A 56,394-nucleotide genomic window follows, 5' to 3' on the forward strand; every position below is an offset into this window, starting at 1 on the left:
GGGAGTTCCCGGGCAGGCAGCATCTACCATGGCGACAATGGCGTGTGTTAGAGCGGCCGGGGCGGGAAGTCGGATGAGGGAAGAAGGAAGAGGTAAGAGGTAAGAGCTGGAAGCTGGAAGCTGGAAGTGGCGAGCAGCGATAAACGAGAAGCGAGCGGCGAGAAACGAGCGGTTGGAAGCAGGCCGCGGGACGGGTGCCGGGAAGTTAGATGAGGGAAGAAGGAAGAAGGAAGAGGGAAGAGCTGGAAGCTGGAAGTGGCGTGGTGCGAGCGGCGAGTGGCGAGAAACGAGAAACGAGCAGCGAGAAACGGGCTGTTGGAAGCATGGCGAGAGACGAGCTGCGTGTAGCGTGCAGCTCGTAACTCGTGGCTCGTAACTCGTGGCTCGTAACTCGTGGCTCGTAACTCGTGGCTCGTAACTCGTGGCTCGTGGCTCGTGGCTCGTGGCTCGTGGCTCGTGACGCGGGTTAGAAGCGTTTGATTTCAGCGTTGTTGCGGAGGTATTCCAGCAGTCCGCTGACGGCGGCTTGGGCGCGTAGTTGCTGGGTCATGCGGCTGATCATGGTTTTACTCTGCTCGTTGACCTGCCCTTCGCTGACCTCGTCGAGGGCGATCAGGACGACACGCTGACCATCGACGGCCTGGCCGTAGACGCTCTGTTCGCCTTCGGGATGCGGCAACCTGAACGCTTGCTGGACCACGGGCTGGGCGACCGAGGTGTCATCCTGACGGCTGAGGGAGTCGACCTCTTGCCAGTCGACCGAGACCGCTTCGCCGGAACGCAGTGCCTCGATCATGTTCTTGGCCTTGGCCTGAAGCGCTTCCACTGTCTTTTGCGCCTTCACCGCCTGGGTCACCTGCTGACGTACGTCCTCGAGCGGCAGGGTCGTGGCCTCACGATGGTCCAGGGCCCTCAGGACCATGCGACGATCCTCGCCGAGCTCGATGACTTCACTGTTGAAGCCCTCCTCGATGACATCCGGCGAGAAGGCACGCTCCATGACACCCGGCTCGGAGAGCACACCGGAGGCTTCATTGCGACTCACCCAACCGGTCGTCTTCCGCTCGAGGTCGAGCGACTCGGCGACACTCTGCAGGTTCCTGGCGGAGAAGCTTTCATCGATCAGGCGCTGGGCCCGTTCGTCGAACTTATTGGCGACTTGCTGCTGCGCTACCTGCTCGGCCAGGCGGTCACGCGATTCCTCGAAGGACGGGCGATCGAGCTCGGTGACCTTGATCAGGTGCAGGGCGTCGTCGGTCTCGACGATGCTCGATACCTGACCTTCGTCGAGACCGAAGGCTGCCTCCTCGAAGGCTTGGCCGAAGAAGCCGCGGCTGATGATACCCAGGTCTCCACCTTTGCCACTGGTGGACGCATCATCGGAATATTCGGCCGCCAGCTCGGCGAAGGATGCCCCGCTGGACAGCTCCTGGCGCACTTTTTCGAGACGCGTACGCGCTTCCTGCAGGGTACGCTGATCACCGTAGTTGACCATGATATGCGAGACACGCCGATCGGCATCGGCGGCCTCTTCGTTCCAGGCCTGACGTAGTTGTTCTTCACTGACCTCGACCTGGTCCGCCATGCGCTGACGGTCGAGCACGACATAGGCCAGCTTGACCTGCTCGGGGCGCTGGTACTGATCGGCATGCGCCTCATAGTAGGCCTGCCGGTCTTCATCGCTGACCTCGGGCTGGCTTTCCAGGTCCTCGGCGGTCAGGGCATGGTGACGGAAGCTGCGCGTCTGGCTGCGCAGGGCCGCCAGGCGCTGCTGTTCGCTATCCAGGGAGAACGCACTGGCGGCCAGACCCTGCTGAAGTTGATTACGCTTCATGTCGGACCGCAACTGGTCGCGGAAGGCCAGCGGCGTAAATCCGGCCTGGCGCAGCCGACGCTGAAACAGCTCTTGGGAGAAGTTGCCGTCCTGATCCTGGAATTGGGGCAGGTTGACGATCAGTTGGTCGATCTGAGTCTCGGACAGATGCAGGCCGCCCTCTTCGGCGTACTGGATCATCAAGCGCTCGGTGATCAGCCTGTCGAGCATTTGCGCGCGAAACTCGCGCTCCTGCTCCGGCGGCACCTGACCGCTGCGAATGGCGCGCTGCACCTCGAGCTCAAGCTGCTGGCGGGGAATGGACTCGCCATTGACGGTGGCTACATCGTTGCCGTCATTGCCCAGCAGACCGATCAGCGAATCGGCCCCGAACAGGCCCATGGCAACCACCACGGCACCGATGATGATCTTGGCGCCCCAGCTCGCGGAGCGGTCACGAATACTTTGCAGCATGCAAGCCTCGGCTGTATGAAAAGTGTCTGATCGCGTCACATTATACGCATCAGGCAAGGCCTGGCGACCTTAGGTGGGCAGACGGATCATGTCGTTCTGTTGCTGGGCAGCACGCCCGAGCGCTACAGATAAAAAAACGGGCGCACCGCCATGCGATGCGCCCGTTCGGGACTCGAAGTCAACGGTGATCGACGCGGGGCGATACCTTAGTTGACGGAATCCTTCAATGCCTTGCCAGCCTTGAAACTCGGCACCTTGGCAGCACTGATCTGGATCGGCTCGCCGGTCTGCGGGTTACGACCGGTGCGCGCTGCACGCTCCTTGACCGTAAAAGTACCAAAACCCACCAAGGAAACGCTATCGCCCTTCTTCAGGCTATCGGCCACGGTGTCCACCATGGCATCCAGAGCGCGCGAGGCAGCGGCTTTAGGGATATCGGCAGACGCGGCAATGGCTTCGATCAGCTCGGATTTATTCACACTTCACCCCTTGACTGTTTCGTAAATTAACTCTACTCAGCGAGACTTACGGCTGAATGACGCAATCACGGCATAGCGCTAGTTTATAGCAATGCAGTGAAAGATGTGTCAAGCGACCATCCCTGATAATCCCCATCATGCCGGGATTTTTGGCCCGGCATGATGATGGAAAAACGTCAGTGTGTACTGATCATTGATTGAGTAGAAGCAACATCTTCTGCTCGGGTATCGTTGTTATCCGAAATCGTCTTTTCGGTCAACGCCACATCAAGGACCTCATCAATCCAGCGCACTGGCCTGATATCCAGTGCATCCTTGATGTTGTCCGGCACTTCCTTGAGATCCCGCCGGTTCTCTTCGGGAATCAGCACGGTCTTTATACCACCACGCCTGGCCGCCAGCAATTTCTCCTTCAGGCCACCGATCGGCAGGACCTCACCGCGCAGGTTGACCTCGCCGGTCATGGCCACGTCACAGCGCACCGGACGCCCGGTGTAGGCCGAGATCATGGCGGTGACCATGGCGATGCCGGCACTGGGGCCATCCTTGGGCGTGGCGCCCTCGGGGACGTGAATGTGCAGGTCTTCCTTCTCGAAGCGCTCCGGATCGACGCCCAGCGAAATGGCCCGGGCACGCACCACGGTCTGGGCGGCACTGACCGACTCCTTCATGACGTCGCCCAGCGAGCCGGTCTTGTCGAGACGCCCCTTGCCGGGGGTGACCACCGACTCGATGTTGAGCAGCTCGCCGCCCACCGAGGTCCAGGCCAGGCCGGTAACGCGCCCGACCTGGTCTTCCTGGTCGGCCAGGCCATAGCTGTAGCGACGCACGCCGGCATACTCCTCGATGTCGGCAGCGGACAGGTGATCCGGCGCAAGGGCACCTTCCTTGCCTTCCTGCTCGAGGCGCTTGCGCAGTACCTTGCGGCAGACCTTGGCGATCTGGCGTTCGAGTTCACGCACGCCGGCTTCGCGGCTGTAATAGCGGATCAGCTCCAGCAGCGCCTCATCGGAGAGGGTCAGTTCCTCGGCCTTGAAGCCATTGGCCTTGAGCTGCTTGGGCACCAGATAGCGACGCGCGATGGCCAGCTTTTCGTCTTCGGTATAGCCCGGCAGACGAATCACTTCCATGCGGTCGAGCAGCGGCCCGGGGATGTTCATCGAGTTGGCGGTGCAGATGAACAGGGTCTCGGACAGGTCGTAATCGAGCTCGAGGTAGTGGTCGCTGAACTTGTCGTTCTGCTCGGGATCGAGCACTTCCAGCAGCGCCGAGGACGGATCGCCCCGGTGGTCCATGCCGACCTTGTCGACCTCGTCGAGCAGGAACAACGGGTTCTTGACCCCGGCCTTGCTCATGCGCTGGACCATCTTGCCGGGCAGCGAGCCGATGTAGGTACGGCGATGGCCGCGGATTTCGGACTCATCGCGCACACCGCCCAGTGCCAGGCGTACATACTTGCGGTTGGTGGCACGCGCAATCGACTGGCCGAGCGATGTCTTGCCGACCCCGGGCGGACCGACCAGGCAGAGTACCGGGCCCTTGAGTTTCTTGACGCGCTTCTGCACCGCCAGGTACTCGAGGATGCGTTCCTTGACCTCCTCGAGGCCATGGTGATCCTCGTCGAGCACCTTCTGGGCATGCTGGATGTCGTGGCGCACACGGGTGCGCTTCTTCCAGGGCACCGCGGTCAGCCAGTCCAGATAGGAGCGCACCACCGTGGCTTCGGCCGAGGACGGCGACATCATGCGCAGCTTGCTGAGCTCCTGACGGGCCTTCTCGGCGGCCTCCTTGGGCATGCCGGATTCGTCGATGGCCTGCTCGTACTTGTCCGCCTCGTTGGGGACGTTCTCGAGCTCGCCCATCTCCTTCTGGATGGCCTTCATCTGCTCGTTGAGATAATACTCGCGCTGGGACTTCTCCATCTGGTCCTTGACGCGCGAACGGATGCGCTTCTCGACCTGCAGCAGGTCGATCTCGGACTCGATCTGCGCCATGAGATGTTCGACGCGATCGCGTACGCGATCCATCTCGAGCAGCTGCTGCTTGTCGTCGATCTTCAACGACAGATGCGCACAGATGGTATCGACCAGCCGGCTCGGGTCCTCAATACCCGACAGCGAGTTCAGCACCTCGTTGGGCACCTTCTTGGACATCTTGACGTACTGCTCGAACTGATTGAGCAGCACGCGCACCAGGGACTCCTGCTCGCGCTCGGTCAGCGGCTCGCTCTCGCGCAGCACTACCTCGGCACGGCTGTAGCCCTCCTCGACGACCTGGATATCACGGATGTCGGCCCGCGACTCGCCTTCGATGAGCACCTTGACGGTGCCATCGGGCAGCTTGAGAAGCTGCATGATCTCGGCCACGGTGCCGATCGAGAACAGATCCTCGTTATCCGGTTCGTCCTTGCTGGCTTCACGCTGCGCCACGAGGAGCACGCGTTTGTCGGTTTCCATCGCCGTCTCCAGCGCCTGGATCGACTTTTCCCGGCCGACGAACAACGGAATGACCATTTGCGGGTAGACGACCACGTCCCGCAGCGGCAAAAGGGGCAGACTCTGGGTCTGTTCGGCGTTCTGCTGCATCGCAGACGATCCTCAAACGATTCGGGTGAATACCCAAGGGATGGGGGCGATCCCCCGACATTGCAAGGTCGGGGCAACGGCACGACATAGAAAAGGGCCGCTGAGCGGCCCTTGTGATGACGACTCCCCGAGCATGTCCGGGCGGGTCAGGGAGCGACCACCCGGCCTGACTAGCCGTCGGTACCGTCGACGCGTGATTCCTCTTGCGAATAGATCAACAAGGGTTCGCTCTCCCCGGTGACCACCGAGGCGTCGATGACGACCTTGGAGACCCCTTCGACCGTCGGAATCTCGTACATGGTGTCGAGCAGCACGGACTCCAGAATCGAGCGCAAGCCGCGCGCGCCGGTATTGCGCTCCATGGCCTTGTTGGCCACGGCGCGCAGCGCGTCCTCGCGGAAGTCGAGTTCGACGTTCTCGAGCTCGAACAGACGCGAGTACTGCTTGATCAGCGAGTTCTTCGGCTCGGTGAGGATCTGCACCAGGGCATCCTCGGACAGCTCGGTCAGGGTCGCGATGGCCGGCAGACGACCGACGAACTCGGGAATCAGGCCGAACTTGACCAGGTCTTCCGGCTGCACGTCGAGCAGCAGGTCGCCAAAGCCCTTGGTTTCGTCCTTGCCCTTGACCTCGGCATTGAAGCCGATGCCGCCCTGCTCGGCACGGTCACGAATGACCTTGTCGAGCCCGGCGAAGGCACCACCAACGATGAACAGCATGTTGGTGGTATCCACCTGCAGGAATTCCTGCTGCGGATGCTTGCGGCCGCCCTGGGGCGGTACCTGGGCCGTGGTGCCCTCGATCAGCTTGAGCAGTGCCTGCTGGACGCCCTCGCCCGAGACATCCCGGGTGATAGAGGGGTTGTCCGACTTGCGCGAGATCTTGTCGATCTCGTCGATGTAGACAATGCCGCGCTGGGCCTTCTCGACATCGTACTCGCACTTCTGCAGCAGCTTCTGGATGATGTTCTCGACATCCTCGCCGACATAGCCCGCTTCGGTGAGCGTGGTGGCATCGGCGATGGTGAAGGGAACATTGAGCAGACGCGCCAGGGTCTCGGCCAACAGTGTCTTGCCGCTACCCGTGGGACCGATCAGTAGGATGTTCGACTTACCGAGCTCGACTTCATCCTTGGTGCCATAGCGCAGGCGCTTGTAATGGTTGTAGACCGCCACGGACAGCACCATCTTGGCGCGATCCTGGCCGATCACATAGTCATCGAGAGTGTGACGAATTTCGCGCGGGGCGGGCAGGCGCTCCTCATCGCTCTCGGCATCGGCATCGAGAACTTCCTCGCGAATGATGTCGTTGCACAGGTCGACACACTCATCGCAGATATATACGGACGGACCGGCAATCAGCTTGCGCACTTCGTTCTGGTTCTTGCCACAGAACGAGCAGTACAGCAGCTTGCCGTCTTCGTCCTTGCCTTTGCCGTCGGCCATTCGCGTACCTCTCTCGCAGCGGCGGCCCGCAGGCCACCGTGAATCACGTAGTCAAAGCGTGGTGAGTTTCACGCTATCAGGATGTCGGCCGCTTATCCAGCACGGCGTCGATCAGGCCATATTCGGCGGCCTGCTCGCCGTTCATGAAGTTGTCGCGGTCGGTATCCTTGGCAATCGTCTCGAACTCCTGGCCGGTGTGATGGGCCAGGATCTGGTTCAGGCGCTCGCGGATGCCGAGAATCTCGCGGGTGTGGATCTCGATGTCCGACGCCTGACCCTGGTAACCGCCGAGCGGCTGATGGATCATCATCCGCGAATTCGGCAGGCAGTAGCGCTTGCCGTGGGCGCCACCGGCCAGCAACAGGGCCCCCATGCTCGCCGCCTGCCCGATGCAGACGGTGGACACATCGGGTTTGATGAACTGCATGGTGTCGTAGACCGACATGCCCGCCGTGACGGAGCCACCCGGCGAATTGATATACAGGTGGATGTCCTTGTCAGGGTTCTCGGACTCCAGGAACAGCAACTGCGCCACCAGCAGGTTGGCCGTGTAGTCCTCGACCGGGCCAACCATGAAGATCACGCGCTCCTTGAGCAGGCGCGAGTAGATGTCGTAGGACCGCTCGCCCCGTGCGCTCTGCTCGACCACCATGGGCACCAGGCCGCCGGCGGATTGGATATCGATGTCGTTACTCATCTGGGTGATGTCCTTGCATCCGATGTATGGGATCGGCGGCTGATTCCCCGCCCGGCTTGCCGCCGAGCGGGTTCACGAGGGGGATCAAGCCTGGCTTTGCTCGGCTTCTTCCTCGGCTTCCTCTTCACCACCTTGCTGCTGAGCCGCGGCGAGCGCTTCCTGATAGCTCATCTCGACGTCGTTGACGGTGGCCTGCTCGAGCAGGATATCGACGCCCTTCTCTTCCAGGACGGCCGACTTGACCTGATTCTTCATCTCGTCGTTGCCCATGTAGTACTCGACGACCTGCTCGGGCTCCTGATACTGCTGAGCGAGTTCCTCGACCTTGGCCTTGATCTCGTCGTCGCTGGCATCCAGCTCGTTGACCTTGATCACCTCGGCCAGCAGCAGGCCGATCTGCACGCGGCTCTTGGCCTGCTCGGCGAAGAGTTCATCGGGCAGCTGGCTGACGTCGAAGTCTTCGCCGAGACCGAACTGCTGGGCCGCCTGACGCTTGAGGCCATCGGTTTCCTGCTGGATCAGCGACTGCGGAACCTCGATATCATTGGCCTTCTTGAGCGCCTCGAGCACCTGCTGCTTGACACGGTTGTCGATGGCCTGGGTGGCCTCGCGCTTCATGTTGTTGGCGATTTCCTCGTGGAAACGCTCCAGGTCGCCGTCTTCCACACCGAACTGCTTGACGAACTCGGCGTCGACTTCCGGCAGCTCCTGCGCCTTGACGGTATGCACCTTGACCTTGAAGGTCGCTTCCTGGCCGGCCAGCTGCTCGGCCTGATAATCCTCGGGGAAGGTAACCTTGAGTTCCTTGTCCTCGCCGGCGCTGGCACCGATCAGCTGTTCCTCGAAGCCCGGGATGAAGCTGCCGGACCCGATGGTCAGCTCATGACCTTCGGCGCTGCCGCCCTCGAACGGCTCGTCGCCCAGGTAGCCCTGGAAGTCGATGATGACCTGATCGCCGTCTTCGGCTGCCCGCTCGACTTCCGCCCAGCCGGCATTCTGCTTGCGCAGGGTCTCGATCATCTCGGTCACGTCGGCATCGCTGACCTCGACGACCGGGCGCTCGACCTCGCTGCCCTCGATGGAGCTCAGGTCGATTTCCGGATAGATCTCGAGGATGGCAGTGAACTCCAGGTCCTTGCCGGCCTCGTTGACCTCGGTCTCGATCTGCGGATTGCCGGCCGGGTTGAGGCTCTCATCGGTGATGGCACGGACGTAACGCTCACGCATTACTTCGCCGACCACTTCGTTACGCACTTCGGCGCCGTAACGCTGGCGAACGACCGTCATGGGCACCCGGCCCTGACGGAAGCCGTTGATACGCACGCTCTTGGCGGCATCCTTGAGGCGGGTGTCCACGGCCTCGTCGATCTCGGCGGCGGGTACCTGCACTTTGACGCGGCGTTCAATCTGGGAGGTCGTATCGACGGAAACTTGCATGAATTGTCCTCTACACCGACAGGGGCGTTGGTTCTATGGAATAGCGTTAAAACATTCAGAGTGGGGATTCTATGAATCCCGCTACTCACTGGCAAGCGCCATGCCCGGACAAATAAGGGCGAATTCGCGTAATTCAAGGGCCACCCGACAAAAGAATGACGCTCAATGGCGTTGGCAAGCCCTGATATCGAGCACGAAACGGCACAGCGCTGATCATGGAAGGGTACGGCGCGAAACGCCAGTGCGTCGTGCATTGTCAGGCGATGCCGGGCATCACGAACGAGCACGAGGAGGAACTACACATACGAGGAAGGCAAATGGGGTGGATGATGGGGATCGAACCCACGACCACCGGAGCCACAATCCGGGGCTCTACCACTGAGCTACATCCACCACTGCCTGAAACTGTCGTTGGGTGCGCTGGGGTGGACGATGGGGATCGAACCCACGACCACCGGAGCCACAATCCGGGGCTCTACCACTGAGCTACATCCACCACTGACACCAACGCATCACGACGCTAAGTAGCTGTCGTGACGGGGCAACTTGCACTGCCCACACTTGACTACTTCGAGCCGGGCCGAACTCACCTGGTATGGCGCGCCCAGCAGGACTCGAACCTGCAACCTACGGCTTAGAAGGCCGTTGCTCTATCCGGTTGAGCTATGGGCGCATCTTACGTACCCAGGCAACTTGCCGCAAGCCTGAATTGGAAAAAAGGCATTCCATTCATGAGCTTGTGGTCGGGGTGGAGGGATTCGAACCCCCGACATCCTGCTCCCAAAGCAGGCGCGCTACCAAACTGCGCTACACCCCGCCGGCTCTTGCACGGCCCTGACGTACGCCGCAGAAGGCCCCGTCAAGCGCTGCGTATTCTACGGAACTTTCCCTCTTCGTCAAGTCCGAATATCGCCCCTTGCGCTTTGCCTGGACGCCTGCTCATGAGAAAATCGCTGCCGTTTTCACGCCCCTTACATCCAATCGACCGCCAGAGGGAAGCCGATGACCGCCCAACTGATCGATGGCAAGTCCATTGCCGCCAATGTTCGAGAGCAGGTTGCTCGACAGGTGCAGGCACGCCTTGACCAGGGGGCCCGGGCGCCCGGGCTCGCGGTGGTGCTGGTGGGCGAGGATCCGGCGTCCCATGTCTATGTGCGCAACAAGCAACGTGCCTGCGAAAAAGCCGGCATCACCTCGTTCATGCACGAGTTGCCCGCCGATACGTCGCAGCAGGACCTGGAAGCCCTGGTCGATGAGCTCAATGCGGCGTCGCATATCGACGGCATTCTGGTGCAGCTGCCGCTCCCCGACCATCTGGACCCGAGGCCCATCCTCGAGCGCGTCCATCCGTACAAGGATGTCGACGGCTTTCATCCCTACAATCTGGGGCGCCTGGCTCAGCGCCTGCCCCTGCTCCGCCCTTGCACCCCCAAGGGCATCATCACCCTGCTGCAGGAGAGCGGGCTCAAGATTCGTGGCCTGGATGCCACCGTGGTCGGCGCCTCGAATATCGTCGGCCGCCCGATGTCGCTGGAGTTGATGCTGGCTGGCTGCACCACCACGGTCTGTCATCGCTTCACCAAGGACCTGGAGGCCCATGTGCGACGCGCCGAACTGCTCGTGGTCGCCGTGGGCACCCCGGGACTGGTCAAGGGTGAATGGGTGCGCGACGACGCCATCGTCATCGATGTGGGCATCAACCGCCAGGACGACGGCAAGCTGATCGGTGACGTGGAATTCGACAGCGCCGCGGCACATGCCAGCCATATCACGCCGGTACCCGGCGGCGTGGGGCCGATGACGGTGGCTTCACTACTCGAAAACACCCTGCTGGCTGCCGAGCTACATGATGCCAAGGGGTGAGAGAGGGAAGATCAAAAGAGGGAAGTAAGAAGAGGGAAGAAGGAAGAACGTGAGGTGTGAGGGGCTGCCGTGCACCCAAAGCGTGACTCAGGTAGAATACGCGCTGACTTTCCACTGCTAGATATCGCGAGGTCCGTCGATGAGCGACAAGATGAACGTCGAGAGCTTCAATCTGGATCACACCAAGGTGAAGGCGCCTTATGTCCGCCTGGCGGATGTGAAGACCGGCCAGCACGGCGACACCATCCACAAGTATGACCTGCGTATCTGCCAGCCGAACAAGGGCCACATGGACATGCCGGCGCTGCACTCGCTGGAGCATCTGATGGCCGAGAAGTCGCGCAACCATTCCGACCTGGTGCTGGATGTCAGCCCCATGGGCTGCCAGACGGGCTTCTATATCGCCATGCTCAACCATGACGACTATAACGGCATGCTCGAGCTCGTCGAAGGCACGCTGAACGACGTGCTGGAAGCCGACGAAGTCCCTGCCTGCAATGAAGAGCAGTGCGGCTGGGCCGCCAGCCATAGCCTGGAAGGCGCCAAGGACCTGGCGCGCGACCTGCTCGCCAAGCGTGGTGAGTGGCATCAGGTCTTCGGCTCGGAAGCCTGAGTACCCCTGCCAGCTATTGGCTGACCCGAGGCGCCGGGCTCGAGGCCTTACGTCTGACGCCCGACGCCTCGCACCTCACGCCTCACACGTTACGCCTCACACGCCTTGCCCCGTGGAGAACGAATAGATGAAACGCATCGGCATCATCGGCGCCATGTCCCAGGAAGTCGCTCAGCTCAAGGCGATGCTGGAAGACTGCGAGACCCGCCATCACGTGGGCAGCACCTTCCACTGTGGCCGGCTGCATGATGTCGAGGTGGTGATTCTTCAATCGGGCATCGGCAAGGTCAACGCGGCCGTGGGCACGACGCTGCTGCTCGACATGTATCAGCCGGAGGCCGTGATCAATACCGGCTCCGCCGGTGGTTTCGGCGAAGGCCTGGAAATCGGCGACGTGGTGGTCTCAAGCGAGGTCCGTCACCACGACGTGGATGCCGTGGTCTTCGGTTACGAGCATGGCCAGGTGCCGCAGATGCCGGCCGCTTACCTGCCGGACGCCAAGCTGGTGGAGCTGGCCCGCCAGAGCGTGGAGGCCATGAACGAGGTCAGGGTGACCGAGGGACTGATCGCCACCGGCGATGTCTTCATGGCCTGCCCCGAGCTGGTCGCCCAGACCCGCTCGCGCTTCCCGACCATGCTGGCCGCAGAGATGGAGGCCGCCGCCATTGCCCAGACCTGCCACCTCTACGGCTGCCCTTTCGTGGTCATTCGCGCCCTCTCGGACATCGCCGGCGGCGGCGACAACCACCTCTCCTTCGAGGAATTCCTGGCCAGAGCCGCCGACCACTCGACGCGCATGGTCAGCGGCATGATTCAGCGCCTCGCGCAGACCACCCGCACCGCCGACGCCACCACCACCGACTGAAACACCGCCGACAAGAAGCCCCAAGACCCCGCCAGAACCACCCTGGCGGGGTCTTTTCGTCCATACTCAACGCTACGCGGCCTGCTCCCAACCGCTCGTTCCTCGTTTCTCGTCGCTCGCCGCTCAACACTTCCAGCTTCCCTCTTCCCTCTTCTGTCTTCCCTCTTTCCCCCTCACACCTTCAACTTCCAACCCAGGCTTTCCCCGGCCCGCATGGGCACGATGTCCTGATCCGGCACATACGGCAACGACTCCGGGACCGTCCAGGTCTCGCGCTCCAGGGTCACGCTCCCGGCATTGCGCGGCAGGCCATAGAAGTCCGGACCGGCGTGGCTGGTGAAGGTTTCCAGCTGGTCCAACGCGCCGGCCTGCTCGAAGGCCGTGGCATAGAGCTCCAGGGCCACCGGCGCGGTGTAGGCGCCGGCACAGCCACAGGCACTTTCCTTGTCGCCCTTGGCATGCGGAGCGCTATCGGTGCCCAGGAAGAACTTGCCACTGCCCGCGGTCGCGGCCTCGATCAGGGCCTGGCGATGCCGCTCGCGCTTGAGGATCGGCAGGCAGTAGTAATGCGGTCGGATGCCGCCCACCAGCATGTGATTGCGATTGAACAACAGGTGGTGCGCGGTGATGGTGGCGGCCACATTGGCCGGCGCCGCCGTGACGAAGGCCGCGGCATCGGCGGTAGTGATGTGCTCGAAAACCACCTTGAGCGTCGGGTGACGATCCAGCAGTGGTTTCATCACCCGTTCGATGAAGACGGCTTCGCGATCGAAGATATCGATGTCGGCATCGGTGACTTCGCCATGCACCAGCAGCGGCATGCCCAGTCGAGCCATGGCGCCGATGGCCGCATCGCAATGGGTCAGGTCGGTAACGCCCGCCGCCGAGTTGGTGGTGGCACCGGCGGGATACAGCTTGACCGCATGCACCTGGCCGCTGGCATGGGCCCGCTCGATTTCCTCGGCGCTGGTATTATCGGTGAGATAGAGCGTCATCAGCGGCTCGAACGCCTCGCCGTCGGGCACGGCCGCCAGAATTCGCTGACGATAGTCGAGCGCCTGCTGTGTGGTGGTGACCGGTGGCTTGAGATTGGGCATGATGATGGCACGGCCCATCTGGCGGGCACTGGCAGGCACCACGGCAGGCAGCACCTGGCCGTCCCGGAGGTGAAGGTGCCAGTCGTCCGGGCGTGTCAAGGTGATCGAGTTCACGGCATATCCTGTTATCGACGTGGATTCATGGCGACGAGTATACCGCAATGTCGCCTGCCTCCGGAGCCGCTCGAGCAGGTAAAATGCTTCTCTGCCGAGGTCGGATGCGGTGGCCGTCGCGGCACTGCGGCGAGTAAAAGACCGAGGGAATCACGCTCAGAAAATGCTTCACGCCGGGATGATTTGACGTATCATCCCCGGGCTGAGCAACGCCACGAGGACGCCATGCCGAAGGTACGCTATTACGCCGATCTCGTCGCCATCCTGGCCGGCCTGATGTGGCTGATGGTCTATTGGTCGATCAGTTACACGGTACATATCGGCAATATCGAACCGACCCTTGCTGCCATGCTGATGGCCGGCAGTCTCATCATGATCAGCTTCGTGCATCGCCCTTCGCGGGTGATGATGAGCCGCTATCATGTGCGCAAGCGCCGCACCGAGATGTGGATGCATATTCTGGTGTTGCCGCTGGCACTCGCCTTTCTGATGGCGATCGGCATCGATTACTGGATCACGCTTCTGAACGGCGAGCAGAAGCTGTTGTTGTTCAACGTCCTGGCGACAGCGGGCTGGCTGGTGTTCATCTTCACCCTGGCCATCAAGTTGCTGATCCATACCTTCCTGGAGCGCCGTAAGGCCAGGCAGCGTGCCAAAGCCGGATAACACCGGCCACTTATAACGCCTCGCCGGCCGCCACCTACCGCCACGACGGCCGAGCATCCGCGCCCGGCTTCCGGCTAGAAGCGGTCCAGGCGATACGGCGCCATCTCGATATCCGGCGTGTCACCGGCGATCATCTGTGCCAGCAACTGCCCGGTGGCCGGCCCCAGGGTGAAGCCGTGGTGGCCATGGCCGAAGTCGCACCACAGCCCGCGCTTGCCCGGCGCCGGCCCGACCACCGGCTTCATGTCCGGCATGCAGGGCCGTGCCCCCTTCCAGGGTACCGCATCGAGTCGTTCGCCCAGGGGCAGCAGCTCATTGGCTCGCCCTTCCGCGGCAGCCAGCTGTGCATAGTGCGGCGGCGCCTCGAGTCGCTCCAGCTCGGCCCCGGTGGTCAGCCGAATGCCGGCTTTCATGGGCGCCATCACATAGCCGACCTCGGCATCCATGACCCAATGCCTGAGGGTTGCCTCCTCGGCCCCGGCATAGTGCATGTGATAACCGCGCTTGACGAACATGGGAGCCGACAGCCCCAGGTGCTCCAACCAGGTGCGCGACCAGGGCCCCAGCGCAAGCACCAGATCGTCGGCATGATGGGTTTGTGCATCGACATCCACCTGCCAGCCGTCAGCATCCTGCCGGACATCCTGAATCTCGCCGAGGAGCAGACGCCCGCCCTCGGCCTCGAAGGCCCGGGCATAGGCCTGGACGAGAGCACCGGGGTCGGCGACGGTCCACGAGTCCAGCCAGTGAATCGCCCCCGCGCAGCGATCGGTCAGATCCGGTTCCAGTTCCGCCAGCTCTCCGGCATCCAGATGACGGAAATGCACGCCATATTCCATCGACATCTGGCGGGCGCCTTCAAGGCGCTCGGCGAGCTTGTCGGCGTTGCGATAGACCTCCAGCCAGCCATCCCGGCCGACCAGCGACTCCGCCCCGGCAGCCTCGATCATCTCGCCATGCGCGTCCACGCAACGCTGAATGAGGGCGGCATATTCCGGTACCAGGCGCGCGTAGCGACTGCCGCCGGAATTTCGCCAGTACTGAAACAAGGGCCAGGCCGCGCGCCACATGCCACCCGGGCGATAGCGAATATCGACCTGGCGGTTGGGCAGGACGCGGACCAGGGTGGCCAGATCGCGCGGAAAGGGATAAGGCCGCACCGCTTCGCGCTGAATCAGGCCGGCATTGCCGAAGGACGTCTCCTGCCCCGGCGCCTGGCGGTCGATCAGGGTCACGTCGAAGCCCCGCCGGACCAGATACCATGCCACCGACACGCCGATCATGCCCGCCCCCAGCACCGTCACTTGCCGCGCCATCCGTCTCTCCTCGCTTGCCAACGACTGTCGAAATCCCGACCGCTGCCTCAGAGGGTGTTTACAAACTACTGCGCTCGCCCATGCGGCGTTGAAATCAGCCTCAAAATGCTCATTTACCAGCTCGTAAACTCCGCTTTCTGACTCGTGACATCCTTGTCACTCGCTCTTCGAGCAGCAAAGCTGCCCAAATCGTCAATCCTGACGATTTGTCGGCTGATTTCGCCTGGCCTGGCCGTCGCTCGTGACTTTTGTAAACACCCTCTCATGCACACGGCAGGGTCACGGCTGCCATTCTATCAGGCCAGGACGCCTGGCATACCAACACTTTCCGCCCGGGGCAGTCCGTCCTGTCCGGCCCGGAAACCTCAGGATGATTCCCCAGCGGCGCGCTGCTGTTCCTCGTGGCGCGTGCGCACGAAATCGGCATGACTGACATGCAGCAGTTCGGCCAGGCGACGGATGCGATGCTCTTCCAGGGCGTCCTTGTGGCCATCGGCGTAGGCCAGGGCCCACATCGCGCGCACCAGTTCGATGCGTGATTCAGGGTCGCACTCGTCACGGATCAGGCGTACGAAACGGTGATGGTCCACCGAGGCCTCGGTTTCCTGCTGGGCCAGCTCCATCAGCTCGCTCAGCGCCTCCTCCTCGAGTCCAAAGCGCTGACGCAGCTCCTCGCGCAGGGCCTCGAGCTCGGCGGGCTCGAGGCGGTAGTCGGCGCGCATCACCTCGCATAACAGAGCCGCAGTGGCCAGCGCCAGGCTCGGCGGCTCCGCAGCGGACGATTGCGCCGTCATGTCGTTGATCCAGCGTTGCAATGAGGCCAGCATGGTCATGCTCTCCTTGTAATATGTCGGCTGCTCCCTTCATGCCGCCTGGGAGCCTCATGCTGAGATCGACCACAGCCTCGGACGGATGTTCCCGGGGAAGGTGAACAGCCGAAGGGCCGAGCGCCTCGAGACGCCTGGCCCTCCGGCTGGAAGCGATGCCGACGTTTCGGCCAACGCTCAGGCTCGCAGGCCGTCCAACCGAGCCTGATCGGCATTGCCGAAATCCGGATCGACATAGACATGCATGCGCCGGATCAAGTCGCCTTCGAAGGCGAACACGCTACAGAAGCGCCCCTGGGATATCTCGCCATCGGGCCATGCTGTGCCATCCCAAAGCCGCCCGGATTCGGTCCCCTCCACCACGACATGGTTGTCGTCGACGATATAATGAAACTCATCGATATCATGCACCAGCTCGGGCACTTCCCGGCGAATGCGTCTCCCGAACTCGATCAGTGCCTCCTTCCCCGATGCCGGGCCGAACTTGGGGAAATAGAAGCTCACATCTTCGGTGAAAAGCGCTGTCACCGAGGGGTCATCGGCGTCCACCCGCCGGAAATAGGCTTTCACGGTATCAAGACGCGTGATCATGCGTTGGCCCCTCCATCGATGGTGAATTCCGCTCCGGTCACCGAGCGCCCTTCGGGGCCTGCCAGCCAGCCCACCAGGTTCGCCACGTCGTCGGCCTCGTTGTAGCGAGGAATCGCCATGACGCCACGCTGCAAATCCGACAGGTCACCATCGGCAGGATTCATGTCGGTATTGGTGGACCCCGGATGCACGACATTGACGGTGATACCGCGTGGCCCCAGGTCTCGGGCGGCGCCCTTGGTGAGCCCGATCAGCCCGGTCTTGCTCATCGCGTAAAGGCTGAGCCCTGGCCAGGGAACGCGCGGCCCGAGATTGCTGCCGATCGACACGATGCGCCCCTCGTCACGCATGTGACGCGCCGCCGCCTGAATGGCCACGAAGGGAGCGCGCAGGTTGGTCTCCAGGGTGCGATCCAGGTCATCACGCTCCAGCTCGTTGATATCCCCGATCAGAAATACCCCGGCATTGTTGACCAGGATATCGATTCCGCCGAAGCTCGATGCCACGCGCTCCACCGCATTCTCGATAGAACGATCGTCACGACTGTCGGCCTGAATCGCCATGGCACGACCGCCCTGCTGCTCGATATCCGCCACCACGGCTCGCGCCTTGTCCTCGCTGCCGACAAAGGTCAGGGCAACCGTGGCGCCATCACCGGCCAACCGCTTCGCCACTGCGGCACCGATACCCCGGCTTCCCCCTGTTACCAATGCGACCTTGTCTGTCAGTTGGGTCATGCTTCATCTCCCATCATCTCTTGCACTCAAAAGGATTGAATCATTTATGTATTGATCAATACATAAATAACGATGGCTGGACATCCTCGACCCTGTCAAGATATTTTTGTATTGAGCGACACATAAAGGAGACCGATATGCCAGCACGCGGCAGGCCACGCGGCTTCGACAGGGAGGCAGCCCTGGCACGAGCAATGGAAGTGTTCTGGGAGCGAGGCTTCGACAACGCCTCCCTGGGCGAATTGACACGCGCCATGGGCATCAATTCCCCCAGCCTGTATGCGGCCTTCGGCAGCAAGGAGGCCCTGTTCCAGGAGGCGATGGCGTTCTACGTGAAAACCGCCGGCAGTGGCATCTGGGAGCCGGTCGACAGCCTGACCACCGCTCGGGACGCTATCGCCCATGTCCTGTATGCCACGGCCAGGGCCTTTACCTGCCACGATCAGTCACGAGGCTGCATGATTGTGCTCGCCTCCCCCCAGCCCCGGGGTTCCAACCCGTCGATCAGCAGCGAGCTGGAGCGACACCGGCGCGGCAACCGGGATTGCCTGGAGACGCGTCTGCGTCGCGCCGTCGACGAGGGGGAGCTCCCCGAGGACACGAACTGCCACGCCATCGCCACCTTCTATTCGACCGTGCAGCACGGCATGTCGATCCAGGCCCGGGACGGCGCTTCGCGGGAGGAGCTGCTCGGCGTCGCGGACTGCGCCATGAGCGCCTGGGACAACTTGACGCAAGCTTCCTGACAGAAGATTCAGCGCTTCAGCCTATCGCGCACGAAGGCGACACGCTCCGCGATACTGACGCGAGGCAACTCGACAAGGGTATAACCCAGCTCAGTATAGGTGGCGACCATCGTTTCCCAGGTAGCAAGCGCCTCAGCGAAACTCTGCCTGCGCTCGGCATCTCCGGCGAAGATCGCCTTCCACGGCGGAGCCACGAACACCGTCTCGGCATAACGGAACCGCTCCGCGGCACACCGTGCATGGGCCGGTACCGAAAGGCCAGAGACTCGCCTATAGCCGATCACATCGGGCACCCCCCGGTCGAACAACACCGGTCCGCCGATTTCAGCCGCTTCATGCCATGAACGCAGCTCCCAGCTCAGCATCAACTCGGCGAAGGTTTCTCTATTCCCCCAGGGCAACGCGTCCCCATCAATGGCAACCTGGCTCTGGATGATGGCCCTTCCGGCCTCGGGCATATGCATAAGCCCCTCGGTAGCCAGGGCTTCAAGCAAAGAACTCTTGCCCGAGCCGGGACCACCGGTGATGACGAAGCGCTTTTCGGGTGGTGTCGTCGCACTCTTTCTCTGCATCATGGGTATCCTTCAACTCCTTTCCTGCCATCACTGTCCATCAATCACTTGAACGTCATGCAACACGGACGCATTGTTGAAGAGGGGCGCGCCGACACTCTCTTTCTCCGGCCTCGCGAAGCCTGCTCGATGCCATCCCCGGACGCTCACGCCAATCTCGAGGCCATGACACGCTTGCGGCCTCGCCTCCTTGAGCCGACCGACAGGCACGATACGGAACCGACATGAATACCATGGAACACCAGTCACCGACCTCTCTTTCTGCCCTGCTCGACCGGTTGCGCGAGCAGCTCGGTGACAACGCGGTGATCACCGGCAACGACGTCACTGCACGTTCTGTCGACTGGCTGACCGGTGCGCCTTGCCTTGCCGCCGCCATCGTTCGCCCCGGCACACCCGATGAGCTGGCCGACATCTTGCGCCTCTGCCATGCGGCCCGCCAGCCAGTGGTGACCCACGGCGGCCTGACCGGCCTGGTACACGGTACCGAGGCATCATCCGAGGAACTGGTGATCTCGCTGGAACGCCTCGACGCCATCGAGGCCATCGACCCGGTAGGCGCCACCCTCACTGTCCAGGCCGGTGCACCGCTGCAGAAGGTCCAGGAGGCCGCCGAGGAAGCCGGGCTACAGTTTGCCCTCGACCTGGGGGCCCGCGGCAGCTGCACCATCGGTGGCAATATCGCCACCAATGCCGGCGGTAACCGGGTAATCCGCTACGGCATGATGCGTCAACAGGTGCTGGGGCTAGAGGCTGTACTGGCCGATGGCTGCATCATTAGTTCCATGAGCCCGATGCTCAAGAACAATGCCGGCTATGACCTCAAACAACTGTTCATCGGCAGCGAGGGCACCCTGGGCATCGTCACGCGAGCCGTGCTGCGCCTGCAGCCCGCCATGCCGGACACCCGAGCCGCACTAGTCGCCTGCCCGTCCTTCGAGGCACTGACGGGCCTGCTCGGCCACATGCGACAGACACTCGGTGGCGAGCTCAGCGCCTTCGAGGCCATGTGGCGCAACCACTATCGCCTGCTTACCGAGATCAGCGGCCGTCACGCTCCCCCCTTGAGCACCGAATCCCCCTTCTATGTCATCATCGAATCTCAGGCCGTCGACGCCGACCGTCATGGAGAACGTTTCGACCAGGCCTTCGAATCGGCCATCGAAGAGGGCCTTCTGACGGATGCTGCCATTGCCCAGTCCGATGCCCAGCGCGACGGCCTGTGGGCCATCCGCGAGGACATCGAGGGGTTGGTCAGTCTCCTGGCCCCCGTGATGACCTTCGACGTCAGCCTGCCGATCGGTGACATGGACGCCTATGTCGAACACGTGGAGACGATGCTCCGCGAGCACTGGCCGAGTGGACGCCTGGTAGTATTCGGCCACCTTGGCGATGGCAACCTGCATCTCTCGGTCGGCGTCGGCAGCGACGATGCCGACACCCGACACCGCGTGGAGCGCTGCATCTACGAGCCCCTGGCCGACCTCGGGGGCTCGGTCTCGACAGAACACGGCATCGGCCTTGAAAAGCGTAGCTGGCTGCATGTCTCCCGCACACCCGAAGAGATCGCTGTGATGGCCACGCTCAAGCAAGCTCTGGATTCTCACAGCCTGCTCAACCGCAACAAGGTTATCACCACCGACCTCCAGGACGCGCACTGATTCATATCACCTTTTCACTCAAGGAGGATGACATGCCACGTTTTGCCGACCACCTGTATCATCCCGGTCCCGACAACCCCTTCCCCGGCATCTGGGTGCTGCAACGCCGCCTGGGGCGCACCATTCCCCACCGGCTGGGCTCCAACGAGGGCCTGGACATGCCGCATGCGGCGCTGCGCCGCCACTTCGGCGATGCCATGGTCGAGCATGCCTATTGTTACGGGGATTCCGAGGCGCTCGGCGTACGTGAACGCCTGTCACGGCAACAGGGCATTCCGCTGGAGGCGTTGCTGGTGGATGCCGGCGCCGACAGCCTGCTGGCCCTGGCACTGCGTGCGGTGGCGATGCCCGACGAGACGGTGATCAGCTCGGCCGGCACCTACCCCACCTTCGGGTATTTCGCCCGTGGTCAGGGCTGCCGGGTGGTCGAAGTGCCCTACGCCGAGGACCAGGACAGCCTGGCCCCTGATCTGCAGGCGCTCGCCGAGGCGGCCCACACACAGCACGCCCGACTGGTGTATCTGGCCAATCCGGACAACCCCAGCGGCCACCTGCATGACGACGAGGCGGTGAAAAAGCTGCGCGAAGCGCTGCCGGAGGATTGCTGGCTGCTACTCGACGAGGCCTATCACGACTTCCGCCCGGATGCCGATACACCCTTCGGGCGCGAGGTGCTGCCCGGCGTGATTCGCTGCCGCACTCTGTCCAAGGCGCACGGCATGGCCGGCATGCGCATCGGTTACGCGATTGCCGAAGCGGATACCCTGGCCATGCTGATGAAGGTGCGGATTCACTATGCCGTCTCGACCCTGACCCTGTCCGCCGCCGAGGTGGTGCTGGATCACCCCGCCGAGACCCGGCAGCACATTGCCGATGTCATCGCCCGCCGCGAGGCACTGGCCGATCACTTTCGGGCACTGGGCGCCGAGGTATTGCCGAGCGCCACCAATTTCATCGGCATCCGCCTGCCCAGTGCCGAACTGGCCGGGCAGGTCCACGCTGCCCTGCTGGACGAGGGCAAGCTGATCGCCCGACCGGCGCATCCCGACCTGGGCCATGTGCTGCGCATCTCGGCGGTAGCCGACGCCCTGACGCCCGGCCGCCTGGCGACACTGGAGCGCGCCCTGCAGGACGGATGACTCGGCGCTCAGACGGGTTGGTGCAGGGAATCACCACGCCCCACCGCATAATACATCAGGCCCGCCCGGCGAACCGTCTCGGGGTTGTAGAGGTTGCGGCCGTCGACGACCACCGGCATGCCGAGCTGGTCCTTCAGCCAGTCGAAGTCGACCATGCGGAAGACCTTCCACTCAGTGCAGATGACCAGCGCATCGGCCCCTTCGACGGCGGCCTCGCGTGTCTCGGCGAGAGTCAGGTCATCACGCTGACCGTAGATCCGCCGGCACTCGTCCATGGCCTCCGGGTCGAAGGCGCGCACCCGCGCCCCGACCCGCCACAGCGATTCCATCAGGAGGCGACTCGGGGCGTCGCGCATGTCATCGGTATTGGGCTTGAAGGACAGGCCCCAGACGGCAATGGTGCGTCCGGCCAGGTCGCCATCGAAGGCCCGCTCGAGCTTGTCGAACAGCGTCTGCTTCTGGCGCTGGTTGACGCCTTCCACCGCGCTGAGCAGTTCCGCCTGATAGTCGACATCACCGGCCGTGCGCGTCAGGGCACGCACATCCTTGGGAAAACAGGAGCCGCCGTAGCCACAGCCCGGGTAGATGAAGTGATAGCCAATACGCGGATCCGAGCCAATACCGCGCCGCACCTGCTCCACATCGGCCCCCAGGCGTTCGGCCAGGTTGGCGATCTCGTTCATGAAGCTGATCTTGGTGGCGAGCATGGCATTGGCCGCGTACTTGGTCAGCTCGGCGGCGCGCACATCCATGAACATCAGCTTTTCCTGGAGGCGAATATAGGGGCCATAGCAGTCCCGCATCAGCTCGCGAACCCGCTCGGAGTCGGTACCCACGACGATGCGCGCGCCGTGGGAGAAGTCCTCGATGGCCGCCCCTTCCTTGAGGAATTCCGGGTTCGAGCAGACCTCGAACTCGAGGCTCGCGCCGCGCTGTTCGAGCACCTCACCGATCGTGTGGCGCACGCGATCGGCGGTGCCTACCGGGACGGTGGACTTGTCGATGACGACCTTGAAATCGTTCATGTGCTGACCGATGGTCCGGGCCACCGACAGCACGTACTGCAGATCGGCACTGCCATCCTCGTCGGGGGGCGTGCCCACGGCAATGAACTGCAGGGTGCCGAACTCGACCGCCCTGGCCGCATCTGTGGTAAAGGAAAGCCGTCCGGACGCCGTATTGTGCGTCACCAGCTCTTCCAGGCCCGGCTCGTAGATCGGGATGTCACCGGCCTCGAGACGCGCGACCTTGTCGGCGTCAACGTCCATGCACAACACGTCGTGCCCCACATCCGCCAGGCAGGCACCCGTCACGAGGCCCACATACCCCGTGCCGAAAATCGTGATCTTCATTCCCTATTTCCCCAGCAGGAGTCTTGTTCACTGAATATCGCAACGTGGATGCCATGCTAGCCGGCTTTGTCCTGCCATGAAAGCGGCAGGCGCGGCCTGCCCGGCTTCACGGCTCGGCCTGAATCACCAGATTGCGGGGCGTCAGTTGCCGGTCGCAGAAGGTGCCGAGGCGCACCCGAAAGCCCGCTTCCTCCATCAATCTGACCCGATCCAGCACCAGCCAGACCTCGAGGGGGCGGCGAAACACATGGCGGACCAGCTCGAGACGCGTCACCTCGGCCAGGCGCCGCCAGCCCTCGGCTTCATGAGCCGCCCAGTCGACACCGGGCGGCAGCACCACGCCCTTGCGTTCGGCGGCCCAGCGACAGAAGTCGGCAAAGCGGTCCGGCAGCCGTCCATAGGCCAGGCTGGGCACCGGCAGATAACGGTCGCGCCCCGTGAGCGAGCGCTGCAGGGCATCGAAGCCCAGGCGCCAGGCATTGGCCAGGCGACGCTTGCGACGCACCTTGCCGGGGGCCGTGACGGTCTCCTGGACCGCCATGGCCAGGTCGTCCCGCGACATCGACCAGTTCATCTCGCGGCGGGCCTGACGCGACAACGGCTGGTAACCGGCGTCGGCAGTGCGCTGGTAACAGCAGGGAGCCAGGGTCACGGCACTGCGCCGGCGAGCGGCCAGTTGCAGCAGCCTCACATGCAGATCCCCGCAGGCGTGCAGCGCCATGACACGCCGCTCGTCGTTCAACCAGCGCTCGGCATCCGCGGCCATGACATCCTGCTGATGCAGCCTTACCGCAGCCGACTGGCGATGCGCCAGCGCCCCGCCCGCCTCGCAGAGCGCGGGCTGCCACTCCAGGGCGTCGACCGGTCTGTCATGCCAGCGCGCCAGGCCGCGCGACAGATGGCCCTTGCCGGCACACCACTCCAGCAAGGGACGATCCGCCCTGACCAGGGGCGCGAAGGCCTGAATCTGCTGCCACTTGCGACCGCCGACGAAGACGCCCCAGCTATCGGGCAGTGTCGGCTCGCCGGCTGCGGCGAGCTCCGGCAGATCGACCAGAGCGGCCAGTTCATCGACGGGTAACCAGTGCGCCAGCGCGCTGGCCGAGAGCGGGGCATCCTGCAGGCGCTCGGCCTCGGCATCGGACAAGCCGCGCAGGGCCGCGGCCAGCTCGCCGTGCTCTGCCTCCCAGGGCAGTACGGGATGCTGGAACGGCAGTGGCTGCCAGACACTGCGCCATGCCCCCAGCACCTCGCCCAGACGGCGCAAGCGGGTGGCGTGGTCGAGCGTCACGCCGTCAGCGGCCACTACGACCTCGCAGGCCCGACAGGCCGCCTGGCACGAATTCATATCGCATTGCGCAGCCCCAGTTCATAGGGGTGCGGATCCAGGTAGGATTGTCGGCAGATATAGTCGGAACCATGGCGTTTCAGATAGTGGTTGAGCAGGCGCATGGGCACCACCAGCGGCACCTGTTCGAGGCGGTATTCCTCGATCGACTCCAGCAGATCGCGCCGCGTCTGGCCATCCAGGGCATGCTTCAGGTAGCCCAGAATATGCATCAGGGCGTTGGTATGCGACTTGCGCGTGGCCGGCCGGGCCAGGGCCTGCATGAAACCTTGCAGATAATGCTGCCGGGTCTCGGCCAGTGGCCGCTGATGCGCTTCTGCCAGATAGCGCCCCAGCTCGCGATAGGCCGGCACCCGGTGGGCCATCAGCAGCAACTTCTGACGACTGTGGAACTGCAGCATGGCGTGATGGCTGGGCTCCGGCTCGACGTTGCGCTTCCAGTCATCCAGGGCGTAGATGCGCGAGATGAAGTTCTCGCGCAGCCCCGGGTCATTGAGCCTGGCCTCTTCTTCCAGGGGAAGCTCGGGAAAATGCTCGCGCATGACGCGCACGAAGGCGCCGGAATCCGTGTGACTCGGCATGCCGTTTTCGTGGTAGACCTTGACTCTTTCCAGGCCGCAACTCGGCGAGCCCTTCATGAGAATGAAGCCACGCAGGTGACGATGCGCCTCGACGAAGTCGATGCCGACCTGCTCGATACTCGCCGTGACATCCCGCTCGGTGTTCCGGGTGCCACGCACACGAGGCGTTTCACCAGCGCGGCCGACCAGACGCACGGGCTCCCGGGGAACACCGAGTCCGGCTTCCAGCTCGGGACAGAAGGTCTCGAAGCGCAGCCGTTCCCCGAGCACCTCCAGACAGTAGCGCGACCGCTTGTGACCGCCGTTATAACGCACCTCTGCACCGGTCAGGCAGGCACTGATGCCCACCGGGATGGCGGTATCAGATGCGGCTTGCTGCATGTCGCACTCCTGTCAGCTCCGACTTCTACTTCATACAGGATAACGTCAGACACGGGCTTGCGCGATTGCCGTAGCCACCGGCCGGCTCCCCCCCACGCGGCGACCATCGCGCCCTGATCGGGCCCTATCTTAGCCACCTAACAAATGGCGAACAGTGTTTGATTAGTGTAGAATACCTCGCGATTTCGCCCCATTCTCCCTCCAGACCTCAGGATGCCTCTGTCATGCTGACTCACCATCATGATCCCTACTGGCCCCGGCACAGCGCCCGATGGCCAGGTTCTTGCGTGCTCGCTTTATGTATCTTGCTGTTCAGCCCGCTCGCCCAGGCGGCTTCCGCCGGCGAACTGGACCTGACGTATACCATCCCCGGCTTTATCGCCGTCACCCTTTTCCTGGCCGCCTATGCCCTGGTCATGGCCGAGGAAAAGCTGCACATGCGCAAGTCCAAGCCGGTGCTCGTCGCCGCCGGCCTGATCTGGGCACTCATCGGTTGGACCTATATGCGCTCGGGCCTGCCCAATGCCGCGGAAGAGGCCTTCAGCGACACCCTGCTGGAATACAGTGAACTGCTGCTCTTCCTGCTGGTGGCCATGACCTACATCAATGCCATGGAAGAGCGCCGCGTCTTCGACAAGTTGCGGGCCTGGCTGGTCGAGACGGGCTTCAGCTATCGCTCGCTGTTCTGGATCACCGGCATCCTGGCCTTCTGGATCTCGACCATCGCCAACAACCTGACCACTGCCATGCTGATGTGCGCCGTGGTGCTCAAGGTGGCCGAGGGTGACAAGCGCTTCATCAATATCTGCTGCATCAACATCGTGGTGGCTGCCAATGCCGGCGGTGCCTTCAGTCCCTTTGGTGACATCACCACCCTGATGGTCTGGCAGGCCAAGCTGGTCGAGTTCCAGGAGTTCTTCAAGCTGCTGGGCCCCTCGCTGGTCAATTACCTGGTGCCGGCCGTCGTCATGAGCCTGTTCATCAAGAATCGCAAGCCGGCGGCCCTGGAAGAGGACATCTGGCTCAAGCGCGGCGCGCGGCGCATCGTCTTCCTGTTTCTGGTGACCATCGTCATCTCGGTGCTTTGCCACACCATGCTCCACCTGCCGCCGGCACTGGGCATGATGACCGGCCTTGGCTTCCTGCAGTTCTTCGGTTATTACCTGCGCCAGAGTCTACCGCGCTCACTGGAGCGCAAGCGCACGCGCTACAGCCAGCGCGGTGACTGGCGCAAGCTCGAGGCACTGGGCAGCGTGGTGCCCTTCGATGTTTTCACCCGTGTGGCGCGCTCCGAGTGGGACACCCTGCTGTTCTTCTACGGAGTGGTGATGTCGGTGGGCGGCCTCGGCTTCATGGGCTACCTGAGCCTGTTGTCCGAGACACTCTACGCGGGCTGGGACCCAGTCTGGGCCAATATCGTGCTGGGCATGATCTCGGCGGTGGTCGACAACATCCCGGTGATGTTCGCAGTGATCTCCATGGAACCCGACATGTCCCTGGGCAACTGGTTGCTGATCACCCTGACCGCCGGTGTCGGCGGCAGTCTGCTGTCGGTGGGCTCCGCCGCCGGCGTGGCCTTGATGGGTCAGGCACGCGGCATCTACACCTTTGCCGGCCACATGCGCTGGGCACCGGTCATCGCCCTGGGCTATGCGGCCAGTGTGGTGGCGCACATGCTGATCAACGCCGAGAGTTTCGCGATCTTCCACTGATGGCCTCGGCACGGTCCGCCGCCCGGTCTGCCGGGCGGCGCGACGCACTCAGGAATGCAGCCGTTTCTCGATGTCCTCCAGAATGCCGGGATCATCGATGGTCGATGGGACGGCGTAGTCCTCGCCATCGGCGATGTCGCGCAGCACCCGCCGCAGGATCTTGCCGGAACGTGTCTTGGGCAGGCGCTCGACGATCTCGGCACGCTGAAAGCAGGCCACCGCGCCGATCCGCTGACGCACCATCTCGACCAACGCGTCTTCCAGGTCATCGGCCGCGATGGTCGCGCCATCCTTGAGCAACACCAGACCAACGGGGACCTGGCCGCGCAACTCATCGCGCACGCCGATCACGCAGCACTCTGCCACGGCCGGATGCGCCGCCACCACCTCCTCCATCTCGCCGGTGGACAGGCGATGGCCCGCCACATTGATCACGTCATCCATGCGCCCCATGATGAAGACGTTGCCCTGTGCATCGCGGTAACCGCCATCCCCCGAGTAGTAGTAGCCGGGCACGGGATCCAGATAGGCGTGGCGAAAACGCGCATCATCGCCCCAGATGGTGGTCAGACACCCAGGCGGCAACGGCAGGCGAACCGCCACCTGCCCCTGCTCGCCGGGGTTTGCGGGCTGGCCGCTGGCATCCAGGATGGCCACATCGAACCCCGGCGTGGGCACACCGGCCGAGCCGGGCTGCGTCGGCAGCTTCTCGATCCCCACCGGATTGCAGCAGATGGCCCAGCCGGTCTCGGTCTGCCACCAGTGGTCCAGTATCGGCAGGCCGGTCTTGTCGCTCAGCCACGCATGGGTGGTGGGATCCAGGCGTTCGCCAGCCAGCAGGATGCGTTTCAGGCAGCGGATGTCATACCGGGACAGCTCCTCTGCCTCGGGGTCTTCCTTGCGCACGGCGCGGAACGCCGTCGGGGCGGTGAACAGCACATTGACGCCATGTTCGGCACAGACGCGCCAGAAGGCCCCGGCATCCGGGGTCTTCACCGGCTTGCCCTCGTAGAGGATGGTGGTGCATCCGGTGATCAGCGGGCCATAGACGATATAGCTGTGGCCCACCACCCAGCCCACATCCGAGGCGGCCCAGAACACATCACCGGGGCTGGCGTCATAGACCACCGCCATGCTGTAGCGCATGGCCACGGCATGGCCGCCATTGTCGCGCACCACCCCCTTCGGCTTGCCGGTGGTGCCGGACGTATACAGAATGTACAGCGGATCCGTCGCGCGCACCGGCACCGGCTCGACGGCCTGGCCGGCGGCCTCGAGCCCGGCCCAGTCGAAGTCCCGACCGGCCTGCAGCTCGGCATTGGCCTGTGGCCGCGCGCAGACGATGCACGCCTCCGGCTGGTGGACGGACTCTTCCAGGGCCGCATCCACCAGCGGCTTGTAGGCGATGACGCGATCCACCTCGATCCCGCAGGAAGCCGTCAGCAAGACCCTGGGCTTGGCATCGTCGATGCGCACCGCCAGTTCGTGCGCCGCGAAACCACCAAACACCACCGAATGGATGGCCCCCAGCCGGGCACAAGCCAGCATGCCGATCACCGCCTCCGGGATCATCGGCATGTACAGGATCACCCTGTCACCCGGCCCCACGCCCTTGTCGCGCAGCGCCCCGGCAAAATGTGCGACCCGTGCGGTCAGCTCGGCATAGGTGAAGCGCTGAATCGTGCCCGTGACGGGGGAATCATGGATGAGCGCCAGCTGATCGCCCCGCCCGGCCCGGACCTGCGCATCGAGCGCCAGGTCGGCGGTGTTGAGCCTGCCGTCGGGAAACCAATCATGGTGGCCATCCGCACGCCGCGACAAAATGGTCTCGGGAGCCTCGAACCAGTCGATCCAGGACGCCTTGTCCCGCCAGAAGGCCTCCGGCTGTTCGATGGACGCTGAGTAGGTCTCTGGGTAACGCATCGGGGCACCACTGCTGTTGTCTGGGTAATCGATGCCCTCAATGTCGAATGTGACGGGGCGCTTCGCCAGACGACGATAGGCTAAGGAGAGTGCCAGGGGGATGTCATACTCCCCCGCAATATCAGCCGCATGTTAAGGTCAGAAGCTGCCTTGTCAGTTTACTCGTCCCGATGGAGACCCCATGTCGAGCAAGATCTACTGCGTCGCCAGCTTCAAGCCCAAGCCCGGCCAGGAAGCCGCCGCCTTCGCCGCCCTGCAGGCGCTGGAACCGAACACCCATCGCGAGGACGGCTGCCTGCGCTACACCGTGACGCGGCGCATCGAGAGCCCCTTCGCCCAGGGCGACAGCTACCCCATCGTCTTCCACGAGACCTGGGCCAACCGCGAGGCCTTCGAGGCGCATTGCCAGCGCCGCGAGATCCAGGCGTTCTTCGAGGAACAGGTAGAGTCGCCGGAGGGCGTGATCGAGGACGCCAATGTCTGCGTCTACAGCGATGAGCCCGCCGAGTTCGATGCCCCCGCCCTGACATCCTGAGCGGTGCGGCATCAGGCATGACAACCCCGCGACAGGAGACAGACCGTGACGGTCATTCGAGTCGAGGATCTGTCCAAGGTCTATGACAGCGGCTTCCAGGCCCTGAAAGGCATCGACCTGGACATTCAGCGCGGCGAGATCTTCGCCCTGCTGGGCCCCAACGGGGCCGGCAAGACCACCCTGATCAGCGTGATCTGCGGCCTGGTCAATGCCAGCGGTGGCCGGGTGCTGGTGGACGGCCACGACAACGTGACCGACTACCGCGAGGCCCGCTCGCGCATCGGCCTGGTGCCCCAGGAGCTGACCGGCGAGGCCTTCTCCACGGTCTGGGACACGGTCAGTTTCAGTCGTGGCCTGTTCGGCAAGCCCGCCTCGCCGCTGCACATCGAGAAGACGCTGCGCTCGCTGAGCCTCTGGGAAAAGCGCCGCAATAAGCTGATGACGCTGTCCGGAGGCATGAAACGCCGGGTGCTGATCGCCAAGGCTCTGGCCCATGAGCCGCAGATCCTCTTCCTCGACGAGCCCACCGCCGGCGTCGACGTCGAGCTGCGCCGCGACATGTGGGAGGTGGTGCGCCAGCTCCGCGAGAATGGCGTGACCATCATCCTCACCACCCACTACATCGAGGAAGCCGAGGAAATGGCCGACCGTATCGGCGTGATTCGCGCCGGTGAGCTGGTGCTGGTGGAGGAAAAGCGCGAGCTGATGCGCAAGCTGGGCAGCAAGGCCCTGACCCTGCATCTCTGCGAGCCGCTGTCACGCATCCCCGAGGCCCTGGCCGACCATGACCTGACGCTTGCCGAAGACGGCCATGCCCTGGTGTATACCTACGATGCCTCGCGTCAGGGTGACCCGGAGGGCGACCCGGCGGCCATCGCCGAACTGCTGGCGGCTCTGCAGGCCGCCGGCATCCACTTCAAGGACCTGCACACCCGGCAGAGCTCCCTGGAGGAAATCTTCGTCAGCCTGGTGCAGGAGAGCGCATGAACTTCCGATCCGTGAAGACCCTCTACGCCGCCGAGATGGCTCGCAGCCTGCGCACGGTACTGCAGAGCATCGTCTCGCCGGTCATCTCCACCTCGCTTTATTTCGTGGTCTTCGGCGCGGCCATCGGCACCCGCATCAGCGAGGTGGACGGCGTCAGCTACGGCGCCTTCATCGTGCCCGGGCTGATCATGCTGATGCTGCTCACCCAGAGCGTGTCCAATGCCTCCTTCGGCATCTTCTTCCCGCGCTTCACCGGCACCATCTACGAGATCCTCTCGGCGCCGGTGTCCTACTTCGAGGTGGTGCTCGGCTATGTCGGCGCGGCGGCCACCAAGTCGATCGTGCTGGGGCTGATCGTGCTGATCACCGCCCGCCTCTTCGTGCCCTTCGAGATCGCGCATCCCTTGATGATGCTGCTGTTCCTGGTGCTGACCTCGCTGACCTTCAGCCTGCTGGGCTTCATCATCGGCATCTGGGCCGACGGCTTCGAAAAGCTGCAACTGGTGCCGCTGCTGGTCATCACGCCACTGACTTTCCTGGGCGGAACCTTCTATTCCATCGACATGCTGCCGCCCGCCTGGCAGATCGTGACCCTGGCCAACCCGGTGGTCTATCTGGTCAGCGGCTTTCGCTGGAGCTTCTACGGCATGGGCGACGTCAGCATCTGGGCCAGCCTGGGCATGATCGCCCTCTTCCTGGCCCTCTCGCTGGCCGTGGTCAACTGGATCTTTCGTAGCGGCTACGGCCTCAAGCCGTAAGCGCCCCACGATGACGCGGCCGGGCCTGTCTGCATCATTCGGGGCAGCCCCGGCCGGGGATGATGCGGTATCATCGCCGGCCGTCATCCGCGAGCCGCGAGGTCTTCATGCCCATCCTGCACAGCATCATTCACCGCATCGACACATCCGGCGAACAGGGCGCGCGCGTCGTGCCGGCGGAAGGCGAGCTTGCGGCCTCCGCGACCCTCGATGACCTGCTCGCCGAACTCAACACCGCCTATCACGCCAAGGCCAAGGACTGGGGACAGTTCAGCGACGACACCTCATCCCGCCTGCCCGGCGCCCTGGCCAACTTCCTCGACGGTGAGCTGGACTTCACCACCCTGACCCGCGAGCTGGCCAGCGCCATCGCCCCGCTGATCGATGCCCACCTGCCGCTGGGCGGCCATCTGCTGATCATCGATCATCACAAGGGCGAGTCCCGCTACCTGCTCATGGCCCTGCTGCACCAGCGCGACGGCTTCGGCATCGGCGATCATCTCGACATCGTGCCCAGCCCGCAGCTGAACCTGGCGCAGATGACGCTGGGCGCCAGGATCGACATCTCCCAGTGGCGTCAGGGCAACGCCTCGCACCCGTATCTCTCCTACACCCGGGATCGCGGCGGCCGCAAGCTCGCCGATGCCTTCGCCGAGGTGCTCGGCGCCAGCCAGCCGGTGGACACACCCCAGGAAACCCGCACCCTGCTCAAGGCCTTCAGCGATTACGTGGAAAGTGCTGACATGCCCGAGGAAACCAGCCGCGAGAAGACCGACGCCCTGATCGGCTACGCCAGCGAACAGGCCAGCCGCGGCGAGCCCATGACCCTGGACGAACTCTCGGAAGTCGTCGACGAACAGCAACCCAAGGCCTTCTACGACCACATCCGCAACAGCGACTACGGCCTGTCACCGGAAATCCCCCCGGACAAGCGCACCCTCAAGGCCTTCAAACGCTTCACCGGCCGCGCCGCCGGCGTCTCCATCAGCTTCGACTCCCACCTGCTCGGCGCCGCCGTGGAGTACGACGAGGAAAACGACCGGCTGATCATCAAGCAGGTACCCCAGGGACTGCGCAAGCAGTTGAAGAAGGGGGAGTAGGATGAGCCGTAAGCCGTAAGCCGTAAGTCAAGGGCAAGAAGGAAGAGGGAAGAGGGAAGAGGGAAGAGGGAAGAGGGAAGAGGGAAGATGCCAGGGTTTGTGGTGTCAAGGGTTTTCTTCCAGGCGCGAAGCGCCGTTCTTCCTTCTTCAAGCGGCGCCAGCCGCGTTCTTACCTCTTCAAGGCGCGTAGCGCCGTTCTTCCAGCTTCAAGCTCACTCCCCTAGCGTTGACTGAGCGCCAGCTTCACCCCCAACCCCACAAACACCCCGCCCAGGCCTTTTTCCAGCCAGCGGCCGAGTCGCTTCTGGCTCTGCATGGCGCGGGCGATGCGGGCGCCAAGCAACACCAGCGGCGGTTCGATGGCGGCGGCGACGGCAATAATCAGGGCGCCGTGGAAGGCGAGCTGCAGCGCGGCCGGGCCGGCTCCCGGCACCACGAACTGGGGCAGGAAGGCCAGGAAGAAGATGGCCACCTTGGGGTTGAGTGCCGAGACCAGGATGCCCTGGCGGTAGATGGCGCCGGCTTTCGGTGTGCTGGCCACGCTGACGTCGGGCGCATCGCCGCTGTCGCGGCTCAACAGGATCTGCAGCCCCAGCCAGATCAGGTAGGCGGCCCCCACCCACTTGACCAGCGAGAAGGCCAGCGCCGAGGTGGCGAGTATCGCCGACAGGCCCAGCGCCGCCATGGCCACATGCAATGCCGCCCCGCTCCACACACCGAACATGGCCGCCACGCCACCACGTCGCCCATGCCGCGCCGTCTGGCCGAGAATGAAGGCCATGTCCGGTCCCGGCGACAGGTTCAACAGGACCGCGGTCGAGAGAAAGGCCATCCAGTGGGCAAGGGAATAGGTCAGCATGGCGCTCGAGCTCCGGTGGTGATCAGACAAGCTGCACGTACCTCGAGCTTGCCTGCCCGGCCAGGTCCGGGCAAGTGGTGTTGCACCCGCGAAGGCCAGGGCCAGCCGCCCCACTCTGCGCCCCACAAGGATGCATCCGGGCCTGTTGACGCCTCCGCATGGTGCAGTACAACATGAAAAAGCGGCGATCCAGTTACTGAATCACCGCTTCGGAATTTTCCAACTTATTGTTTTTGTTGATTCATTTCTATCCTGGCATGCTTTTCGGATAGTAAAAGGTGTGAGCTGGCGTGCTCCTCTTGTCCCCTTCGGGGGACATTTTTTTATGGGTGGCCGGAAAACCGGCGACCGAATTCGCTGTCGTTGTTGGTGTTCATGAAACGCCATATCGGCGACATCAACAATCATACCTTGGTGGCAATTTTCACCCTGCCGCCCTTCCCTGCCTTTCCACTCCACCCGGGATCAGGCTGTATTGCCCTGCGTGTCTGGCCCGGGGAAGATTGTCGCCGCTCGCTACTATCCGTACACTCGTTTGAATTTCGCTCCTTCTTCCTGCGAGGCAATTCATGGCGTTCGACAGCAGCGCGACCTATGTCGCCACCGAGTCCCTGAAACAGGCGGTCAACGCCGCGGTCACCCTGCAGCGCCCGCTGCTGATCAAGGGCGAGCCCGGCACCGGCAAGACATTGCTGGCCGAGGAACTGGCGGCTTCCCTGGACACCCAGCTGATCACCTGGCATATCAAGTCGACCACCAAGGCCGCCCAGGGCCTCTACGAATACGATGCCGTCAGCCGGCTGCGCGACTCGCAGCTGGGCATCGAGGGCGTCGAGAACGTGGCCAACTACCTGCACCCCGGCAAGCTGTGGGAGGCCTTCACCAGCGACCAGCGCGTGGTGCTGCTGATCGACGAGATCGACAAGGCGGATATCGAGTTCCCCAACGACCTGCTGCAGGAACTCGACCGCATGGAGTTCCACGTCTACGAGACCGGCGAGACCATCCGGGCCCGGCACCGCCCGGTGGTGGTGATCACCTCCAACAACGAGAAGGAACTGCCCGACGCCTTCCTGCGCCGCTGTTTCTTCCACTACATCGACTTTCCCGACAGGGCGACCATGCAGTCCATCGTCGATGTGCACTTCCCGGACATCGCCCCCCAGCTGGTCAGCCGCGCCCTGGAAGTCTTCTTCGAGCTGCGCGAGGCGCCGGGGCTAAAGAAGAAGCCCTCGACCTCGGAGCTGGTCGACTGGCTGAAGCTGCTGATGGCCGATGAGCTGGCCCAGGAGACCCTGCACCAGCGCGACCCCGCCAGTGCCCTGCCACCCATGGCCGGGGCCCTGGTCAAGAACGAGCAGGACACCCAGTTGCTCGAGCGTCTGGCCTTCATGATGCGTCGGCAGAGGCGCTGAGCGCCATGTTCATCGGCCTGTTCGAATCCCTGCGGCACTTCGAGGTGCCGGTATCGCTGCGCGAACTGCTCGACCTCAATGCGGCGCTCGAGCACGACGTCGTGTTCGCCGACCTCGATGCCTTCTATCATCTCGCGCGCACCGTGATGATCAAGGACGAGCGACATTTCGACCGTTTCGATCGCGCCTTCGCCGCCTGGCTGGAAGGCGTGCAGGCGCAGGATGCCTCAATCGACGCCCTGATCCCGGATGACTGGCTGCGCCGCGAGTTCGAGAAACAGCTCAGCGAGGCAGAGAAGGCACAGGTCGAGTCGCTGGGCGGTCTGGATGCCCTGCTCGAGACCTTCAAGCAGCGCCTCGAGGAGCAGAAGGAGCACCATGCCGGCGGCAACAAGTGGATCGGCACCGGCGGCACCAGCCCCTTCGGTGCCCATGGTTACCATCCCGAGGGGATCCGCATCGGCCAGGACGGCTCCCGCCACCGCCGCGCCGCCAAGGTCTGGGACGAGCGCCGCTACCGCGACTATGACGCCGACCGCGAGCTCGGCACCCGCAACATCAAGATGGCGCTAAGGCGGCTGCGGCGCTTTGCCCGCCAGGGAGCGGCGGAAGAGTTCGATGTCGACACCACGATTCGCGATACCGCGCGCAACGGCGGGCTGCTCAGCGTGCGCATGCGCCCCGAGCGCCGCAATGCCGTGAAAGTGCTGCTGTTCCTCGATGTGGGCGGCTCCATGGATGACCACATCCGTGACTGCGAGGCGCTGTTCTCCGCCGCCCGCGCCGAGTTCAAGCACCTCGAGCACTTCTATTTCCACAACTGCCTGTATGAAGGCGTATGGCGCTCCAATGACGCCTGGCAGTCGCGCCATCACCAGGCACGCCTGCCCACCCGGGAGCTGCTCAACACCTATGGCGCCGACTATCAGGTGATCGTGGTCGGCGATGCCGCCATGTCGCCCTTCGAGATTACTCATCCCTGGGGCAGCGTCGAACACATGAACGACGAGCCCGGCGCCGTCTGGCTGCAGCGCCTGACCCACGCCTTCCCCAGACTGGTGTGGCTGAACCCCATGCCGCGTCGTCACTGGGAGTACACGCACTCCACCCGGTTGATCCGCGAGTTGATCGAGGACCGCATGTATCCGATGACGCTGGCGGGGCTGGAGGACGCCATGACGGAGCTCACCAGATGAATCAGCGCTTCCCGGCCTGGCCGTCACACCGCCCGATAGCCATTTTGGGCTATATCGATAAAGAATAGCCTTTAATGGCTATAATTCGATGGTATAGCTTATTTGGGCTATAATGTGAGCCACATTCCCGTGGATGCCTGATCATGACGCAAGCCATTGCGGTGCTGACCGGCGATATCATCGACTCTCGCGGCCTGGATGACAGCCAGGCCCTGTTCGCGGTGCTGGACGAGACCCTCGAGCGCCTGGCCCGGACCCATGACGGCCGCTTCGAGCGCTTCCGCGGCGATGGCTTTCAACTGGCCCTACCCGAGCCCGCCGCGGCCCTGGAAGCCGCCGTGATGCTGCGCGCCGGACTGATCCGCCAGGGTCACGACCAACGCTGGGATGCGCGCATCGCCATCGCCGTGGGCGAGGATGACTGGCAGCCCGAGGCGCCCCTGGCGGCCGCCGATGGGCCCGTCTTCGTGGCATCGGGACAGGGGCTCGACGGGATGGCGGAGGACACCCACCTCAGCCTGACGCGCCCGGATGCCGAGCCCGACCCGGGCCTCGACCTGCTGTTGCGCTATGTCGATGAGCTGATCGAGGGCTGGACGACACACGCCGCCGAGATTTCCCACCTGCGACTGTGGCACGATGAATCCCAGCAGGCCCTGGCCAGGCGCCTGGGCATTCGCCAGCCCAGCGTGCACAAGCGGCTGCGTACCGCGCGCTGGGCGCTGCTCGGCGATACACTGGCCTACTTCCGCGAACGACTGGCCATGGAGGGCTCGACCCGATGACCACCGCACCCCTGCTCGGCTTGCTGCTGGCGCATCTGCTGGGCGACTTCCTGCTGCAGCCGAAACACTGGGTCGAATCCCGCCAGCAGGACGGCATCCGCTCCACGGCCCTCTATCTGCATGCCGGCCTGCACGGTCTGCTGATGCTGCCGGTACTGGGCCTGGCGGGGGCCGGCGTGGGCTTCGCCATCTTGGCGGCGCTGGTGGTGGCCATCACTCACTGGCTGATCGACCTGGGCAAGGCGCAACTGGCAGCGGACAAGCTGCGCTGGTTCCTGCTCGACCAGGCCCTGCACGTGCTGGTGCTGGTGGCCGTCTGGGCCGTCTGGCTGGACGACAGCGCCCCGCTGCAGGCCGCCGCGGCCTGGCTCACCCGCCCCGAGACCCTGGGCCTGCTACTGACCTATCTGATCGTCACGCGGCCGCTGTCGCTGGCCATCGCACTGGCCCTGCGGCCCTGGAGTCAGGATGTCAGTGACCAGGGCACCCTGGTGGCGGCCGGGGCGCGCATCGGCATGCTCGAACGGCTGCTGGTGCTGACCCTGGTGCTGCAGCACGAACTGATCGCCGTGGGCTTCCTGCTGACCGCCAAGTCGGTGCTGCGCTACGGCGACCTGCGCGAACGCAAGGAGCGCAAGCTCACCGAGTACGTGCTGCTGGGCACGCTGCTGAGCGTCTCCCTGACGCTGGTGATCGGCCTGCTGGCGCGCTCGCTGATCTGGGGCGGCTGACACATGCGGCGCGCCTGGCTGATGCATTCGGCACCCGCGCGGTTAACGCTGCTGCTGGCACTGACGGCCGGGCTGGCCGGCTGCCAGGGCGAGCTGCCCGCACATCAGCAAGCCCGCGACGGCTATCGGGTCGATCACCGCCATGCGTCCAGCGCCCACAACAGCCGCGTGCACTATCTGATCCTGCATTACACCGACGAGGATCAGGCCCGCTCCCTCGAGGTGCTTTCCGGTCCTCACGTCAGCAGCCATTACCTGCTGCCGGCCGAGCCCGATGAGCGACACGTCTTCCAGCTGGTCGAGGAGTCACGCCGCGCCTGGCATGCCGGCGTCAGCGCCTGGGGCGAGCGGCGTCACCTGAATGACACCTCACTGGGCATCGAGATCGTCAACCAGGGCCCGGCGCTGACCGCTCCCGAGCTGCTGAAGCGGCTGGACGCCCCGACCCCGCCGGACCTGCGCTGGGCGCCGTATTCCGCGGCCCAGGTCGAGACGCTGATCGCGCTGCTGCGCGATTTGATCGAACGCCACGACATCGAGCCCGTCAATGTGCTGGCCCACTCCGATGTGGCGCCCAAGCGCAAGATCGACCCCGGCCCGGCCTTTCCCTGGCAGCGCCTGCACGACGCCGGCATCGGCGCCTGGCCGGATGACGAGGCCGTGGCGCGCTACACCCGACGCTTCAGGCAGTCGCCGCCGGATCTGGCGACCCTGCAATCGGCACTGGCCGCATGGGGGTATGCGGTGACGCCGAGCGGCCAGCTCGATGAGCGCACCCGCGCCGTGCTGCGGGCCTTCCAGATGCACTTTCGCCCCGCCGACTATCGCGGCTATCCGGATGTCGACACGGCCGCCCGGCTCTGGGCTCTGCTGGAAGGCTACCGGCCCGACGCGCTGGAGGCTCTGCAGCAGCCGAGTGCGGCAGGCCAGGAGACGGACTGACGCCTCAAGCCCGCGGGTAGTGAATCACGTCATGAAAACGGGCCGGCGCCTCCCCGGCATTGCGATAGGCATGCGGCTGGTCCGCCGCAAAGCGCCGCCCTTCCCCGGCCTCCAGACGCTGCCACTGATCCCCCAGTCTGAGCTCCAGCTGTCCCTCGATGACCACCAGGTGCTCGACCACCCCGGGGGCGTGAGGATCCGACTCGCTGACCGCCCCCGGCGCCAGGCTGACCACCAGCCACTCGAAATGATGCTCGGGATCGTAGGCGAACAGCGGCGCCACCTGCATGCCGGCCTCATCCGTCATGCGCACCGCCTCACTGCCCGCCGCCAGCGTCTCGCCCGTCACCGGCTCGGCCAGCCCCGCCTCGGCGCCCAGCAGACGCGACAACGACACCCGAAAGCCACTCGCCAGCTTCCACAGCGTCGCCACCGTCGGGCTCGACTCACCCCGCTCGATCTGCCCCAGCATCGCCTTGCTGACCCCGGTCTCCCGCGAGGTACGATCCAGGCTCCAACCCTGCTGCTGACGCAACAACCGCAACGTCGCCGCAATATGCCGACCAATATCTTCCATCGCTTCTATCCCCTCGCAACGCCCTTTCTTCCCTCTTCCCTCTTCCCTCTTCCCTCTTCCCGTTTGTGCGCCATAACGCACGATGCTATCTTGCCCGCCTGCGTCACTTGTGCGCTATAACGTCCATGATCCCCGGGAGCCCGTCACATGTCCAGCCAGACTCCATCCCGCGCGCGCCACCTGCTCGGCGATACCACGCTGTCCACCATCACGGCAGGCTTCATCGCGGTGTTGATCGGCTATACCAGCTCGGCGGTGATCATCTTCCAGGCAGCCGAGGCGGCGGGCGCCACCCAGGCACAGATCGGCTCCTGGATGTGGGCGCTGGGCATCGGCTCCGGGCTGACCACCATCGTTTTTTCCTGGCGCTATCGCATGCCGCTGTTGACCGCCTGGTCGACACCGGGCGCCGCCCTGCTGGCCACCAGCCTGCCCGGCGTGCCCATGAGCGATGCCATCGGCGCCTTCATGTTCTCGGCACTGCTGATCACACTGTGCGGCGTCACCGGGCTCTTCGAGCGCGTCATGCACCGCCTGCCGCGCGCCCTGGCCTCGGCCCTGCTGGCGGGAGTGCTGCTGCGCTTCGGGCTGGACCTGTTCCTCGCCATGGAGCAGCAACTGAGCCTGCCGCTGGCCATGTGCGGCGCCTATCTGGCAGGCAAGCGTTTCTGGCCGCGCTACGCCATCCCGGGCGTGCTGCTGGTCGGCGTGGTGATGGCGATGTTCATGGGCAGCCTGCACCTGGGCGACGTCACCCCGGCGCTGGCGCGTCCGGACGCCATCCTGCCGAGCCTGTCCTGGCAGGCGCTGATCGGCGTCGGCGTGCCGTTGTTCGTGGTCACCATGGCCTCCCAGAATCTGCCGGGTATCGCCGCCATCCGCGCCGCCGGCTATGCGCCACCCATCTCGCCGCTGATCAGTGGCACCGGCCTGACCACCCTGCTGCTGGCACCCTTCGGCGGCTTTGCGCTGAACCTGGCGGCCATCAGTGCCGCCGTCTGCCAGGGCCCGGAGGCGCATGCCGAGCCACAGCGTCGCTATGCCGCGGGCATCGCCGCCGGTGTCTTCTACCTGATTCTGGGACTGTTCGGCGCCACCGTGACCTCGCTGTTCGCCGCCTTCCCGGCCGAACTGGTGATGGCCGTGGCCGGGCTCGCGCTGCTGCCGACCCTGGGCGCCGGCCTGGCGGATGCACTGGGCAGCAGCGAGCATCGCGACGCCGCCCTGGTCACCTTCCTGATCACCGCCTCCGGCATCAGCCCCGGCGGCATCGGGGCCGCCTTCTGGGGACTCGTCGGCGGGCTGGTTAGCCTCTGGGTGTTGCAACAGCGCCACTGAGTGATCGCAGCGCGCTCGCCGGATGGGCAGCCACGTCACAGCCTGATAGGCTCATGGCCAGCCCCGGGCCAGGCCCGGGGCCCGACATCCCGCCGCGATGCCGAGGAGACAAGCCATGCCGCAACCCCGACTGACGACCTGCCAGGGCGCCGAGATCACCCCCTACCTGGAAGGGCTCGCCGACCTGCGCATTCGCGTGTTCCGCGACTACCCCTATCTCTACGACGGTGATCCGGCCTATGAGGCCGAGTATCTCAAGCGCTATGCCGAGAACCCGCGCAGCCTCTTCGTGCTGGCGCTGGATGGCGAGCGGCTGGTCGGCGCCTCCACGGCCCAGCCGCTGAGCGATGAGGTCGAGGAATTCCGCGCGCCCTTCGAGGCCCAGGGCTACCGGGTCGCCGATGTCTTCTATTACGGCGAGTCGGTGCTGCTGCCCGAGTATCGCGGACACGGCCTCGGGCATGCCTTCATGGATGCCCGCGAGCAGCACGCCGAGGCCGCCGGCTATGCCTGGGTGGCCTTCTGTGCCGTGGAGCGCCCGGCGGATCATCCCCTCAAGCCGGCAGACTACCGCCCGCTGCATGACTTCTGGCAGGGGCGCGGCTACCAGCGACACCCCGAACTGGCTACCAGCTTTGCCTGGAAGGACGTCGGACACACCGAGGAGACCGACAAGCCCATGGTGTTCTGGCTCAATCGCATCGACAACATTCGGGAGGCGTCAGCATGACGCGTCACTCGCTACGGGTCGCCACCGCCCAGTACCCCATCGAGGCCTTCGATGACATTGAGTCCTTTCGTCACAAGGCCGCACGCTGGGTGCGTGACGCCGCCAGCCGGGGCGCCGAACTGCTGGTATTTCCGGAGTACGGCGGCATGGAACTGACCTCATTGCTGCCCGAGGCCGAACGCGACGATATCCGGGCTCAGCGCCACGGCCTGCAGGCCTGGCGGGAGGTCTTCCACGAGACCTGGCGGGAGCTGGCCATGACGCATGGCGTGACCCTGCTGGCGCCCTCACTGCCCTGGGCCATCGGTGACGATCACTTCGTCAATCGCGCCTGGCTGTTCACCCCGGATGGCCGCTTCGACCATCAGGACAAACAACTGATGACGCGCTTCGAGCGGGGGGACTGGGGCATCTCGCCGGGTGACGGCCTGCGCGTCTTCGACACCCCGGCGGGTAAACTGGGCGTACTGATCTGCTACGACAGCGAGTTTCCGCTGCTGGCCCGGGCGCTGATCGACGCCGGTGCCGAACTGCTGCTGGTACCCAGCTGCACCGACACCCAGGCCGGCTATCAGCGCGTGCGCCTGAGCTCCCAGGCCCGCGCCATCGAGCAGCAGGTAGCGGTGGTTCATTCGCCGACCATCGGCGAGGCCCTGTGGTCGCCGGCGGTGGACATCAATATCGGCCATGCCGCCGTCTACACGCCCTGCGATCACGGCTTCCCGCCGGACGGCATCCTGGTGCAGAGCGCCGACGCCACGCCGGGCTGGCAGTTCGCCACCCTCGACCTGACCACCATCGCCGCACTGCGCGACACCGGCCAGGTCGACAACCATGCCGACTGGCTGCGTCAGGCCCAGCGGCTTGCCGATGGCATCGAGGTACGCCAGCTGGTCTAGGCATCCCGGCTCCTTTTGCCGCCATCCTCGCCAGGTCGTACAATGCCGCTTTAGGCACTTCTGATAGCCACAAACCAACAAGCTCTCACGGACCCCTCATGCGCGCCAGTCAACTGTTGATCGCCACTCTGAAGGAAACCCCCGCCGACGCCGATATCGTCAGTCATCAGTTGATGCTGCGCGCGGGAATGATTCGTCGCCTCAACGCCGGCCTCTATACCTGGCTGCCGCTGGGTCTGCGTACTCTGCGCAAGGTCGAGAACATCGTCCGCGAGGAGATGAATCGTGCCCATGCCCAGGAAGTGCTGATGCCGGCCATTCAGCCGGCCGAGCTGTGGCAGGAATCCGGCCGCTGGGATCAGTACGGCAACCTGCTGCTGCGCATCCGCGACCGGCACGACCGCGACTTCTGCTATGGCCCGACCCACGAGGAAGTCATCACCGACCTGGTGCGCAACGAGATCCGCTCCTACAAGCAGGTGCCCTCGAACTTCTACCAGATCCAGACCAAGTTCCGCGACGAGACGCGCCCGCGCTTCGGCGTGATGCGCGCCCGCGAGTTCATCATGAAGGACGCTTACTCCTTCGATGTCGACCAGGCCGGCCTGCAGCGTTCCTACGACGCCATGTACGACGCCTATGTGCGCATCTTCACGAGGCTGGGGCTGGACTTCCGTGCCGTGGAAGCCGACAACGGCGACATCGGAGGCAGCGGCTCCCACGAATTCCAGGTGCTGGCCGAGTCCGGCGAAGACGCCGTGATCTTCTCCACCGAGTCCGACTACGCCGCCAACATCGAGAAGGCCGAGGCCCTGCCGGCGCCCCTGGGCGAGACGCCCGAGCGCCCTGCCCCGCAGGAAAGCCTGGAGCTGGTCGACACGCCAGATGTGAAGACCATCGCGGCGCTGGTCGAGAAGCACAACCTGCCCATCGAGAAGACCATCAAGACGCTGATGGTCAAGGGCAGCGAAGGTGGCCTCGTCGCCCTGCTGGTGCGCGGCGACCACGAGCTCAACGAGGTCAAGGCCGAGAACCTGCCCGAGGTGGCCGCACCACTGACCATGGGCACCGAGGAAGAAATCCGCGCCGCCGTGGGCGCCGGCCCCGGCTCGCTGGGCCCGGTCAACCTCGACATGCCGCTGGTCATCGACCGCAGCGTGGCGCTGATGAGCGACTTCGGCGCCGGCGCCAACATCGAGGACAAGCACTACTTCGGCATCAACTGGGAGCGTGACGTCGCCCTGCCCAAGGTCGCCGACCTGCGCAACGTCGTCGAAGGCGACCCCTCGCCGGACGGCAAGGGCACCCTGGCCATCGCCCGCGGCATCGAGGTCGGCCACGTCTTCCAGCTGGGCACCAAGTACTCCACGGCGATGAACGCCACCGTGCTGGACGAAAACGGCAAGACAGTGCCGCTGCTGATGGGTTGCTACGGCATCGGCGTAACCCGCGTGGTCGCCGCCGCCATCGAGCAGAACCACGACGACGCCGGCATCATCTGGCCCGACGCCATCGCCCCCTACAACGTCGCCCTGGTGCCGATGAACGCCCACAAGTCGCAGCGCGTGCGCGACGAGAGCGAACGCCTCTACCAGGCCTTCAGCGACGCCGGTATCGACGTGCTGCTCGACGACCGCGACCTGCGCCCCGGCGTGCGCTTCGCCGACCAGGAACTGATGGGCATCCCCCATCGCATCGTCATCGGCGACCGCAGCCTCGACAACGGCGAGCTGGAATACAAGGGCCGGCGCGACAGCGAAGCCACCATGATCCCGATCGACGACATCGTCAGCGTGCTGAAAGACAAGATCGCCAGTTGATCCGATAGCGACGCTTCACCGCGTCAGACGTAAAGAACCCGCCGACCTCGAGCACACACTCGAGACCGGCGGGTTCTTTCCTGAATGACAAAGCCCAACTGCATTACCCAGGGATTTGTTGACTCTCACTGCGTTGGGGTTCAAAAGTGTTCCTTCAGGACACCTTCAAGCTGCTCAATGTCATTTGCCGATAGGTTCATGCTTTCCATATCTTCATTTCTCCTTTGAGCACAGCAGAAGATACAGCCGACACAAGCCACTTGTTAGAATGCATAAAACGTTCACGTCTCAGGCGCCATTGCCTAATGGTTTTCAATACGCCCCTTCAATCGCATAACACCACCCTTAGCTGGAGTAACGACTGTGTTCGCCTCCATAGAATAAAAATCCAGCACATGAACGATAGTACTTCCAATGTGCTCCTGCCAAGAGAGCAGCACTAGATTGTCACGGATTTTAACTGCCTCGTATTCGACGGTATCTGAAAAACCGACATTGTCGCCCGACACGATTTCAACCGTTAGCTCATGCTCTGAATGGACCGTAATCCGCGGTGTAAAAGGCTGAAAATTGATCTCCATCACTTGGCCAGCATCAAGTGGCGATGTGGCTTTCGTGGCCATTTTATCCCCCTGGTTCTGAAAACAACGATTTAAGAAGCAGCTTGCAGTGGCGTCCGGTGGACGGCCGACAGGCCGGGAATGAATTCAAGCGGATTATTAAGCATTGATCTGGCGAAAGAATCCAGCCTCATCCCGGACACCTACTCGGTTTCCATCAGGATCGCTTATGTTGATCGTCCTGCCCCAAGCGCTTTCTTTGATGGCAGCCTCGATGCCCCATGCTCTAATTCTTGCCAAGGCTTCCTCCAGATCATCGACGTTGAAACGCAGTTTGAAGCTTCCCTCTACAGGTGACTTGACGCCGTCCTTTGCTTTACCTCCTTGCTCAACCATCAAGTAGCCATCACCATACTCAAGGCAGGTTAGCCTAAAACCATCCTCGTTTTTTTCGAACAGCTGACGCAAGCCAAAGAGGTCTCGATAGAACGCCACACACTCCTCGAAATTTTCCGTATTCAGAATTATGCCGTAGCGGGCTATATTCGCGTGCATGAACTTTCCTTATGCTTAACGCAGGCCATAATGTGCCGAATGAGACGAGGTTCGACGCACGGAACACGCGAACTTAATGGTCTGGTTAAACCTCGTCACGACAAAACCTTACGCATGAGTGCATTTGGGACGACTACTCCTCGCAACTCAGGTGCCCGTCGCTCAATGATACAGAAACCGAATTTTTCAAAGAAAGGCTGTGCCGTCAGGCTCACGTCGGATGTCAGTTCTGTTAAGCCAAGCGAGATTGCTTCACTGTGAAGAGACAACATCAATAACGTTCCAACTCCCTGACTTGAGTGCAACCCCGAAACGAAAAAGTGGTCAATATAGCCCGAAGGCTGCACATCAGCATAGCCAACAATCGTTTCGCCGATCTCGGCGACAAATGGCTTGATGTCACGCATTTTTCGTGCCCAAAGTTCCTGATCCAAGCTTCCCGGCGCCCAAGCATTAATCTGTGCAGGTGTGTAGTCGCGGCTTGCAACAAGATGAATCGCCGAGTGAAAAACTTCGAAAAGCTCACGCTCTTCACCAGTACGAAAACGACGGATATGCACTGTTTCTCCTATAGGGCATAACGCTATGGATGAGATGCGTGGGAAAGCACACGGTGCTTTACAAAATCGCCCTCGATCCTATCCGTTAGGTATGATGTGATCGAAGCTGAATCTGTCCCCCCTCACGCCGTTCAACCTGCCCTCACACCGGGCCCATGACAGATCGGCAGCTCCCGGTCGCCGACAAATCGGGGGAGTCTATCCACGACATCGAACCATGGGATCCGTTCTTCGTAGAAATCATGCTGTGTCGGCACGAAGTCTTCGGGTCGGTCGAACGTGCTGATGTGCAGGTCGATAATATTCGTGTCCTGGAAGCGATTCGAGGGCGCCTCCCACGTCAACGATGTGCCGCAATCACCACAAAAGGCACGTCGAACACCGAGGGAAGATTCGTAGAACTTCCTTTTACCCTTCGTGAACTTGACCTGCTCCTCGACGAATATCACCAACGTGGCCACCGGTGCACCCGTGTGCCGTCGACAGCTGGAGCAATGGCAATGTACGACGAGCTTGGGCTCGCCCTCGGCCTCGTATCGGATTGCCCCACACATGCACCCACCCTTGTGTACTGAAGGTTTTTGCACTCTCGGTCCCCCTTACGTAGCAAGTTTCGCGACTCGACCCTCACGTGTTTGTCGCCTAACAAGGCTGTAGAAAACTCTAGCCTCCTTTTCCAGTGACACTCTTACGTAAAGTTTAGGTGTGTTGTTTTCGATGATGGACGCTCCATATCTTAAGCATAGGTGCTATTTTTAGTTAGTTTATCGATCATTTTCAGTCGAATCACGGCCTGCGACGTTTTTCTACAGCCTCAACGCCAGCAGCAGGGGCGCGACGTCAGGAGCGTCCCTTGCCTGCATTTGTTAGATTCAATCATTCGTGACCTTCCTGGCGAATTTACGAATAAGGTGCTTATCGTTAACATCAGCAAATAACCGTTTTATTGCCTCATCATCAGGCTCGGAAAATTTCATGAATTTCTTTCCATAAACGCCATACTGACAATCCTTTTGTTTATTCTCTAGATCTCGTAGTATTAAACGCACTTTCTCACACGCCTCAACATATCTGAGTGCAATCCCAGGCAAGTCGCGGGTCTTTATGTTAGATATGATATACCTGTGTATCACGCGATTTCTTAACTTATACAACGAATTCAGCTCTTTGTGGTCATTGTCTTTAATGACATTATATTTAAGAGCATCATCGTATATTTTTCGCTCCATCAAGCCTCGTTCATCTTCTGCTTGAAAAAGATATTTTATTGGGACCTCGTCCGTCTGATTCTTCAGTTGGATGGCGATGACTATGCTCAACCTTAGAAATGCATCAATCTGATTGGCAGAAACGGCAATCACTTCCACAAATGAATCTGATTCTATCGCGTTATCCAGAAGGTCGTATGATGCAGCCAACGCCCCTTGGAATCGATCAAACTTTTCCATATCAGAGGCGAGCTTTCGGTCTCCAGGAGGGACAATAACCACAGATTTTAAAATTTTATCAACTAAGCGGAGTTCTTCATTTATTTGTTCATCGTTATCAAGACTTGCATCATGGATATATTTACCGATTAAAGCCTGATCTGCTGAAGCCCCATAAAACATGTGAACACAGAACTCTGAATCATCCATCCTGGAAGGTCGCCATCTAAGTTCTGGCACACCATTCGGATACTCATCTGCAAGTTTTGGTGCTATTTCCTCTAGTGGATAACAGCTAATCTGAAAACACCCGTTAGCGTTTTCATAGGGCTGAAAGCTGTATGGGGACTTTTCCTCTTCGCCTTCCACAACAGGGTTGAGGTATTGCCACTCTGTTGGAATTTGAATCAGGAATATCCCGTTGGGCTCTGTCCAATGCTTCATTCAGCATTCCTGCGAAATATCTAACGCCGCCAGCACGCGCGGCTACGGAATGGAGGCGAAGCCGCAATGCAGTAGACGTCGCCGTGACTTGCCTTGTTAGGCAACCTACGCGGAAGGCCAGACATTTTTAACGTCCATCTTTACTCTGACTTGATGCTCAAAATCCATAATTTTTCTGGCACAATCAACCTGCCCCCACCAACGATCAATAACATAGTGGTTGATAGGATCACGATAATGATAGAGATTGCTACCTATCTTCTGGTCAGAGTTGGCTGGAGATAAAACACAAGGAAGGCCAAGCGCATAAATGACACTTTCGGGCAGAGTCATAGACTGGCCTTCAATATCTATCATAAACTGCTGAATTCCATCAGATACTTTAACTTCGATTCCATAACCATCTGGTAGCTCATCCCCATGGGCTAGGCTACATCTAAATTTCTCATAAACGATATCCTCGAACTTTATGCCTATACTCCCTTTATTGTTTGGAAAGGGAAAAACTGTCTCCTCAAGGTTAAGACCGCCATGCATGAGTTCAATAACATCAAGATGGTCAGAAATAAACTTTCTAAATCGCTCTCCCACCTTGTTGATATCTGGGTACAGCTTTTTTGCTGTGCCATCGACTGCCAAGCATGCAAACAGCATTGCCTGCTCAAGCTCTCTACGATCACTGGCAACCAAAGATGATTTTATATGTGCACGGATCTTCATATTTGCCTAACGCCTTGCTCAGCGGAAAATTGCGAGCGCAGCGAGTAATTTTTTCCGAGTGGAGCAACTTTTTAGAAGTGCTATCCTCCAACGGCTTCTCTTAAAACGCGGTATATTTTTACACCATACGCTCCAGGAATCGTGACACAAATTCCGTAAACGATCGCGACCAGCCCAACTATCCACGGGCTTTCCGCTAGCAGAACCAACGGCACTAAACCCACAAGACCCAATCCAGTTCCCACTACTGACGCTTGGGGCTGAGGAACCCCAAATATTTGCGGCTTTGGAATCCGGAATTTAACTTTGACCCCTTTGAGAGTCGCAGCCAACCAAATGTGTGGCATCGACTCGGAATTTGCTGCATTTAGATAGCTAATCTTAACCACCTGCCCTCGATTGAAGACCGGAATCAGGTACTCTCTCTGGCCACCATGTATTTTTATCTGATTCTCGGTGGCACGCTCGCCATCCGCTACGCGTAACTGGTTCCTATAATGTTCCGTCCATTCGATGATATTCGGCGTGTCGAGAATTTGCGTTGATTCCGTTAAGAGTGTCGTGTCATCTGTATAGGTTCGGATGACCACGTTCTCGTAATCGTTAAGGCTTTCGTTTTTTAGTTCTATGGTTGATAGATATAAATGGTCGACCGAATTTCCATTCCATGTAACCGAGACATTCCCAAAGATCTCGTCTTCTGCGGACATCCCCACCTTATTGTGGTTCACGAAGTAGCTAAACACACCTCTCTTATTCAATACTCTCTGCGTCAGCCACGCGGTACCCACGCCTGCTAAGCCACCAAAGATGATCGAAAGGTATTCGCTCTTGATGATTTCAAGTATTTCCATAATAGCCTTCTAACGCCCGCAGCACGCGTGACTTTGTAGTGAAGGCGTAGCCGTAACGGAAAAGCCGTCGCTGTGCCTGCGATTGTTAAATGTGAAGCGAGTCATAAATTGCTTTAGCCATTTCATAGTCTATCTCGTGCTTTCCGTGCGGAGTCGCTTTTACGAAGCTTCCAATTTCCTGAGGAGAAAACGAAAAGTCCCTAGGAATCTTCAGTTTTCTTTTGGCCGCTCCATCTGATGAATTGCATTGATCACATATTGTTGTCATTGGAAACCTTCCTTGACTACTCATGTATGGCGCTGAATGATCATGGTGTTTATGAAGAGGCGCAACCCAGCCCCAAAAAGCATTGGGGCTATTCGGAAATCTCTTAGCCCATCGCATAATCTCGTACTTGCTTCTTTTACATGAAGGGCAAAACCAGCCATCTCCAACCTCTCGCCAAAGATTCTTATAGTGAAGGCCATCATGGCTTCGAAATTCTTCAAATGTTGGAACTTTAATCTTCATAGACATTTAACGCCAGTGGTAATGGGCGCCAACGGAGCGCAGCGTAGTTGGCGTCCCGTTGACCACATGGTTAGCTGTACTCTGCAAACATTTCTCGTAGCATGGCTTTTGTTGAGACATCTTGGTCTATTTCCAAGTCATCCAAGACTTTCCGAAACGTGACCAACTCGACGCCCTTACCGGCAACCAGAGGGGCATCCTCTGGCAGAAAAAAGTAAACGGAATCAATATCACGTGCATGCCTCAAAAGTCGGAATTGTTTGTCCGAAAGGTCTGCAGCGTGTTTGCTATAGGTAACTTGACCAATAACCCTTTTCCCATCCCTATCGATGCCAAAAATATCGATATCCATTAGCCCTCTGCCAATGGGCAAAACGAGCCGCTCCAATTGCCCGGAACTGCGCAGCCATTCGTAGCAAAGAACCTCAAGTTGGCTTGGGTGTAACGAATTTGCCTTGCGCGGCAGTGATCGTCCTTCCACAGCCGCTAATAGCGCCCCTTCCGCACTGGGCCATCCCGTTAATGTTGCCTGTCTCGGCTGGACACCAACTAGCAATGGGTAATCGGCGTAAGGAACTTCAACTGCATTACTCAGGGCAGCCACTTTGTAAATAAATGACTCGCCAGAGCTGGGATCATGGAATTCTTCAGAGAATATCTGAGCACCTTGCTCCAGGAACCCAACGAGCATTTTAGACCCATCTAGACGTCTATAATCAGCGCCGACAATAGCGCCGTCGTTACAGTACCCCCATAATCTTTCGAGTGCGTTTCGGCCCGCAGGATAGTAGTCAGCGGGGTTGGTGGAAAAGTCATCGTCATAATGCAACGCAATCAGCCGCCTCTCCCACAATTGGCGCAGAACGTGGGGAGTAGATGAACAGTTATGTCGAATGAAAACTGACTGCACAAATTTTCCTTTTTCAGCTAACAGGTATTAGATAGCGCGCTCGTTTATTCACTTGAACGATCGCACACGTTCAATATTCTTATTTGAATTAAATAACTATATGATTTCAAAAGACAACGGTTTCATTCGTGCAGCCTAAACCGGATTCGCGTGCTTGCGCGTTTTACTTTTCACAATAACACTGTATATACATCCATATATCACATGGGTATGGCTATGCACGGCATAGTCGCCAAAGCTGATGGATCAGGTAAAGGCGACCATATAAGTTAGGCGATACAGTCCTCGCGCTGTGAAGACGTATGCTCTGAACACGTTTCTTCTTACGCTTCCACGGGGTGCGTCACCCTGCTGGCATGGGAAGGCCTGAGGTCCAAGCTTTCCTGGAGCACCTGACGATTCAGCGAAAGCTAGCTGCGGCTACTCGGCACCAGGCGCTGAATGCCTTGGCCTTTCTTTATCACTATAAATTGGGCAGCGAGTTCGGGAGTGTTCGCAGTCTTCTGGGCTGGGTCACTTGAGGTTTCAGGCACGCTACCGCCATCTACCTGCATGTGGGGAAAGCGCCCTGCTTTCTGTGCGGTAGTCCCTTGCGTCATGGTGTTGTCATTTATCCGGCACTCTTCGGTGCCTTCGATTTCAAGACTAATCATCCCGGCTTTTGACTGTAAAGCGTCGTACCAAAAAATGGCGGCATGCGTTGGTGCATGCCGCCTGTTTACTGAGCGTGAGTTGGCCGCCGAATCTTAGACCATCTTCTTGTCTTCGACTTCTTCCGGCGTGGTGCCGGAGGGCAGCGGGTGGCCCTTGGCGAGTTCGGCGCGGGTGGCGTCGCGGATGTCGAGGAGCGTGACCCCGTAGGTGAGCGAGTGGCCGGCCAGCGGGTGGTTGGTGTCGATGCGCACACTGTCGGGGCGGGCTTCGAGCACGGTGACGATTTCCGGGCCGTCGTCGCCGGGTGTCTGGAAGCGCATGCCGGCCTGGAGGTCGTTGTTGGGGAAGGCGTCGCGGCTGACTTCGCGCACCAGGCTTTCGTCACGCACGCCGTAGGCCTGCTCGGGGGCCAGGGTCACGCTGAGCTCCTCGCCCTGCGCCTTGTCGAGCATGGCTTCTTCGAGCCCGGCCATGATGTTGCCGTGGCCGTGCAGGTATTCCAGCGGCTTGTCGCGGGCCCGGGAGTCGTCCAGCGTCTGGCCCTGGGCGTCGCTGAGTACATAGTGAAAGGTTACGACTCGTTGCGGCGCGACAAGCATGGTTTTCTCCTCGGAGTATCTGGTTCGGTATCGGTCAGTCGCATCGACGTAGCTGGCTGACGGGCATTTCCAGGTGCTGCTGCTTGTGCAGCATGCCGAGCAGCACGATGGCGCGGTCTTCGCCCTTGTGGGTCTCGAACACGGCCTGGAGGTCCTTGAAGGGGCCGGAGGTGATCTCGACGGCTTCGCCGGCCCGGAAGTAGACGTTGGCGGAGCTGTCGTCCTGGGGGCCGGCGTTGGCGCGCAGGGCTTCCACCAGGTCGTCGTGTACCGGCACCGGTGATTGCAGGCCGAAGGTGACGATCTTCAGCACGCCCCGGGTGGAGCGGATGGGCCGCCAGTTGCTGGCCAGCTTGTCCAGCCGGATGAAGAGGTAGTTGGGGAAGAGTGGCTCGACGACCCAGGTGAGTTTGCCGCGGCGCTTTTTCTGGACTTCCAGCACCGGGTGGAACAGCTCGTAGCCCTGGTTGTCGAGGTGTTCCACGGCACGAAAGGATTCACCGCCCTTGCACTGAATCACATACCAGCGCGGCACGGCATCGTCTTCCTCGCTCGAGCATGGGCTGTGGTCTGTCATGTCGCTCCTGGTCGTTGCGGCTGGTATCACCTGCGGTGCTCTGCAACAATCGGGCACGCACCTGGTGGGGGATCCTTCCTGCCCCCGGGATAGGTGCCTATTCTAACATTGTTGATCGGCCCCGCGAGGGTCGCTCAGGCACGCCGCAAGGAGAGCCCGCGCCATGCCGACACCTTCCGTCCACCGCAGCTGGTCCGATGCCTTGGCGATCTATCTCAGGGCGCCCGTGCTGACCATGCTGTTCCTGGGTTTTTCGGCCGGCTTGCCCTTTCTGCTGGTGTTTTCCACCCTCACCGCCTGGCTGCGCAGTGATGGTGTCGAGGTCGCCGCCATCGGCTTCTTCGCCTGGATCGGCATGCTGTATTCGATCAAGTTCTTCTGGGCGCCGGTGGTCGACCGGCTGGCCCTGCCCGGGCTGACCCGCTGGTTCGGCCAGCGACGAGGCTGGATGCTGTTGGCACAGGCGTTGATCGCCCTGGGCCTGGTGGGTCTGGCGCTCACCGATCCGGTGGGGCATCTCGCCCAGGTGGCGATCTTCTCGCTGTTGGTGGCCTTCGGCTCGGCGACCCAGGACATTGCCATCGACGCCTTTCGCATCGAGTCGGCCCCGGATGACATGCAGGCGGCCATGGCCTCGACCTATATCGTCGGCTATCGGGGCGGCTTGATCGCCGCCGGGGCCGGCGCCCTCTATGTGGCCTCGGCGGTGTCCTGGGAGGCGGCCTATCTGTGCATGGCGGCGCTGGTGCTGGTCGGCACCCTCACCGTGCTGATCCGCCCGGAGCCGGCGCGGCTCTCGCTGACCTCGCAGTTGATCCACGAGCCCCGGGTGCGCGCCTTCCTGCGCGCCACCCGCGGCAAGCCGGACTGGGTGAGGCGCCTGGGCGCCTGGGTCATTGGGGCCATCGTCTGCCCGTTTACCGACTTCTTCATGCGCTATCGGCGTCAGGCACTGTGGCTGCTGGTGTTCGTGGCGGTGTTCCGCATCAGCGATCTGGCCATGGCCTCCATGGCGAATCCGCTGTATATCGATCTGGGCTTTTCGCTGGATACCATCGCCAGCGTGACCAATATCTTCGGTATCGCCATGAGCATCCTCGGTGGCCTGCTCGGCGGGGTGCTGGTGGCGCGTTACGGCGTCGGCACCATGCTGGTCTTCGGTGCCACGGCCACGGCGCTGACCAACCTGCTGTTCGTGCTGCTGGCCTCCACCGGCGATAACCTGCCTATGCTGGTGGTCACCATCATCGGCGACAACCTGTCCAATGGTCTGGCCAGTGCGGTCTTTATCGCCTTCCTGTCGAGCCTGACCTCGCGGGCCTATACGGCGACCCAGTACGCGCTCTTTTCCTCGCTGATGACCCTGCCCGGCAAGTTCCTGAGCGGCTTCGGTGGTCTGGTGGTCGATTTTCAGGGCTACGCCAGCTTCTTCCTGGTGGCCTCGGCGCTGGGTGTGCCGGCCATTCTGCTGGCCATCTGGATTCGCCGTGGCAGCCTGCTCAAGGGCGCCGTCGCCCAGTAAGTCCTGGACTCCCGGTGCCCTGCACCGGGCCTGCCGGAGCGAAGATCAGCTCGGGTCCCGGGTGCTCAACCACTCCAGGGCGCCCGGGGTACTGCGCCATTGATCGCGCATGAGGGTGCGATACTGCCAGGCCTCGGCGGGTGAACCGGGCGCGGCCTCGGTGCTGCTGCCCGAGGGCTCGCGGGGCGAGTCGCTGTAGAGCAGTACCAGGGCATGGCGATTATGCTGATACACCCGCTGCAACTGCTCGTTGGCCTCGTCATAGCGCCCCAGCCGATAGAGTGCCAGCAGGCGTCCCATCATCATGCCCAGCATGGCACCGGACTCTACTTGATCATCGGCCATGGCCTCGCCACTGAGGGTCAGGGCCTCGTCGTTGCGCCCTTCACGCAGCAGCTGGTCGAGCACCAGCTCGCGCAGCCCCAGGCTGTCCTGATCATCCAGCGCCAGCAGCCGCTCGGCGAGCTGGCGGGAATGTTGTCGCGCGCCACGCTCCATGCCGACCACCAGGGCCAGCCCGGTACGCAGGAGTACGGCGTTATCGGCGTTTTCCCAGACCAGGGCCGAGCCCTGCAGCGCATGGGCCTGGGCCAGCCAGCCCTGCAGTCGCCGTGCCAGGGGCTCGAAGAGGCTGGGCGCCATCCACGGCAGGCTGCCGAAGCGACTGGTCAGCGCCAGCGCCAGGGACTCCACCACGGCGGGCGAGTCCAGCCATTCCGGATTGGCACACAGGGCCGGCAGCCATTCCTCGGCCTGCAGCCAGGGGTCGCTGTCGAAGCCCAACAGGGCTTCCGGGTCCACCTGGGCGACGAACACCGCCTGGAAGGCCGCGTAATGCGTCATGTCCCGGGCACTGGCGTGATAGGTCAGGCCGTCTTCGCCGCGCTGGAATTCGAGCGACGGGGCCTCTGGCAGTTCCTGCATCAGGGACTGCAGGGATACCAGGGGCTCGGCCAGGTCGGCTTCGGCGTTGAGCAACTGTTCGGCCAGGGTGGCCCCCGGATTCGCCGCCAGCTCGGCCAGAAACTCCAGCTGCTCGGGCTCCAGATCGCCCTGCCGGGCCAGACGCCGATACCAGAAGCGTGAACGCTCGGCGGCTTCTTCCTCGTTGCCCTCGTGCAGCAGCAGCATGGCCTCGATGTAGGCCAGCGTCGGCGAGTCGGGCAGTGCCTGCTGGGCGCGCACGAAGGCCGCCCGGGCACTGTCCAGATCGTCGTTGTCGAGATGCAGCAGGCACAGCCGTTCCAGGGCAACGCCGCGCAGGGACAGGGGGCCATGCTCGAAGACGGCATCCAGCAGGGCCTGGCGCTTGCGGTTGAAGCCACGCTCCTGGTAGAGGTCGACGAGGATCTCGAAGGCAGGCTCGGCCTGGTCGGGCAGGTTGTCCCAGTCAGGGTTGTCGAAGACCGATTCGAGGATCTGCTGGGCACGCCCACGCTGGCCGGATTCGCCGGCAATCAGGCCGGCTTCGAGCAGCGCCTGCGATGGCGCCAGCCCACTGGCCAGCGCCGCCTTGAGCGTCGCGCCCTTCCACTCGCGCAGAGACAGCATCCACATCAGGTGGCCGGGCACATGCCCGGGCAGCGACACGGCGCCGCAGCACTGCCGCATCCTGAGTCCGGAGTCGCACCAGCAGGGCTCGTTGTCGCCCGGCCGGGCCAGCGGCTCGCACTCGAAGTCCAGCCGCTCCAGCGGCGTCTGGGACCAGAGTTCCGGTGCCAGGGCCTGGGCCGTGGCCAGATCGTCCTCGAAGTGCGCTGGGCCCTCTTCCCGTGCCCAGGCCATCAGGGTGGGATAGCGCTCATCTTCGCGTATGGCTCCCAATGCTCCGGACGCGAACCCCAGCAACTGCTCTACCCATACCGCCAGCATCGCTGTCTCCAACACGTTCGGAAAACGCCACAGTCTAACAGCTGCGTGCCGGCCTGGCAGCCGCTCACTCCGAGGCCCACTGCCGCAGCGGGGCAGTACGTGCGGTCATGTCGAGGCGGGCTTGCAGCCGCACCAGGTTCCAGTAGTGGCCATTGAGGGTGCGCGACAGCAAGAGGGTATCGGCCGGCGGCTGCAGCCGGTCCAGCGCCGCCCAGATCTTCGGGCTGAGCTCACGCACACGCTGATGAACACGAATGTCGCCGAAGTCCTGCGGGCCCGGCGCGAACAGCGGCGCGATGGCATCGGCGGTCTCGCGATACAGAGCCAGCGGCGCGCCCTGCCCCTGGCGGCCGCCCAGCGCCATGACGGCCTCGTCCATGGCCATGGGGTCCTTCTCGAGGGTGGCATCCAGCAGGTGCATCAGCGTGCGGAGCCGTGTCGTCGGAACCTCGATGACGGCGCCCAGGTCATAGATCACCAGCCGCCCCTCAGCATCGGCGGCGAAGTTGCCGGCGTGGGGATCGGCATGCAGCTCGCCATGGGTGAAGAGCTCTTCCGTCAGCCAGCCGGCCAGGGTCGTGCTGAGGCGCTGACGCAATCCGTCCTCGGCGGACTCCAGCTCGCGCAGCGGGGTGCCCTCGACATACCGCATGGCCAGCACGCCCTCGCCGCAGAGGTCCGGCAGCGGTTCGGGGATCACCAGTTCATCGCGCTCGGCGTAGCGTTGGCGATAGCGCGACAGGGCATCGGCCTCGGCCCGGTAGTCCAGCTCGCCACGCAGGCTGGTGGCCAGCTCCTCGAACATGGCATCCAGCCGCGCCTGGGGCATGCGCAGCCAGCGGCCGAGACGCATCAGGCGCCGCACCTGGCGCAGGTCATCCTCCAGCACCTGGGCCAGTCCGGGATACTGCACCTTGAGCACC

Annotated in this window: 52 protein-coding genes, 4 tRNA genes and 1 pseudogene (1 of these 57 only partly in view); 23 read left to right on the forward strand and 34 right to left on the reverse strand. The window is 62.4% G+C overall.

What is annotated here, in order from left to right; translation table 11 throughout:
* Window positions 1-466: 466 nt before the first annotated feature.
* The 10 genes from HHA01_RS09555 to HHA01_RS09600 form a co-directional block, all read right to left on the reverse strand.
* Window positions 467-2,287, reverse strand: coding sequence for a SurA N-terminal domain-containing protein (locus HHA01_RS09555; protein ID WP_141320109.1), 1,821 nt, complete (start codon window positions 2,285-2,287; stop codon window positions 467-469).
* 206 nt (window positions 2,288-2,493) lie between these two features.
* A complete protein-coding gene (gene hbs, locus HHA01_RS09560; protein WP_141320111.1) occupies window positions 2,494-2,766 on the reverse strand; it encodes a non-specific DNA-binding protein Hbs in 273 nt (90 codons plus the stop codon).
* A gap of 176 nt (window positions 2,767-2,942) precedes the next feature.
* On the reverse strand, window positions 2,943-5,351 hold the full coding sequence (lon, locus tag HHA01_RS09565) for an endopeptidase La (RefSeq protein ID WP_141320113.1): 2,409 nt from the start codon (window positions 5,349-5,351) through the stop codon (window positions 2,943-2,945).
* A 170-nt stretch (window positions 5,352-5,521) separates the two neighbouring features.
* Window positions 5,522-6,796, reverse strand: a complete 1,275-nt coding sequence (gene clpX, locus HHA01_RS09570; protein WP_141320115.1) for an ATP-dependent Clp protease ATP-binding subunit ClpX — start codon at window positions 6,794-6,796, stop codon at window positions 5,522-5,524.
* Between the two features lie 76 nt (window positions 6,797-6,872).
* A complete protein-coding gene (gene clpP / locus HHA01_RS09575) occupies window positions 6,873-7,493 on the reverse strand; it encodes an ATP-dependent Clp endopeptidase proteolytic subunit ClpP (protein ID WP_141320117.1) in 621 nt (206 codons plus the stop codon).
* A gap of 84 nt (window positions 7,494-7,577) precedes the next feature.
* Complete coding sequence (gene tig / locus HHA01_RS09580) at window positions 7,578-8,930, reverse strand: trigger factor (protein WP_141320119.1); 1,353 nt, start codon at window positions 8,928-8,930, stop codon at window positions 7,578-7,580.
* A gap of 318 nt (window positions 8,931-9,248) precedes the next feature.
* Window positions 9,249-9,323, reverse strand: a tRNA-His gene (locus HHA01_RS09585).
* A gap of 28 nt (window positions 9,324-9,351) precedes the next feature.
* A tRNA-His gene (locus tag HHA01_RS09590) sits at window positions 9,352-9,426 on the reverse strand.
* 100 nt (window positions 9,427-9,526) lie between these two features.
* Window positions 9,527-9,603, reverse strand: a tRNA-Arg gene (locus HHA01_RS09595).
* 67 nt (window positions 9,604-9,670) lie between these two features.
* Window positions 9,671-9,747 (reverse strand) — tRNA-Pro (locus HHA01_RS09600).
* Between the two features lie 185 nt (window positions 9,748-9,932).
* Here HHA01_RS09600 and folD point away from each other — a divergent pair.
* The 3 genes from folD to mtnN all read left to right on the forward strand — a co-directional run bounded on the left by folD (window position 9,933) and on the right by mtnN (window position 12,271).
* Complete coding sequence (gene folD, locus HHA01_RS09605; protein WP_141320121.1) at window positions 9,933-10,793, forward strand: bifunctional methylenetetrahydrofolate dehydrogenase/methenyltetrahydrofolate cyclohydrolase FolD; 861 nt, start codon at window positions 9,933-9,935, stop codon at window positions 10,791-10,793.
* Window positions 10,794-10,932: 139 nt separating this feature from the next.
* Complete coding sequence (locus tag HHA01_RS09610; RefSeq protein WP_141320123.1) at window positions 10,933-11,406, forward strand: S-ribosylhomocysteine lyase; 474 nt, start codon at window positions 10,933-10,935, stop codon at window positions 11,404-11,406.
* A 127-nt stretch (window positions 11,407-11,533) separates the two neighbouring features.
* A complete protein-coding gene (mtnN, locus tag HHA01_RS09615; RefSeq protein ID WP_141320125.1) occupies window positions 11,534-12,271 on the forward strand; it encodes a 5'-methylthioadenosine/S-adenosylhomocysteine nucleosidase in 738 nt (245 codons plus the stop codon).
* 173 nt (window positions 12,272-12,444) lie between these two features.
* Here the strand turns inward: mtnN and pyrC are convergent, their stop codons facing one another.
* Complete coding sequence (gene pyrC, locus HHA01_RS09620) at window positions 12,445-13,482, reverse strand: dihydroorotase (RefSeq protein ID WP_141320127.1); 1,038 nt, start codon at window positions 13,480-13,482, stop codon at window positions 12,445-12,447.
* 225 nt (window positions 13,483-13,707) lie between these two features.
* Between pyrC and HHA01_RS09625 the strand changes: the two genes are divergently transcribed.
* On the forward strand, window positions 13,708-14,148 hold the full coding sequence (locus HHA01_RS09625) for a hypothetical protein (protein WP_141320129.1): 441 nt from the start codon (window positions 13,708-13,710) through the stop codon (window positions 14,146-14,148).
* A gap of 74 nt (window positions 14,149-14,222) precedes the next feature.
* On the opposite strand, the gene HHA01_RS09630 is transcribed toward HHA01_RS09625, so the two are convergent.
* From HHA01_RS09630 to HHA01_RS09645, 4 genes are all read right to left on the reverse strand, one after another.
* Entirely contained in the window at window positions 14,223-15,464 is a 1,242-nt protein-coding gene (locus HHA01_RS09630; protein ID WP_141320131.1) for an NAD(P)/FAD-dependent oxidoreductase, read from the reverse strand.
* Window positions 15,465-15,829: 365 nt separating this feature from the next.
* Window positions 15,830-16,291 carry a tellurite resistance TerB family protein gene (locus HHA01_RS09635; RefSeq protein ID WP_141320133.1) on the reverse strand — a complete coding sequence of 154 codons (462 nt, stop codon included), beginning with the start codon at window positions 16,289-16,291 and terminating at the stop codon, window positions 15,830-15,832.
* Between the two features lie 177 nt (window positions 16,292-16,468).
* Entirely contained in the window at window positions 16,469-16,882 is a 414-nt protein-coding gene (locus tag HHA01_RS09640; RefSeq protein ID WP_141320135.1) for a nuclear transport factor 2 family protein, read from the reverse strand.
* Window positions 16,879-17,619, reverse strand: a complete 741-nt coding sequence (locus HHA01_RS09645; RefSeq protein ID WP_141320137.1) for an SDR family NAD(P)-dependent oxidoreductase — start codon at window positions 17,617-17,619, stop codon at window positions 16,879-16,881. The genes HHA01_RS09640 and HHA01_RS09645 overlap by 4 nt, the downstream gene beginning before the upstream one ends.
* Before the next feature lie 137 nt (window positions 17,620-17,756).
* On the opposite strand from HHA01_RS09645, the gene HHA01_RS09650 reads away from it, so the two are divergent.
* Window positions 17,757-18,365, forward strand: coding sequence for a TetR/AcrR family transcriptional regulator (locus HHA01_RS09650; protein ID WP_141320139.1), 609 nt, complete (start codon window positions 17,757-17,759; stop codon window positions 18,363-18,365).
* An 8-nt stretch (window positions 18,366-18,373) separates the two neighbouring features.
* On the opposite strand, the gene HHA01_RS09655 is transcribed toward HHA01_RS09650, so the two are convergent.
* Window positions 18,374-18,940: an AAA family ATPase gene (locus HHA01_RS09655; RefSeq protein WP_141320141.1), complete on the reverse strand. Its 567-nt coding sequence runs from the start codon at window positions 18,938-18,940 to the stop codon at window positions 18,374-18,376.
* 221 nt (window positions 18,941-19,161) lie between these two features.
* Here HHA01_RS09655 and HHA01_RS09660 point away from each other — a divergent pair, with 221 nt between their 5' ends.
* Complete coding sequence (locus HHA01_RS09660; RefSeq protein ID WP_141320143.1) at window positions 19,162-20,598, forward strand: FAD-binding oxidoreductase; 1,437 nt, start codon at window positions 19,162-19,164, stop codon at window positions 20,596-20,598.
* 32 nt (window positions 20,599-20,630) lie between these two features.
* Window positions 20,631-21,737, forward strand: coding sequence for a pyridoxal phosphate-dependent aminotransferase (locus HHA01_RS09665; RefSeq protein WP_141320145.1), 1,107 nt, complete (start codon window positions 20,631-20,633; stop codon window positions 21,735-21,737).
* Window positions 21,738-21,745: 8 nt separating this feature from the next.
* Here the strand turns inward: HHA01_RS09665 and HHA01_RS09670 are convergent, their stop codons facing one another.
* The 3 genes from HHA01_RS09670 to HHA01_RS09680 all read right to left on the reverse strand — a co-directional run bounded on the left by HHA01_RS09670 (window position 21,746) and on the right by HHA01_RS09680 (window position 25,399).
* On the reverse strand, window positions 21,746-23,089 hold the full coding sequence (locus tag HHA01_RS09670; protein ID WP_141320147.1) for a UDP-glucose dehydrogenase family protein: 1,344 nt from the start codon (window positions 23,087-23,089) through the stop codon (window positions 21,746-21,748).
* Between the two features lie 106 nt (window positions 23,090-23,195).
* The gene (locus HHA01_RS09675) at window positions 23,196-24,437 is read right to left on the reverse strand and encodes a methyltransferase (RefSeq protein ID WP_141320149.1); all 1,242 of its coding nucleotides are present in this window, start codon (window positions 24,435-24,437) and stop codon (window positions 23,196-23,198) included.
* Window positions 24,434-25,399 (reverse strand): YbgA family protein, encoded by a 966-nt coding sequence (locus HHA01_RS09680; RefSeq protein ID WP_141320151.1) that lies wholly within the window; start codon window positions 25,397-25,399, stop codon window positions 24,434-24,436. Before HHA01_RS09680 ends, HHA01_RS09675 begins: the two co-directional genes overlap by 4 nt.
* A 224-nt stretch (window positions 25,400-25,623) precedes the next feature.
* Between HHA01_RS09680 and nhaD the strand changes: the two genes are divergently transcribed.
* Window positions 25,624-27,111 carry a sodium:proton antiporter NhaD gene (gene nhaD / locus HHA01_RS09685; RefSeq protein WP_246053872.1) on the forward strand — a complete coding sequence of 496 codons (1,488 nt, stop codon included), beginning with the start codon at window positions 25,624-25,626 and terminating at the stop codon, window positions 27,109-27,111.
* Window positions 27,112-27,159: 48 nt separating this feature from the next.
* Here the strand turns inward: nhaD and HHA01_RS09690 are convergent, their stop codons facing one another.
* The gene (locus tag HHA01_RS09690) at window positions 27,160-29,034 is read right to left on the reverse strand and encodes an AMP-binding protein (protein ID WP_141320155.1); all 1,875 of its coding nucleotides are present in this window, start codon (window positions 29,032-29,034) and stop codon (window positions 27,160-27,162) included.
* A gap of 181 nt (window positions 29,035-29,215) precedes the next feature.
* Here HHA01_RS09690 and HHA01_RS09695 point away from each other — a divergent pair, with 181 nt between their 5' ends.
* The 4 genes from HHA01_RS09695 to HHA01_RS09710 all read left to right on the forward strand — a co-directional run bounded on the left by HHA01_RS09695 (window position 29,216) and on the right by HHA01_RS09710 (window position 32,414).
* Entirely contained in the window at window positions 29,216-29,569 is a 354-nt protein-coding gene (locus HHA01_RS09695; RefSeq protein ID WP_141320157.1) for a putative quinol monooxygenase, read from the forward strand.
* A gap of 45 nt (window positions 29,570-29,614) precedes the next feature.
* Entirely contained in the window at window positions 29,615-30,556 is a 942-nt protein-coding gene (locus HHA01_RS09700; RefSeq protein WP_141320159.1) for an ABC transporter ATP-binding protein, read from the forward strand.
* The gene (locus tag HHA01_RS09705) at window positions 30,553-31,314 is read left to right on the forward strand and encodes an ABC transporter permease (RefSeq protein WP_141320161.1); all 762 of its coding nucleotides are present in this window, start codon (window positions 30,553-30,555) and stop codon (window positions 31,312-31,314) included. The genes HHA01_RS09700 and HHA01_RS09705 overlap by 4 nt, the downstream gene beginning before the upstream one ends.
* Window positions 31,315-31,421: 107 nt before the next feature.
* Window positions 31,422-32,414, forward strand: a complete 993-nt coding sequence (locus HHA01_RS09710) for a nucleoid-associated protein (RefSeq protein ID WP_141320163.1) — start codon at window positions 31,422-31,424, stop codon at window positions 32,412-32,414.
* Between the two features lie 220 nt (window positions 32,415-32,634).
* On the opposite strand, the gene HHA01_RS09715 is transcribed toward HHA01_RS09710, so the two are convergent.
* Complete coding sequence (locus tag HHA01_RS09715) at window positions 32,635-33,273, reverse strand: LysE family translocator (protein WP_141320165.1); 639 nt, start codon at window positions 33,271-33,273, stop codon at window positions 32,635-32,637.
* Between the two features lie 569 nt (window positions 33,274-33,842).
* Between HHA01_RS09715 and HHA01_RS09720 the strand changes: the two genes are divergently transcribed.
* The 5 genes from HHA01_RS09720 (at window position 33,843) to HHA01_RS09740 (ending at window position 38,342) form a co-directional block, all read left to right on the forward strand.
* A complete protein-coding gene (locus tag HHA01_RS09720; RefSeq protein WP_141320167.1) occupies window positions 33,843-34,688 on the forward strand; it encodes an AAA family ATPase in 846 nt (281 codons plus the stop codon).
* A 5-nt stretch (window positions 34,689-34,693) separates the two neighbouring features.
* Window positions 34,694-35,884, forward strand: a complete 1,191-nt coding sequence (locus HHA01_RS09725) for a vWA domain-containing protein (RefSeq protein WP_141320169.1) — start codon at window positions 34,694-34,696, stop codon at window positions 35,882-35,884.
* 143 nt (window positions 35,885-36,027) lie between these two features.
* The gene (locus HHA01_RS09730) at window positions 36,028-36,669 is read left to right on the forward strand and encodes a hypothetical protein (RefSeq protein ID WP_141320171.1); all 642 of its coding nucleotides are present in this window, start codon (window positions 36,028-36,030) and stop codon (window positions 36,667-36,669) included.
* Window positions 36,666-37,400, forward strand: a complete 735-nt coding sequence (locus tag HHA01_RS09735; RefSeq protein WP_141320173.1) for a DUF3307 domain-containing protein — start codon at window positions 36,666-36,668, stop codon at window positions 37,398-37,400. The genes HHA01_RS09730 and HHA01_RS09735 overlap by 4 nt, the downstream gene beginning before the upstream one ends.
* 3 nt (window positions 37,401-37,403) lie before the next feature.
* Complete coding sequence (locus tag HHA01_RS09740) at window positions 37,404-38,342, forward strand: N-acetylmuramoyl-L-alanine amidase (RefSeq protein WP_246053873.1); 939 nt, start codon at window positions 37,404-37,406, stop codon at window positions 38,340-38,342.
* Between the two features lie 4 nt (window positions 38,343-38,346).
* On the opposite strand, the gene HHA01_RS09745 is transcribed toward HHA01_RS09740, so the two are convergent.
* Window positions 38,347-38,919 (reverse strand): helix-turn-helix domain-containing protein, encoded by a 573-nt coding sequence (locus tag HHA01_RS09745; RefSeq protein WP_141320175.1) that lies wholly within the window; start codon window positions 38,917-38,919, stop codon window positions 38,347-38,349.
* A gap of 147 nt (window positions 38,920-39,066) precedes the next feature.
* Between HHA01_RS09745 and HHA01_RS09750 the strand changes: the two genes are divergently transcribed.
* From HHA01_RS09750 to HHA01_RS09765, 4 genes are all read left to right on the forward strand, one after another.
* On the forward strand, window positions 39,067-40,257 hold the full coding sequence (locus tag HHA01_RS09750) for a benzoate/H(+) symporter BenE family transporter (RefSeq protein ID WP_141320177.1): 1,191 nt from the start codon (window positions 39,067-39,069) through the stop codon (window positions 40,255-40,257).
* A gap of 115 nt (window positions 40,258-40,372) precedes the next feature.
* The gene (locus HHA01_RS09755; protein WP_141320179.1) at window positions 40,373-40,987 is read left to right on the forward strand and encodes a GNAT family N-acetyltransferase; all 615 of its coding nucleotides are present in this window, start codon (window positions 40,373-40,375) and stop codon (window positions 40,985-40,987) included.
* The gene (locus HHA01_RS09760; RefSeq protein WP_141320181.1) at window positions 40,984-41,886 is read left to right on the forward strand and encodes a carbon-nitrogen hydrolase family protein; all 903 of its coding nucleotides are present in this window, start codon (window positions 40,984-40,986) and stop codon (window positions 41,884-41,886) included. Before HHA01_RS09755 ends, HHA01_RS09760 begins: the two co-directional genes overlap by 4 nt.
* Window positions 41,887-41,984: 98 nt before the next feature.
* Window positions 41,985-43,706 carry a proline--tRNA ligase gene (locus HHA01_RS09765; RefSeq protein WP_141320183.1) on the forward strand — a complete coding sequence of 574 codons (1,722 nt, stop codon included), beginning with the start codon at window positions 41,985-41,987 and terminating at the stop codon, window positions 43,704-43,706.
* A 302-nt stretch (window positions 43,707-44,008) separates the two neighbouring features.
* On the opposite strand, the gene HHA01_RS09770 is transcribed toward HHA01_RS09765, so the two are convergent.
* The 8 genes from HHA01_RS09770 to HHA01_RS09810 all read right to left on the reverse strand — a co-directional run bounded on the left by HHA01_RS09770 (window position 44,009) and on the right by HHA01_RS09810 (window position 50,166).
* The gene (locus tag HHA01_RS09770; protein WP_141320185.1) at window positions 44,009-44,329 is read right to left on the reverse strand and encodes a MoaF-related domain-containing protein; all 321 of its coding nucleotides are present in this window, start codon (window positions 44,327-44,329) and stop codon (window positions 44,009-44,011) included.
* Window positions 44,330-44,425: 96 nt separating this feature from the next.
* A complete protein-coding gene (locus tag HHA01_RS09775) occupies window positions 44,426-44,821 on the reverse strand; it encodes a VOC family protein (protein ID WP_141320187.1) in 396 nt (131 codons plus the stop codon).
* Between the two features lie 95 nt (window positions 44,822-44,916).
* Entirely contained in the window at window positions 44,917-45,381 is a 465-nt protein-coding gene (locus HHA01_RS09780; RefSeq protein ID WP_141320189.1) for a GNAT family N-acetyltransferase, read from the reverse strand.
* Between the two features lie 131 nt (window positions 45,382-45,512).
* Window positions 45,513-45,968 (reverse strand): GFA family protein, encoded by a 456-nt coding sequence (locus HHA01_RS15050; RefSeq protein ID WP_170214863.1) that lies wholly within the window; start codon window positions 45,966-45,968, stop codon window positions 45,513-45,515.
* Window positions 45,969-46,253: 285 nt separating this feature from the next.
* Window positions 46,254-47,252, reverse strand: coding sequence for a hypothetical protein (locus tag HHA01_RS09790; protein ID WP_141320193.1), 999 nt, complete (start codon window positions 47,250-47,252; stop codon window positions 46,254-46,256).
* 105 nt (window positions 47,253-47,357) lie between these two features.
* Entirely contained in the window at window positions 47,358-47,972 is a 615-nt protein-coding gene (locus HHA01_RS09795; protein WP_141320195.1) for an Rv1289 family protein, read from the reverse strand.
* A gap of 80 nt (window positions 47,973-48,052) precedes the next feature.
* Window positions 48,053-48,826, reverse strand: coding sequence for a hypothetical protein (locus HHA01_RS09800; RefSeq protein WP_141320197.1), 774 nt, complete (start codon window positions 48,824-48,826; stop codon window positions 48,053-48,055).
* A gap of 581 nt (window positions 48,827-49,407) precedes the next feature.
* A complete protein-coding gene (locus tag HHA01_RS09810) occupies window positions 49,408-50,166 on the reverse strand; it encodes a hypothetical protein (protein ID WP_141320199.1) in 759 nt (252 codons plus the stop codon).
* Window positions 50,167-50,579: 413 nt separating this feature from the next.
* On the opposite strand from HHA01_RS09810, the pseudogene HHA01_RS15055 reads away from it, so the two are divergent.
* Window positions 50,580-50,768 (forward strand): annotated as a pseudogene (locus HHA01_RS15055) (phage integrase N-terminal SAM-like domain-containing protein); the annotation flags it as partial.
* A gap of 225 nt (window positions 50,769-50,993) precedes the next feature.
* Here HHA01_RS15055 and HHA01_RS09820 read toward each other — a convergent pair.
* Together HHA01_RS09820 and rfaH are read right to left on the reverse strand one after the other, a co-directional pair.
* The gene (locus tag HHA01_RS09820) at window positions 50,994-51,500 is read right to left on the reverse strand and encodes an FKBP-type peptidyl-prolyl cis-trans isomerase (RefSeq protein ID WP_141320201.1); all 507 of its coding nucleotides are present in this window, start codon (window positions 51,498-51,500) and stop codon (window positions 50,994-50,996) included.
* Window positions 51,501-51,534: 34 nt separating this feature from the next.
* Window positions 51,535-52,077: a transcription/translation regulatory transformer protein RfaH gene (gene rfaH, locus HHA01_RS09825; protein WP_141320203.1), complete on the reverse strand. Its 543-nt coding sequence runs from the start codon at window positions 52,075-52,077 to the stop codon at window positions 51,535-51,537.
* Between the two features lie 163 nt (window positions 52,078-52,240).
* Between rfaH and HHA01_RS09830 the strand changes: the two genes are divergently transcribed.
* Window positions 52,241-53,599, forward strand: coding sequence for an AmpG family muropeptide MFS transporter (locus HHA01_RS09830; RefSeq protein ID WP_141320205.1), 1,359 nt, complete (start codon window positions 52,241-52,243; stop codon window positions 53,597-53,599).
* A gap of 45 nt (window positions 53,600-53,644) precedes the next feature.
* Here HHA01_RS09830 and HHA01_RS09835 read toward each other — a convergent pair whose 3' ends face one another.
* Window positions 53,645-55,471: an SEC-C domain-containing protein gene (locus HHA01_RS09835; protein ID WP_141320207.1), complete on the reverse strand. Its 1,827-nt coding sequence runs from the start codon at window positions 55,469-55,471 to the stop codon at window positions 53,645-53,647.
* Window positions 55,472-55,535: 64 nt separating this feature from the next.
* Window positions 55,536-56,394, reverse strand: partial view of an ABC1 kinase family protein gene (locus tag HHA01_RS09840; RefSeq protein WP_141320209.1) — the 3' portion only. The gene runs 386 nt beyond the window's last position; only the last 859 of its 1,245 coding nucleotides appear in the window; its start codon lies beyond the right edge, outside the window — the gene reads right to left on this strand; its stop codon occupies window positions 55,536-55,538.

The sequence above is a fragment of the Halomonas halmophila genome (assembly GCF_006540005.1).
Taxonomy (GTDB): Bacteria; Pseudomonadota; Gammaproteobacteria; order Pseudomonadales; family Halomonadaceae; genus Halomonas; species Halomonas halmophila.

Excerpts from the sequence above, each read along its gene's own strand:
- HHA01_RS09555 (WP_141320109.1), bottom strand. The coding sequence starts at position 2,287 with ATGCTGCAAAGTATTCGTGACCGCTCCGCGAGCTGGGGCGCCAAGATC.
- lon (WP_141320113.1), bottom strand. The coding sequence starts at position 5,351 with ATGCAGCAGAACGCCGAACAGACCCAGAGTCTGCCCCTTTTGCCGCTG.
- clpX (WP_141320115.1), bottom strand. The coding sequence starts at position 6,796 with ATGGCCGACGGCAAAGGCAAGGACGAAGACGGCAAGCTGCTGTACTGC.
- clpP (WP_141320117.1), bottom strand. The coding sequence starts at position 7,493 with ATGAGTAACGACATCGATATCCAATCCGCCGGCGGCCTGGTGCCCATG.
- tig (WP_141320119.1), bottom strand. The coding sequence starts at position 8,930 with ATGCAAGTTTCCGTCGATACGACCTCCCAGATTGAACGCCGCGTCAAA.
- folD (WP_141320121.1), top strand. The coding sequence starts at position 9,933 with ATGACCGCCCAACTGATCGATGGCAAGTCCATTGCCGCCAATGTTCGA.
- HHA01_RS09610 (WP_141320123.1), top strand. The coding sequence starts at position 10,933 with ATGAGCGACAAGATGAACGTCGAGAGCTTCAATCTGGATCACACCAAG.
- mtnN (WP_141320125.1), top strand. The coding sequence starts at position 11,534 with ATGAAACGCATCGGCATCATCGGCGCCATGTCCCAGGAAGTCGCTCAG.
- HHA01_RS09625 (WP_141320129.1), top strand. The coding sequence starts at position 13,708 with ATGCCGAAGGTACGCTATTACGCCGATCTCGTCGCCATCCTGGCCGGC.
- HHA01_RS09630 (WP_141320131.1), bottom strand. The coding sequence starts at position 15,464 with ATGGCGCGGCAAGTGACGGTGCTGGGGGCGGGCATGATCGGCGTGTCG.
- HHA01_RS09635 (WP_141320133.1), bottom strand. The coding sequence starts at position 16,291 with ATGCTGGCCTCATTGCAACGCTGGATCAACGACATGACGGCGCAATCG.
- HHA01_RS09640 (WP_141320135.1), bottom strand. The coding sequence starts at position 16,882 with ATGATCACGCGTCTTGATACCGTGAAAGCCTATTTCCGGCGGGTGGAC.
- HHA01_RS09645 (WP_141320137.1), bottom strand. The coding sequence starts at position 17,619 with ATGACCCAACTGACAGACAAGGTCGCATTGGTAACAGGGGGAAGCCGG.
- HHA01_RS09650 (WP_141320139.1), top strand. The coding sequence starts at position 17,757 with ATGCCAGCACGCGGCAGGCCACGCGGCTTCGACAGGGAGGCAGCCCTG.
- HHA01_RS09655 (WP_141320141.1), bottom strand. The coding sequence starts at position 18,940 with ATGATGCAGAGAAAGAGTGCGACGACACCACCCGAAAAGCGCTTCGTC.
- HHA01_RS09660 (WP_141320143.1), top strand. The coding sequence starts at position 19,162 with ATGAATACCATGGAACACCAGTCACCGACCTCTCTTTCTGCCCTGCTC.
- HHA01_RS09665 (WP_141320145.1), top strand. The coding sequence starts at position 20,631 with ATGCCACGTTTTGCCGACCACCTGTATCATCCCGGTCCCGACAACCCC.
- HHA01_RS09670 (WP_141320147.1), bottom strand. The coding sequence starts at position 23,089 with ATGAAGATCACGATTTTCGGCACGGGGTATGTGGGCCTCGTGACGGGT.
- HHA01_RS09675 (WP_141320149.1), bottom strand. The coding sequence starts at position 24,437 with ATGAATTCGTGCCAGGCGGCCTGTCGGGCCTGCGAGGTCGTAGTGGCC.
- HHA01_RS09680 (WP_141320151.1), bottom strand. The coding sequence starts at position 25,399 with ATGCAGCAAGCCGCATCTGATACCGCCATCCCGGTGGGCATCAGTGCC.
- nhaD (WP_246053872.1), top strand. The coding sequence starts at position 25,624 with ATGCTGACTCACCATCATGATCCCTACTGGCCCCGGCACAGCGCCCGA.
- HHA01_RS09690 (WP_141320155.1), bottom strand. The coding sequence starts at position 29,034 with ATGCGTTACCCAGAGACCTACTCAGCGTCCATCGAACAGCCGGAGGCC.
- HHA01_RS09695 (WP_141320157.1), top strand. The coding sequence starts at position 29,216 with ATGTCGAGCAAGATCTACTGCGTCGCCAGCTTCAAGCCCAAGCCCGGC.
- HHA01_RS09705 (WP_141320161.1), top strand. The coding sequence starts at position 30,553 with ATGAACTTCCGATCCGTGAAGACCCTCTACGCCGCCGAGATGGCTCGC.
- HHA01_RS09710 (WP_141320163.1), top strand. The coding sequence starts at position 31,422 with ATGCCCATCCTGCACAGCATCATTCACCGCATCGACACATCCGGCGAA.
- HHA01_RS09715 (WP_141320165.1), bottom strand. The coding sequence starts at position 33,273 with ATGCTGACCTATTCCCTTGCCCACTGGATGGCCTTTCTCTCGACCGCG.
- HHA01_RS09720 (WP_141320167.1), top strand. The coding sequence starts at position 33,843 with ATGGCGTTCGACAGCAGCGCGACCTATGTCGCCACCGAGTCCCTGAAA.
- HHA01_RS09725 (WP_141320169.1), top strand. The coding sequence starts at position 34,694 with ATGTTCATCGGCCTGTTCGAATCCCTGCGGCACTTCGAGGTGCCGGTA.
- HHA01_RS09730 (WP_141320171.1), top strand. The coding sequence starts at position 36,028 with ATGACGCAAGCCATTGCGGTGCTGACCGGCGATATCATCGACTCTCGC.
- HHA01_RS09735 (WP_141320173.1), top strand. The coding sequence starts at position 36,666 with ATGACCACCGCACCCCTGCTCGGCTTGCTGCTGGCGCATCTGCTGGGC.
- HHA01_RS09740 (WP_246053873.1), top strand. The coding sequence starts at position 37,404 with ATGCGGCGCGCCTGGCTGATGCATTCGGCACCCGCGCGGTTAACGCTG.
- HHA01_RS09745 (WP_141320175.1), bottom strand. The coding sequence starts at position 38,919 with ATGGAAGATATTGGTCGGCATATTGCGGCGACGTTGCGGTTGTTGCGT.
- HHA01_RS09750 (WP_141320177.1), top strand. The coding sequence starts at position 39,067 with ATGTCCAGCCAGACTCCATCCCGCGCGCGCCACCTGCTCGGCGATACC.
- HHA01_RS09755 (WP_141320179.1), top strand. The coding sequence starts at position 40,373 with ATGCCGCAACCCCGACTGACGACCTGCCAGGGCGCCGAGATCACCCCC.
- HHA01_RS09760 (WP_141320181.1), top strand. The coding sequence starts at position 40,984 with ATGACGCGTCACTCGCTACGGGTCGCCACCGCCCAGTACCCCATCGAG.
- HHA01_RS09765 (WP_141320183.1), top strand. The coding sequence starts at position 41,985 with ATGCGCGCCAGTCAACTGTTGATCGCCACTCTGAAGGAAACCCCCGCC.
- HHA01_RS09770 (WP_141320185.1), bottom strand. The coding sequence starts at position 44,329 with ATGGCCACGAAAGCCACATCGCCACTTGATGCTGGCCAAGTGATGGAG.
- HHA01_RS09775 (WP_141320187.1), bottom strand. The coding sequence starts at position 44,821 with ATGCACGCGAATATAGCCCGCTACGGCATAATTCTGAATACGGAAAAT.
- HHA01_RS09790 (WP_141320193.1), bottom strand. The coding sequence starts at position 47,252 with ATGAAGCATTGGACAGAGCCCAACGGGATATTCCTGATTCAAATTCCA.
- HHA01_RS09795 (WP_141320195.1), bottom strand. The coding sequence starts at position 47,972 with ATGAAGATCCGTGCACATATAAAATCATCTTTGGTTGCCAGTGATCGT.
- HHA01_RS09800 (WP_141320197.1), bottom strand. The coding sequence starts at position 48,826 with ATGGAAATACTTGAAATCATCAAGAGCGAATACCTTTCGATCATCTTT.
- HHA01_RS09820 (WP_141320201.1), bottom strand. The coding sequence starts at position 51,500 with ATGCTTGTCGCGCCGCAACGAGTCGTAACCTTTCACTATGTACTCAGC.
- rfaH (WP_141320203.1), bottom strand. The coding sequence starts at position 52,077 with ATGACAGACCACAGCCCATGCTCGAGCGAGGAAGACGATGCCGTGCCG.
- HHA01_RS09830 (WP_141320205.1), top strand. The coding sequence starts at position 52,241 with ATGCCGACACCTTCCGTCCACCGCAGCTGGTCCGATGCCTTGGCGATC.
- HHA01_RS09835 (WP_141320207.1), bottom strand. The coding sequence starts at position 55,471 with ATGCTGGCGGTATGGGTAGAGCAGTTGCTGGGGTTCGCGTCCGGAGCA.